General features: G+C 64.9%; 53 protein-coding genes and 1 tRNA gene (1 of these 54 cut by a window edge). 28 read left to right on the forward strand and 26 right to left on the reverse strand.

Translation table 11 applies throughout. The features are described 5' to 3' along the window. From mdh to JQ635_RS15415, 9 genes are all read left to right on the forward strand, one after another. Positions 1-89, forward strand: the 3' end of a protein-coding gene (mdh, locus tag JQ635_RS15375; RefSeq protein WP_008145224.1) for a malate dehydrogenase. It extends 880 nt beyond the left edge of the window; the window shows 89 of its 969 coding nt (coding positions 881-969); its start codon lies off the left edge, out of view; the stop codon is at positions 87-89. Positions 90-299: 210 nt separating this feature from the next. Next, entirely contained in the window at positions 300-1,496 is a 1,197-nt protein-coding gene (sucC, locus tag JQ635_RS15380) for an ADP-forming succinate--CoA ligase subunit beta (RefSeq protein WP_128949094.1), read from the forward strand. A 4-nt stretch (positions 1,497-1,500) separates the two neighbouring features. After that, positions 1,501-1,980, forward strand: coding sequence for a DUF1579 family protein (locus tag JQ635_RS15385; RefSeq protein WP_211410685.1), 480 nt, complete (start codon positions 1,501-1,503; stop codon positions 1,978-1,980). 36 nt (positions 1,981-2,016) lie between these two features. Further along, the gene (sucD, locus tag JQ635_RS15390; protein WP_130362875.1) at positions 2,017-2,901 is read left to right on the forward strand and encodes a succinate--CoA ligase subunit alpha; all 885 of its coding nucleotides are present in this window, start codon (positions 2,017-2,019) and stop codon (positions 2,899-2,901) included. A 137-nt stretch (positions 2,902-3,038) separates the two neighbouring features. After that, entirely contained in the window at positions 3,039-6,008 is a 2,970-nt protein-coding gene (locus JQ635_RS15395; RefSeq protein WP_211410686.1) for a 2-oxoglutarate dehydrogenase E1 component, read from the forward strand. 171 nt (positions 6,009-6,179) lie between these two features. Next, positions 6,180-7,415: a 2-oxoglutarate dehydrogenase complex dihydrolipoyllysine-residue succinyltransferase gene (gene odhB, locus JQ635_RS15400; RefSeq protein ID WP_211410687.1), complete on the forward strand. Its 1,236-nt coding sequence runs from the start codon at positions 6,180-6,182 to the stop codon at positions 7,413-7,415. A gap of 52 nt (positions 7,416-7,467) precedes the next feature. After that, complete coding sequence (locus JQ635_RS15405) at positions 7,468-8,229, forward strand: SDR family oxidoreductase (protein WP_211410688.1); 762 nt, start codon at positions 7,468-7,470, stop codon at positions 8,227-8,229. Between the two features lie 57 nt (positions 8,230-8,286). Next, positions 8,287-9,687, forward strand: coding sequence for a dihydrolipoyl dehydrogenase (gene lpdA, locus JQ635_RS15410; RefSeq protein ID WP_211410689.1), 1,401 nt, complete (start codon positions 8,287-8,289; stop codon positions 9,685-9,687). Between the two features lie 34 nt (positions 9,688-9,721). After that, on the forward strand, positions 9,722-10,252 hold the full coding sequence (locus JQ635_RS15415; RefSeq protein WP_211410690.1) for a hypothetical protein: 531 nt from the start codon (positions 9,722-9,724) through the stop codon (positions 10,250-10,252). A gap of 40 nt (positions 10,253-10,292) precedes the next feature. On the opposite strand, the gene JQ635_RS15420 is transcribed toward JQ635_RS15415, so the two are convergent. Further along, a complete protein-coding gene (locus JQ635_RS15420) occupies positions 10,293-10,883 on the reverse strand; it encodes a DUF4337 domain-containing protein (protein WP_211410691.1) in 591 nt (196 codons plus the stop codon). An 87-nt stretch (positions 10,884-10,970) separates the two neighbouring features. Continuing rightward, positions 10,971-11,936 carry a tyrosine recombinase XerC gene (locus tag JQ635_RS15425; protein ID WP_211410692.1) on the reverse strand — a complete coding sequence of 322 codons (966 nt, stop codon included), beginning with the start codon at positions 11,934-11,936 and terminating at the stop codon, positions 10,971-10,973. 111 nt (positions 11,937-12,047) lie between these two features. Here JQ635_RS15425 and JQ635_RS15430 point away from each other — a divergent pair, with 111 nt between their 5' ends. Further along, entirely contained in the window at positions 12,048-14,258 is a 2,211-nt protein-coding gene (locus JQ635_RS15430) for a primosomal protein N' (protein WP_211410693.1), read from the forward strand. A gap of 308 nt (positions 14,259-14,566) precedes the next feature. Here JQ635_RS15430 and JQ635_RS15435 read toward each other — a convergent pair whose 3' ends face one another. Further along, positions 14,567-15,064 carry a septal ring lytic transglycosylase RlpA family protein gene (locus JQ635_RS15435; protein WP_211410694.1) on the reverse strand — a complete coding sequence of 166 codons (498 nt, stop codon included), beginning with the start codon at positions 15,062-15,064 and terminating at the stop codon, positions 14,567-14,569. Positions 15,065-15,714: 650 nt separating this feature from the next. Here JQ635_RS15435 and JQ635_RS15440 point away from each other — a divergent pair. The 6 genes from JQ635_RS15440 (at position 15,715) to JQ635_RS15465 (ending at position 22,660) form a co-directional block, all read left to right on the forward strand. Beyond that, positions 15,715-16,275: a F0F1 ATP synthase subunit delta gene (locus JQ635_RS15440; RefSeq protein WP_211410695.1), complete on the forward strand. Its 561-nt coding sequence runs from the start codon at positions 15,715-15,717 to the stop codon at positions 16,273-16,275. Next, positions 16,275-17,804 carry a F0F1 ATP synthase subunit alpha gene (atpA, locus tag JQ635_RS15445; RefSeq protein ID WP_211410696.1) on the forward strand — a complete coding sequence of 510 codons (1,530 nt, stop codon included), beginning with the start codon at positions 16,275-16,277 and terminating at the stop codon, positions 17,802-17,804. Before JQ635_RS15440 ends, atpA begins: the two co-directional genes overlap by 1 nt. A 144-nt stretch (positions 17,805-17,948) precedes the next feature. Then, the gene (locus JQ635_RS15450) at positions 17,949-18,821 is read left to right on the forward strand and encodes a F0F1 ATP synthase subunit gamma (protein WP_211410697.1); all 873 of its coding nucleotides are present in this window, start codon (positions 17,949-17,951) and stop codon (positions 18,819-18,821) included. An 83-nt stretch (positions 18,822-18,904) separates the two neighbouring features. After that, positions 18,905-20,338, forward strand: a complete 1,434-nt coding sequence (gene atpD, locus JQ635_RS15455; RefSeq protein WP_018643884.1) for a F0F1 ATP synthase subunit beta — start codon at positions 18,905-18,907, stop codon at positions 20,336-20,338. A gap of 92 nt (positions 20,339-20,430) precedes the next feature. Next, positions 20,431-20,838 carry a F0F1 ATP synthase subunit epsilon gene (locus JQ635_RS15460; RefSeq protein ID WP_211410698.1) on the forward strand — a complete coding sequence of 136 codons (408 nt, stop codon included), beginning with the start codon at positions 20,431-20,433 and terminating at the stop codon, positions 20,836-20,838. Positions 20,839-20,989: 151 nt separating this feature from the next. Then, positions 20,990-22,660: an adenylate/guanylate cyclase domain-containing protein gene (locus JQ635_RS15465; protein ID WP_211410699.1), complete on the forward strand. Its 1,671-nt coding sequence runs from the start codon at positions 20,990-20,992 to the stop codon at positions 22,658-22,660. A 260-nt stretch (positions 22,661-22,920) separates the two neighbouring features. Here the strand turns inward: JQ635_RS15465 and JQ635_RS15470 are convergent, their stop codons facing one another. The 9 genes from JQ635_RS15470 to JQ635_RS15510 form a co-directional block, all read right to left on the reverse strand. Further along, positions 22,921-23,421, reverse strand: a complete 501-nt coding sequence (locus JQ635_RS15470) for an RNA pyrophosphohydrolase (protein ID WP_211410700.1) — start codon at positions 23,419-23,421, stop codon at positions 22,921-22,923. A gap of 164 nt (positions 23,422-23,585) precedes the next feature. Next, positions 23,586-24,092: an RNA pyrophosphohydrolase gene (locus JQ635_RS15475; RefSeq protein WP_211410701.1), complete on the reverse strand. Its 507-nt coding sequence runs from the start codon at positions 24,090-24,092 to the stop codon at positions 23,586-23,588. Between the two features lie 73 nt (positions 24,093-24,165). After that, the gene (locus JQ635_RS15480; protein ID WP_211410702.1) at positions 24,166-25,380 is read right to left on the reverse strand and encodes a divergent polysaccharide deacetylase family protein; all 1,215 of its coding nucleotides are present in this window, start codon (positions 25,378-25,380) and stop codon (positions 24,166-24,168) included. A 146-nt stretch (positions 25,381-25,526) separates the two neighbouring features. Further along, a complete protein-coding gene (locus JQ635_RS15485; protein WP_211410703.1) occupies positions 25,527-26,882 on the reverse strand; it encodes a S41 family peptidase in 1,356 nt (451 codons plus the stop codon). Further along, a complete protein-coding gene (locus tag JQ635_RS15490) occupies positions 26,879-28,216 on the reverse strand; it encodes a murein hydrolase activator EnvC family protein (RefSeq protein WP_211410704.1) in 1,338 nt (445 codons plus the stop codon). The genes JQ635_RS15485 and JQ635_RS15490 overlap by 4 nt, the downstream gene beginning before the upstream one ends. 34 nt (positions 28,217-28,250) lie before the next feature. Next, positions 28,251-28,733, reverse strand: a complete 483-nt coding sequence (gene rlmH, locus JQ635_RS15495; protein ID WP_211410705.1) for a 23S rRNA (pseudouridine(1915)-N(3))-methyltransferase RlmH — start codon at positions 28,731-28,733, stop codon at positions 28,251-28,253. 96 nt (positions 28,734-28,829) lie between these two features. Beyond that, entirely contained in the window at positions 28,830-29,186 is a 357-nt protein-coding gene (gene rsfS, locus JQ635_RS15500) for a ribosome silencing factor (RefSeq protein ID WP_080137442.1), read from the reverse strand. Between the two features lie 208 nt (positions 29,187-29,394). Continuing rightward, the gene (locus JQ635_RS15505) at positions 29,395-30,039 is read right to left on the reverse strand and encodes a nicotinate-nucleotide adenylyltransferase (RefSeq protein WP_211410706.1); all 645 of its coding nucleotides are present in this window, start codon (positions 30,037-30,039) and stop codon (positions 29,395-29,397) included. 20 nt (positions 30,040-30,059) lie between these two features. After that, the gene (locus JQ635_RS15510) at positions 30,060-31,355 is read right to left on the reverse strand and encodes a glutamate-5-semialdehyde dehydrogenase (RefSeq protein ID WP_211410707.1); all 1,296 of its coding nucleotides are present in this window, start codon (positions 31,353-31,355) and stop codon (positions 30,060-30,062) included. 192 nt (positions 31,356-31,547) lie between these two features. Between JQ635_RS15510 and JQ635_RS15515 the strand changes: the two genes are divergently transcribed. Both JQ635_RS15515 and JQ635_RS15520 read left to right on the forward strand, forming a co-directional pair. Further along, positions 31,548-31,826, forward strand: coding sequence for a type II toxin-antitoxin system ParD family antitoxin (locus JQ635_RS15515; protein WP_211410708.1), 279 nt, complete (start codon positions 31,548-31,550; stop codon positions 31,824-31,826). Continuing rightward, on the forward strand, positions 31,816-32,112 hold the full coding sequence (locus JQ635_RS15520) for a type II toxin-antitoxin system RelE/ParE family toxin (RefSeq protein ID WP_211410709.1): 297 nt from the start codon (positions 31,816-31,818) through the stop codon (positions 32,110-32,112). Before JQ635_RS15515 ends, JQ635_RS15520 begins: the two co-directional genes overlap by 11 nt. Positions 32,113-32,118: 6 nt before the next feature. On the opposite strand, the gene proB is transcribed toward JQ635_RS15520, so the two are convergent. Next, positions 32,119-33,240, reverse strand: a complete 1,122-nt coding sequence (gene proB / locus JQ635_RS15525; RefSeq protein ID WP_211410710.1) for a glutamate 5-kinase — start codon at positions 33,238-33,240, stop codon at positions 32,119-32,121. 225 nt (positions 33,241-33,465) lie between these two features. Here proB and JQ635_RS15530 point away from each other — a divergent pair, with 225 nt between their 5' ends. Continuing rightward, positions 33,466-34,431, forward strand: coding sequence for a Bug family tripartite tricarboxylate transporter substrate binding protein (locus JQ635_RS15530; RefSeq protein WP_211410711.1), 966 nt, complete (start codon positions 33,466-33,468; stop codon positions 34,429-34,431). 159 nt (positions 34,432-34,590) lie between these two features. Beyond that, positions 34,591-34,944, forward strand: coding sequence for a hypothetical protein (locus JQ635_RS15535; protein ID WP_211410712.1), 354 nt, complete (start codon positions 34,591-34,593; stop codon positions 34,942-34,944). 132 nt (positions 34,945-35,076) lie between these two features. On the opposite strand, the gene JQ635_RS15540 is transcribed toward JQ635_RS15535, so the two are convergent. The 3 genes from JQ635_RS15540 to JQ635_RS15550 all read right to left on the reverse strand — a co-directional run bounded on the left by JQ635_RS15540 (position 35,077) and on the right by JQ635_RS15550 (position 38,569). Beyond that, positions 35,077-36,711 (reverse strand): alkaline phosphatase family protein, encoded by a 1,635-nt coding sequence (locus JQ635_RS15540; RefSeq protein ID WP_211410713.1) that lies wholly within the window; start codon positions 36,709-36,711, stop codon positions 35,077-35,079. Positions 36,712-36,960: 249 nt separating this feature from the next. Further along, positions 36,961-38,001, reverse strand: coding sequence for a GTPase ObgE (gene obgE, locus JQ635_RS15545; RefSeq protein WP_211410714.1), 1,041 nt, complete (start codon positions 37,999-38,001; stop codon positions 36,961-36,963). 85 nt (positions 38,002-38,086) lie between these two features. Further along, positions 38,087-38,569 carry a MaoC family dehydratase gene (locus tag JQ635_RS15550; protein ID WP_211410715.1) on the reverse strand — a complete coding sequence of 161 codons (483 nt, stop codon included), beginning with the start codon at positions 38,567-38,569 and terminating at the stop codon, positions 38,087-38,089. A gap of 254 nt (positions 38,570-38,823) precedes the next feature. On the opposite strand from JQ635_RS15550, the gene JQ635_RS15555 reads away from it, so the two are divergent. Further along, positions 38,824-39,738 carry a DMT family transporter gene (locus tag JQ635_RS15555; protein WP_211410716.1) on the forward strand — a complete coding sequence of 305 codons (915 nt, stop codon included), beginning with the start codon at positions 38,824-38,826 and terminating at the stop codon, positions 39,736-39,738. A gap of 194 nt (positions 39,739-39,932) precedes the next feature. Here the strand turns inward: JQ635_RS15555 and JQ635_RS15560 are convergent, their stop codons facing one another. The 3 genes from JQ635_RS15560 to rplU all read right to left on the reverse strand — a co-directional run bounded on the left by JQ635_RS15560 (position 39,933) and on the right by rplU (position 41,424). Then, complete coding sequence (locus JQ635_RS15560; RefSeq protein ID WP_211410717.1) at positions 39,933-40,526, reverse strand: GNAT family N-acetyltransferase; 594 nt, start codon at positions 40,524-40,526, stop codon at positions 39,933-39,935. 151 nt (positions 40,527-40,677) lie between these two features. Then, positions 40,678-40,947, reverse strand: coding sequence for a 50S ribosomal protein L27 (gene rpmA, locus JQ635_RS15565; protein ID WP_018643862.1), 270 nt, complete (start codon positions 40,945-40,947; stop codon positions 40,678-40,680). Between the two features lie 102 nt (positions 40,948-41,049). Continuing rightward, a complete protein-coding gene (gene rplU / locus JQ635_RS15570; RefSeq protein ID WP_128928980.1) occupies positions 41,050-41,424 on the reverse strand; it encodes a 50S ribosomal protein L21 in 375 nt (124 codons plus the stop codon). A gap of 316 nt (positions 41,425-41,740) precedes the next feature. Here rplU and JQ635_RS15575 point away from each other — a divergent pair, with 316 nt between their 5' ends. Beyond that, entirely contained in the window at positions 41,741-42,853 is a 1,113-nt protein-coding gene (locus JQ635_RS15575) for an ROK family protein (protein ID WP_211410718.1), read from the forward strand. Between the two features lie 177 nt (positions 42,854-43,030). Here JQ635_RS15575 and JQ635_RS15580 read toward each other — a convergent pair whose 3' ends face one another. After that, positions 43,031-43,894 (reverse strand): alpha/beta fold hydrolase, encoded by an 864-nt coding sequence (locus tag JQ635_RS15580; RefSeq protein ID WP_211410719.1) that lies wholly within the window; start codon positions 43,892-43,894, stop codon positions 43,031-43,033. A 137-nt stretch (positions 43,895-44,031) separates the two neighbouring features. Between JQ635_RS15580 and JQ635_RS15585 the strand changes: the two genes are divergently transcribed. Then, positions 44,032-44,121, forward strand: a tRNA-Ser gene (locus JQ635_RS15585). A gap of 152 nt (positions 44,122-44,273) precedes the next feature. Here the strand turns inward: JQ635_RS15585 and JQ635_RS15590 are convergent. The 3 genes from JQ635_RS15590 to JQ635_RS15600 all read right to left on the reverse strand — a co-directional run bounded on the left by JQ635_RS15590 (position 44,274) and on the right by JQ635_RS15600 (position 46,215). Further along, positions 44,274-44,699 (reverse strand): DoxX family protein, encoded by a 426-nt coding sequence (locus JQ635_RS15590; protein ID WP_211410720.1) that lies wholly within the window; start codon positions 44,697-44,699, stop codon positions 44,274-44,276. 83 nt (positions 44,700-44,782) lie between these two features. After that, positions 44,783-45,205, reverse strand: coding sequence for a nuclear transport factor 2 family protein (locus JQ635_RS15595; protein ID WP_246583553.1), 423 nt, complete (start codon positions 45,203-45,205; stop codon positions 44,783-44,785). An 80-nt stretch (positions 45,206-45,285) separates the two neighbouring features. Continuing rightward, positions 45,286-46,215 (reverse strand): LysR family transcriptional regulator, encoded by a 930-nt coding sequence (locus JQ635_RS15600; RefSeq protein ID WP_211410721.1) that lies wholly within the window; start codon positions 46,213-46,215, stop codon positions 45,286-45,288. Positions 46,216-46,328: 113 nt separating this feature from the next. Here JQ635_RS15600 and JQ635_RS15605 point away from each other — a divergent pair, with 113 nt between their 5' ends. Then, positions 46,329-47,969 (forward strand): FAD-dependent oxidoreductase, encoded by a 1,641-nt coding sequence (locus tag JQ635_RS15605; RefSeq protein ID WP_246583554.1) that lies wholly within the window; start codon positions 46,329-46,331, stop codon positions 47,967-47,969. 79 nt (positions 47,970-48,048) lie between these two features. Beyond that, positions 48,049-49,029: a Bug family tripartite tricarboxylate transporter substrate binding protein gene (locus JQ635_RS15610; protein ID WP_211410723.1), complete on the forward strand. Its 981-nt coding sequence runs from the start codon at positions 48,049-48,051 to the stop codon at positions 49,027-49,029. Between the two features lie 27 nt (positions 49,030-49,056). On the opposite strand, the gene JQ635_RS15615 is transcribed toward JQ635_RS15610, so the two are convergent. Next, complete coding sequence (locus JQ635_RS15615; protein WP_246583555.1) at positions 49,057-49,965, reverse strand: AraC family transcriptional regulator; 909 nt, start codon at positions 49,963-49,965, stop codon at positions 49,057-49,059. Here JQ635_RS15615 and JQ635_RS15620 point away from each other — a divergent pair. Further along, complete coding sequence (locus tag JQ635_RS15620) at positions 49,965-51,170, forward strand: FAD-dependent oxidoreductase (RefSeq protein ID WP_211410724.1); 1,206 nt, start codon at positions 49,965-49,967, stop codon at positions 51,168-51,170. The two genes, JQ635_RS15615 and JQ635_RS15620, sit on opposite strands and share 1 nt — an antisense overlap. Before the next feature lie 38 nt (positions 51,171-51,208). Here JQ635_RS15620 and JQ635_RS15625 read toward each other — a convergent pair whose 3' ends face one another. Further along, complete coding sequence (locus JQ635_RS15625) at positions 51,209-52,195, reverse strand: Bug family tripartite tricarboxylate transporter substrate binding protein (RefSeq protein WP_246583556.1); 987 nt, start codon at positions 52,193-52,195, stop codon at positions 51,209-51,211. Between the two features lie 273 nt (positions 52,196-52,468). Here JQ635_RS15625 and JQ635_RS15630 point away from each other — a divergent pair, with 273 nt between their 5' ends. Both JQ635_RS15630 and JQ635_RS15635 read left to right on the forward strand, forming a co-directional pair. Continuing rightward, positions 52,469-53,740 carry a DUF2157 domain-containing protein gene (locus tag JQ635_RS15630; protein ID WP_211410726.1) on the forward strand — a complete coding sequence of 424 codons (1,272 nt, stop codon included), beginning with the start codon at positions 52,469-52,471 and terminating at the stop codon, positions 53,738-53,740. Further along, a complete protein-coding gene (locus JQ635_RS15635; RefSeq protein WP_211410727.1) occupies positions 53,737-54,342 on the forward strand; it encodes a GDYXXLXY domain-containing protein in 606 nt (201 codons plus the stop codon). The genes JQ635_RS15630 and JQ635_RS15635 overlap by 4 nt, the downstream gene beginning before the upstream one ends. Before the next feature lie 13 nt (positions 54,343-54,355). Here JQ635_RS15635 and JQ635_RS15640 read toward each other — a convergent pair whose 3' ends face one another. Further along, a complete protein-coding gene (locus JQ635_RS15640; RefSeq protein ID WP_433996565.1) occupies positions 54,356-55,714 on the reverse strand; it encodes a PLP-dependent aminotransferase family protein in 1,359 nt (452 codons plus the stop codon). Positions 55,715-55,867: the final 153 nt, after the last annotated feature.

The raw sequence follows: 55,867 nt of genomic DNA on the forward strand, positions 1-55,867 counted from the left end.
ACCGCGAAGCCTTCGACAAGTCGGTCGGCGCCGTGCAGGGCCTGGTCGACGCCTGCAAGAAGATCGCACCCGATCTTCTCGGCCGCTAAGGCGCAAACAATACCCCGCCGAAGATCGAAAAACCGGTCTTCGGCGGTTTCACTTCCGGGACCGGCTTGACCGGGGCGGGTTCCGGTCCAGCCGTCCAGATCTTCGAAGTCAAAGAATCCGGGTTGCAGTTCCTGTGGTATATGGTATGCCAGCCACAAGACTGAGGTGGGCCCAAGAGGTCACCGCCCGCGGGTTCAGGGAGCGACCATATGAATATCCATGAATATCAGGCCAAAGCGCTGCTGGGTGAGTTCGGCGTGCCGATCTCCAAGGGCGTCCCGGTCCTTAAAGCCGCAGACGCGGAAGCCGCCGCCAAGGCGCTGCCCGGTCCGGTCTATGTGGTGAAGAGCCAGATCCATGCCGGCGGCCGCGGCAAGGGCAAGTTCAAGGAAGCCTCGGCCGGCGACAAGGGCGGCGTCCGCATCGCCAAGTCGGCAGCGGAAGTCTCCGAATTCGCCAAGCAGATGCTGGGCGCAACCCTGGTGACCGTGCAGACGGGACCTGCCGGCAAGCAGGTCAACCGCCTCTACATCGAGGACGGCTCGGACATCGACAAGGAATTCTACCTCTCGATCCTGGTCGACCGCGAGACCTCGCGCGTCTCCTTCGTCGTCTCGACCGAGGGCGGCGTCAACATCGAGGACGTCGCGCACAACACCCCCGAGAAGATCGTGACCTTCTCGGTCGATCCCGCCACCGGCATCATGGGCCACCACGGCCGCACGGTTGCGAACGCGCTGAAGCTCTCCGGTGATCTCGCCAAGCAGGCCGAGAAGCTCACCGCGCAGCTCTATGCGGCGTTCGTCGCCAAGGACATGTCGATGCTGGAGATCAACCCGCTGGTCGTGACCAAGCAGGGTCAGCTCCGCGTGCTCGATGCCAAGGTGTCGTTCGACGACAACGCGCTGTTCCGTCATCCCGAAGTGCTCGCGCTACGCGACGAGACCGAGGAAGACGCCAAGGAGATCGAGGCGTCCAAGTACGACCTCAACTACGTCACGCTCGACGGCAACATCGGCTGCATGGTCAACGGCGCCGGTCTCGCCATGGCGACGATGGACATCATCAAGCTCTACGGCATGGCGCCGGCGAACTTCCTCGACGTCGGCGGCAGCGCCAGCAAGGAGAAGGTCGCGGCCGCGTTCAAGATCATCACCGCCGATCCCAATGTGAAGGGCATCCTGGTCAACATCTTCGGCGGCATCATGAAGTGCGACGTGATCGCCGAGGGCGTCACCGCCGCCGTGCGCGAAGTCGGCCTCAGCGTGCCGTTGGTGGTCCGCCTCGAAGGCACCAATGTCGAGCTCGGCAAGAAGATCATCCGTGAATCCGGACTGAACGTGGTGCCGGCCGACAATCTCGACGACGCCGCGCAGAAGATCGTGAAGGCCGTCAAGGGAGGCTAAGGCCATGACCCAGGACCATCTCGCTGCATCATCTCCGCTCCCCGAGCACACGCGCCTCGCCGCGTTCGCCGGCGAATGGGATGGTGAGGAGATGGTCTTCCCGTCGCGCTGGAACGCGGGCGGGCCGGCCACCTCTCACGTCGTCGCGCGCATGGACCTGAATGGATTCTATCTGATCCAGGATGCGATCCAGATGCGCGACGGCAAGCAGAGCTTTGCCACCCACGGCATCTTCACCTTCGATCGCGACGACCGGACCTACAAATTGTTCTGGTACGACTCGCTCGGTTACACGCCGCCCTCGCCCGCCTCCGGCGGGTGGGTCGGCAACACCCTGACGCTGGTGCGCGGCTCGCTCCGCGGCAATGCGCGCCACGTCTACGAGATCATCAATGAGGATTCCTACTCGTTGAAGATCCAGTTCTCGCCGGACGCGGAAGGCTGGGCTGACGTCCTCACCGGCGTCTACCGCCGCATCCACTGACCCCTTCACTCTGTTAGTTTCGCGAAAGCAGACCTCATGTCCATCCTGATCGACAAGAATACCAAGGTCATCTGCCAGGGCTTCACCGGCAAGAACGGCACCTTCCATTCCGAGGCCGCGATCGCCTACGGCACCAAGATGGTCGGCGGCACCTCGCCGGGCAAAGGCGGCTCGACGCATCTGAACCTGCCGGTGTTCGACACCGTGCGCGAGGCGCGTGAGAAGACCGGCGCCGATGCGTCGGTGATCTACGTGCCGCCGCCGGGCGCGGCGGATGCGATCTGCGAGGCCATCGACGCCGAGATCCCGCTGATCGTCTGCATCACCGAGGGCATTCCGGTCATCGACATGGTCCGGGTGAAGCGCTCGCTCGCGGCTTCCAAGTCGCGCCTGATCGGGCCGAACTGCCCGGGCGTCATGACCGCCGGCGAGTGCAAGATCGGCATCATGCCCGCCAACATCTTCAAGACCGGTTCGGTCGGCATCGTCTCCCGCTCGGGCACGCTGACCTATGAAGCCGTGTTCCAGACCTCCCAGGAAGGCCTCGGCCAGACCACCGCGGTCGGCATCGGCGGCGACCCGGTCAAGGGCACCGAGTTCATCGACGTGCTGGAGATGCTGCTCGCCGACCCCAAGACCGAGTCGATCATCATGATCGGCGAGATCGGCGGTTCCGCCGAGGAGGACGCCGCCCAGTTCCTCAAGGACGAGGCCAAGCGCGGCCGCAAGAAGCCGATGGTCGGCTTCATCGCCGGCGTCACCGCCCCTCCCGGCCGCCGCATGGGCCATGCCGGCGCGATCATTTCGGGCGGCAAGGGCGACGCCGGTTCCAAGACCGAGGCGATGAAATCGGCAGGGATTACAGTGTCCCCGTCGCCCGCCCGCCTCGGCCATACGCTTGCCGAAAAGTTGAAAGGCTAATTCACTTCTTCGTACTTTTCCGGGCGAAGTTTCGCAGCAAATAGGGTAAAGGGTGCCTGTCGCGCCGAGCCTCTGCCGGGGAGCTCGGCGCCAGCGCCGTTTGTTATGCGCGAACCGAAATCGCCAGGAACTCAAGTATGTCTCGCCAGGACGCGAACGCAGCCTTTGCCCTGTCATCCTTTTTGCAGGGCACCAACGCCACCTACATCGACGAAATCTACGCCCGCTACGAGAAGGACCCGTCCTCGGTCGACGCCGAGTGGCAGGAGTTCTTCAAGAGCCTCAACGACCAGCCCGCCGACGTCCGGAAGAACGCGGAAGGCCCGTCCTGGGAGCGGGACAACTGGCCGCTGACGCCGAAGGATGATCTGACCTCGGCCCTCGACGGCAACTGGGCCGAAGTCGAGAAGGCGGTCGGTGCCAAGATCGCCGCCAGGGCGCAGGCCAAGGGAGGCGACAAGGGCGCGGACATCTCCTCCGCCGGCGTGCTTCAGGCCACGCGCGACTCGGTCCGCGCGCTGATGCTGATCCGCTCCTACCGCATGCGCGGCCACTTCCACGCCAAGCTCGATCCGCTCGGCATCGAGGCCCAGCGCAACCGCGAAGAGCTCGACCCGCGCACCTATGGCTTCAGCGAAGCCGATTTCGACCGCAAGATCTTCCTCGATCACGTGCTCGGCCTCGAATACGGCAGCTTGCGCGAGATCACCGCGATCTGCGAGCGCACCTACTGCCAGACGCTCGGCGTCGAGTTCATGCATATCAGCAATGCCGCGCAGAAGGCCTGGATCCAGGAGCGTATCGAGGGACCCGATAAGGAGATCTCGTTCACGCCTGAAGGTCGCAGAGCCATCCTGACGAAGCTGGTCGAAGCCGAAGGTTTCGAAAAGTTCTGCGACACCAAGTTCACTGGCACCAAGCGCTTTGGCCTCGACGGCGGTGAAGCGCTGATCCCCGCGCTCGAGCAGATCATCAAGCGCGGCGGCAATCTCGGCGTGAAGGAAATCGTGCTCGGCATGCCGCATCGCGGCCGCCTCAACGTGCTGACCCAGGTGTTGGGCAAGGCCCATCGCGCGCTGTTCCACGAGTTCAAGGGCGGCTCGGCCAACCCCGACGCGGTCGAAGGCTCGGGCGACGTCAAGTACCACCTCGGCGCCTCCTCGGACCGCGAGTTCGACGGCAACCGCATCCATCTGTCGCTCACGGCCAACCCCTCGCATCTCGAGATCGTCGATCCCGTGGTGCTCGGCAAGGTCCGCGCCAAGCAGGACCAGCACGGCGATCCGCCGGACATGCGCATCTCCGTCATGCCGCTCCTGATGCACGGCGATGCCGCGTTCGCCGGCCAGGGCGTGGTGGCGGAGTGCTTCGGCCTGTCGGACCTGAAGGGCTACCGCACCGGCGGCTCCGTGCACTTCATCGTCAACAACCAGATCGGCTTCACCACCTATCCGCGTTATTCTCGTTCTTCGCCTTACCCGTCGGATGTGGCGAAGATGATCGACGCGCCGATCTTCCACGTGAACGGTGACGATCCGGAAGCCGTGGTGTTCGCGGCCAAGGTCGCGACCGAGTTCCGGCAGAAGTTCCACAAGCCGGTCGTGATCGACATGTGGTGCTATCGCCGTTACGGCCACAACGAGGGCGATGAGCCCGCGTTCACCCAGCCCGTGATGTACAAGCGGATCGCGGCCCATCCCTCGACCCTCACTCTTTACTCTAAGCGCCTGATCGCCGAGGGCGTGGTCACCGAGGGTGAGGTCGACAAGATGAAGGCCGACTGGCGCTCGCGGCTCGATGCCGAGTTCGAGGCCGGCACCTCCTACAAGCCGAACAAGGCCGACTGGCTCGACGGCAAGTGGTCCGGCTTCAAGATCGCCGACCAGGAAGAGGATGCACGCCGCGGCGTCACCGGCGTCGACATCGCCACGCTGAAGGATATCGGCCGCAAGATCACCAAGGTGCCGGACGGCTTCCGCGTTCACCGCACCATCCAGCGTTTCCTCGATAACCGCTCGAAGGCGATCGACACCGGCGCCGGCATCGACTGGGCGACCGGCGAGGCGCTGGCGTTCTGCTCGCTGCTCAACGAAAACCACCACGTCCGCCTGTCCGGACAGGATTCGGAGCGCGGCACCTTCTCGCAGCGCCATTCGGTCCTGATCGACCAGGAAGACGAGAGCCGCTACACGCCGTTCAACCATCTCGGTCACGAGCAGGGCCATTACGAGGTCATCAACTCGCTGCTGTCGGAAGAAGCGGTGCTCGGCTTCGAATACGGCTATTCGCTCGCCGAGCCGAACACGCTGACCTTGTGGGAAGCCCAGTTCGGCGACTTCGCCAACGGTGCACAGGTCGTGTTCGACCAGTTCATCTCCTCGGGTGAGCGCAAATGGCTGCGCATGTCCGGCCTCGTCTGCCTGCTGCCGCATGGCTATGAGGGCCAGGGACCGGAGCACTCCTCGGCGCGCCTCGAGCGTTACTTGCAGATGAGCGCGGAAGACAACATGCAGGTGGTCTATCCGACCACGCCGGCGAACTACTTCCACGCGCTGCGCCGGCAGCTGCATCGCGAGATCCGCAAGCCGCTGATCATGATGACGCCGAAGTCGCTGCTGCGCCACAAGCGGGCGGTGTCGCGTCTCGAGGAGCTCGCGAAGGGAACGACCTTCCACCGCATCCTCTATGATGACGCCCAGATGCTGCCGAACGAAGCCATCAAGCTCGTTCCGGACGAGAAGATCCGCCGCATCGTGCTGTGCTCCGGCAAGGTCTATTACGACCTCTACGAGGAGCGCGAGAAGCGCGGCATCGACGACATCTACCTGATGCGCGTCGAGCAGCTCTATCCGGTGCCGCTGAAGGCGCTCGTGACCGAGCTGTCGCGCTTCAAGAAGGCCGAAATGGTGTGGTGCCAGGAAGAGCCCCGCAACATGGGTGCCTGGCACTTCATCGAGCCCTATCTGGAATGGGTGCTGAACCAGGTGAACGGTGTGAGCCGGCGTCCGCGTTATGTCGGCCGCGCCGCTTCCGCCGCGACCGCCACGGGTCTGATGTCCAAGCATCAGGCTCAGTTGAAGGCGTTCCTGGACGAAGCACTGAGCTGATCTTTTTGAACTGCGTCATGCCCCGCCTTGTGCGCCATTGCGCACCGGAGCGGGGCATCCAGTAGCCGTGACGTGAATGCGAACGTCCCGGCTTGCTGGATGGCCTGCTTTTCGCCGGCCGATGACACCTGAATTCATGACCGCTACTGGCGATCCCTTAAGGAAGAGACCATGACTGAAATTCGTGTGCCGACGCTCGGCGAATCCGTCACCGAGGCCACCATCGGCCGCTGGTTCAAGAAGGCCGGCGATCCCGTCGCCGTCGACGAGCCCTTGGTGGAGCTTGAGACCGACAAGGTCACCATCGAGGTCCCCGCGCCCTCCGCGGGCACGCTGAGCGAGATCATCGCCGCCGATGGCGCGACCGTTGCTGTGGGCGCGCTGCTCGGCCAGATCACCGACGGTGCCGGTGCTGCCAAGCCCGCCGCTGCGCCTGCCAAGGCTGCCGCTGCTGCTCCGGCACCCGCCGCCGCTGCTCCTGCTGCCGCGAAGGCGCCGCCGGCCGATGCGCCGCTGGCTCCGTCCGTGCGCAAGCTGTCGGCCGAGACCGGCATCGACGCTTCGACCGTTCCGGGCTCCGGCAAGGACGGCCGCGTCACCAAGGGCGACATGCTCGCCGCGATCGAGCGTGCCGCCTCCGCGCCGACCCCGGTCAACCAGCCCGCTGCCGCCGTTCAGGTCCGCGCGCCGTCGCCGGCCGATGACGCCGCCCGCGAAGAGCGCGTCAAGATGACCCGCCTGCGCCAGACCATCGCACGCCGCCTCAAGGACGTGCAGAACACCGCGGCCATGCTCACGACCTTCAACGAGGTCGACATGACCAACGTCATGGCGCTGCGCGCCCACTACAAGGATGCATTCGAGAAGAAGCACGGCGCCAAGCTCGGCTTCATGGGCTTCTTCACCAAGGCCGTCGTGCAGGCGCTGAAGGACATCCCGGCGGTCAACGCCGAGATCGACGGCAGCGACCTGATCTACAAGAACTACTATCACATCGGCGTCGCCGTCGGCACCGACAAGGGCCTCGTCGTGCCCGTGGTGCGCGACTGCGACCACAAGTCGATCTCCGACATCGAGAAGGGCATTGCCGATTTCGGCCGCCGCGCCCGTGACGGCCAGCTCAAGATCGACGAGATGCAGGGCGGCACCTTCACCATCACCAATGGCGGCATCTACGGCTCACTGATGTCGACGCCGATCCTGAATGCGCCGCAGTCCGGCATCCTCGGCATGCACAAGATCCAGGAGCGGCCGATGGTCGTCGGCGGCAAGATCGAGGTCCGCCCGATGATGTATCTGGCGCTGTCCTACGATCACCGCGTGATCGACGGCAAGGAAGCCGTGACCTTCCTGGTCCGCGTCAAGGAGAGCCTGGAAGATCCGGCGCGGTTGGTACTCGATCTCTGATCCCTGATGCTCTGCGAGCGCCGTCGCCATTGGCGACGGCGCATGTCGAACCATGGAGGCGCGCGTGACGGATAAAGTCGTTGTCATCACCGGCGGCAGCCGCGGCATCGGGCGGGCGACTGCGATTGCGGCGGCCGCGCGCGGCTTTCGCGTCGTGGTCGGCTATGCCAGCAACAAGACCGCGGCCGACGAAGTCGTAGCTACGATCGAGGCCAGCAACGGCAAGGCCATTGCGGTGAAATGCGATGTCGCCGAGGAAAGCGACATCCTCGCCCTGTTCAAGGAGGCCGACAAGTTCGGCACCCTCGGCGCGCTCGTCAATAATGGCGGCATTGTCGGCAAGAGCGGCGTGCGCGTCGACGAGATGTCGGCCGAGCGCATCCAGCGCGTCATGGCGGTCAACGTCACCGGCTCCATCCTCTGCGCGCGCGAGGCCGTGAAGCGGATGTCGACCAAGCATGGCGGCAAGGGCGGCGTCATCGTCAACCTGTCCTCGGTCGCGGCCCGTCTCGGCGCGCCCAACACCTATGTCGACTATGCCGCGTCCAAGGGCGCGGTCGATTCCTTCACCGTCGGCCTCGGTTATGAAGTCGCGAACGAAGGCATTCGCGTCGCCGCGATCCGTCCCGGACTGATCGACACCGAAATCCACGCCGCCGGCGGCGAGCCCGACCGCGCCCATCGTCTGGCCCATATGGTGCCGATGAAGCGCGTCGGCACTGCCGACGAAATCGCCAACGCCATCGTCTGGCTGCTGTCGGACGATGCCTCCTACGTCACCTCAGCCATTCTCGATGTGTCCGGCGGACGCTGACGCGCCGCGCGGACGCTGACACATCCTCATCACGCTAAACCTACGGGACTTTCTCTCATGGCTACCTACGATCTCGTCGTCATCGGCACCGGACCGGGCGGTTATGTCTGCGCAGTGCGCGCTAGCCAGCTCGGCATGAAAGTCGCCGTGGTCGAAAAGAACGCAACGCTCGGCGGCACCTGCCTCAATGTCGGCTGCATGCCCTCGAAGGCGCTGCTGCATGCGTCCGAAATGTTCGAGGAAGCCGGGCATTCCTTCGCCAAGATGGGCGTGTCGGTCTCCTCGCCGAAGCTCGATCTTCCCGCGATGATGAATTTCAAGCAGCAGGGCATCGACGGTAACGTCAAGGGCGTCGAGTTCCTGATGAAGAAGAACAAGATCGACGTGCTCAAGGGCACCGGCAAGATCTTGGGCACCGGCAAGGTCGAGGTCTCCGCCGACGGCAAGTCGCAGGTGGTCGAGACCAAGAACATCGTGATCGCCACCGGCTCCGACATCGCGCGCCTCAAGGGCATCGAGATCGACGAGAAGCGCATCGTGTCCTCGACCGGCGCGCTGTCGCTGGAGAAGGTGCCAGGCAGATTGCTGGTCATTGGTGCCGGCGTGATCGGGCTCGAACTTGGCTCTGTGTGGCGCCGGCTTGGATCCGAAGTCATGGTGGTCGAATTCCTCGATCGCATCCTGCCCGGCATGGACGGCGAGATTGCCAAGCAATTCCAGCGCATCCTTGAAAAGCAGGGATTCGCGTTCAAGCTGGGTTCGAAGGTCACTGGCGTCGAAGCGAACAGCAAGACGTTGCTCGCGAAGATCGAGCCGGCCGCCGGCGGGGCCGCCGAGACCATCGAGGCCGATGTCGTTCTGGTCTGCATCGGCCGCACGCCCTACACCGACGGGCTGGGCCTGAAGGAAGCCGGCGTTGCACTCGACCCGCGCGGCCGCGTCCAGATCGATCCGCATTTCGCCACCAGCCTGAAGGGCGTCTATGCCATCGGCGACGTCGTCGCCGGCCCGATGCTCGCGCATAAGGCCGAGGACGAAGGCGTTGCGGTCGCCGAGATCATCGCCGGCCAGGCCGGCCACGTGAACTACGATGTGATCCCGGGTGTCGTGTATACCACGCCGGAAGTGTCCTCCGTCGGCAAGACCGAGGAGGAGCTGAAGCAGGCGGGCACAGCTTATACCGTCGGGAAGTTTCCCTTTACCGCTAACGGCCGCTCCAAGGTCAACCAGACCACCGACGGCTTTGTGAAGATTCTCGCAGATGCGAAGACCGATCGCGTGCTCGGCGTGCACATTATCGGCATTGAGGCCGGCGAAATGATCCATGAAGCCTGCGTTCTCATGGAATTTGGTGGCAGTGCGGAAGATCTCGCGCGCACCTGCCACGCCCATCCGACCCGCTCGGAGGCCGTCAAGGAAGCCGCGCTTGCAGTCGGCAAGCGGGCCATCCATATGTAGGCTCGCGCCCAGCGAAGAATCGGGCGGGAAACACATGCTGCGCCGCCTTCTGCAACCGGTCTGGGTCCTGCTTGCGATCATCTTTCTGATCGAAGCCTGGCTGTGGGACCATCTCGAACCGATCGTCGCGCGGGTTGTCGCAGCCATCCCGCTCGCACGTTTCAAGCAATGGCTGACGGAGCGCGTCGACGCGCTGTCGCCGGCCATGACGCTGATCGTGTTCGCGGTCCCCATCATTCCGCTGTTTCCGCTCAAGCTGGTCGGCCTGTGGCTGCTCACGCATGAGTACTGGACCAGCGCGGTCTTCACGATTGTTTTCGCGAAAATGGTCGGCGTCGGCGTCACCGCCTTCGTGTTCGACGTCACACGCGACAAGCTTTTGGAGATGCACTGGTTCGAGCGGATCTACGATCTCGTGATGAAGGTGCGCGCCAAGGCGCACCTGCTGGTCGACCCGATCAAGCAGCGCATCCGCGAGCTGATCACCGGCAACGGCGAAGGCTGGTCCGCCCGCACGCTCCGTTTGATCCAGCGCTTCCGCAAGAGCGTGCACCAGGCGCGGTGAGCTGCCCGGGACGACGGCGGAGTTTGTTGCGCTCAACCCCTCAATGCAAATGCAGCAGATGCGGCCACCACAGGCCGAGCGCGGTCATGAGGAGGCCGGCGAGCGTCAAAATGCCGCCGACATAGGCCAGCGCGATCATGCCGGTGATGATGGTGGCGGACGCCAGCACGATGCCGATCTGGAATGCGGCGGAGGCCAGCTCGAAGTGGTGATACTTCGCGGTCGCCTCGTCGCGCTCGTGCTCGGCATGCTTGGCCTTCTCGGCAAGCTGCTCGGTGCCTTCGCCGGTCTCGGGCTCGGAGCGGTAGCGCGCCGCGGTCTTGGTCCAGTCGTCGACCTGCTTCTGCACGGTCGCCTTCAGGGCGTCGTCGGTCGTACCAGCCAGCGTCAGCTTGCCCTGCTCGGATGCGGTCAGCACCACGGTGCGGCGGATGCTCTTGGCCTGGAAGAACGCCCAGAGATTGGCCGCCTCGACGTTCTTGCTGATCGATTCGGTCTGGGCGCCCTTGCCGAGCGTCTCCGAGATCGCAAGGAACAGCGCCAGCACGGCGATCAGGAGGGCGATCTTCTTGTTCGAGCCGGACGCGTGCTCAGCGTGCTCGGCATGCTCCATGCTTTCATGTGCGCTCATAGTACCTCCTGTCTGGTTCCCCACGATTGACTGAACCGCAGGTGCCGCGCAAGAGGCATGCGCGGGATGACAGCTTGATGTCAGAATTCAGCGCCGCGGATGCGCGCTGGCATAGACTTCCAGCAGGCGCTCGGAATCGATGCCGGTATAGATTTGCGTGGTCGAGAGCGAGGAATGGCCGAGCAGTTCCTGGATCGCGCGCAGATCGCCGCCGCGCGACAGCAGATGTGTGGCGAAGGAATGGCGCAGCGCGTGCGGGGTGGCGCTGTCGGGCAGGCCAAGCGCGCCGCGCAGCCGCTCCATCGCGAGCTGGATGATGCGCGGGCTCAAGGGACCGCCGCGCGCGCCGACGAAGATCGGGCCCTCCGCCGGCAGCGGATACGGGCACATCGCAACATATTCCTGCACCAGCTCCAGCACGTTCTGCAGCACCGGCACCATGCGCGTCTTGTTGCCTTTGCCTGTCACGACCAGCACGTCGCCTTCGCCGGGCTTCGGCACCTCGCGGCGCTTCAGGCCGAGCGCTTCGGAGATGCGCAGGCCCGAGCCATACAGCAGCGCCATCACCGCGGCATCGCGCACCAGGATCCAGGTCTCGCGTTCCTCGCCGGCGCGCTCGTCGGCATCCGCAAGACGCTTTGCCGATGCCATCGGCAGCGGCTTCGGCAGGCTCTTCGCAACCTTCGGCGCGCGGATCGCGGAGAGCGCGCCGACCTTGCCCTTGCCTTCGCGCTCCAGGAAGCGGCCGAACGAGCGCAGGCCCGCCAGCGCGCGCATCAGCGAGCGGCCGGCAATGTCGTCGGCGCGGCGCATCGCCATGAAGGCGCGGACGTCGGTGGCTTCGAGCGAGGCAAACCGTTCGAGCGTCACGCGCTCGCCCCAATGGCTGCAAAGGAAATCGAGGCACTGCCGCAAGTCGCGGCCATAGGCCTCCAGCGTCTTCGGCGACAGCCGCCGCTCGGCGCCGAGATGCGACAGCCAGCGCGCCATCTCCTGCGCGATCGAGGGATCGGCGCTGGCGAGCTCGATCAAGGGGGCGGCCGCTTTGCTCATGCGCTCTGGACGTAATGATTCCGCACAGTATATCGCATCAGACCCGTTTACTGTTCGCTAAGGCCGCCTCGGGGCGCTAGCCTGAAGGCCCAAGGTTCCGATTCTCCTTCCATGGATCATTCGTCGCGCAGCACGACCGCTCCCACCCACGCGACCGGCATGGTCGACGTGCTGGTGCCGGTCGCGCTCGACCAGACCTATTCCTACAAGGTGCCGCGCGGCATGGAGCTGAAGGCCGGCGATCTCGTCGGTGTGCCGCTCGGTGCGCGCGAGGTGCTGGCCGTGGTCTGGGGCGAGAACGCCAATCCCGATCCGCGGCTGCACAACCGCCTCAAGGAGGTCAGCGAGAAGCTCGACATTGCGCCGCTGAAGCCCGAATTGCGTTCGGTCGTCGACTGGGTCGCCAATTACACGCTGAGCCCGCGCGGCATGGTGCTGCGCATGTGCCTGCGGATGGGCGAGAATCTCGGCCCCGAGCGGGTACGCCCCGGCGTGCGCCTGACCGGCGATCCGCCGCGGCGGCTGACGCCGGCGCGGCAGCGCGTGATCGAGGTGCTGTCGGACCGGCTGCTGCACGGCAAGTCGGAAGCGGCCAAGGAAGCGGGCGTCTCGGCCGGCGTGATCGACGGCCTCGTCGACGAGGGCACGCTCACGGTCGAGCCGATGCCGCCGCCTGCGCCGCCGCCGGCCCCCGATCCGGAGTTCGGCCGGCCGGATTTCTCGCCGTTGCAGCGTGCCGGCGTCGATGCAATGCGCGCGCTCGCGGCCAACGGAACCTTCCACGTCGCGCTGCTCGACGGCGTCACCGGCTCCGGCAAGACCGAGGTCTATTTCGAGGCCGTTGCGGAAACCATCCGCCGCGGCAAGCAGTCGCTGATCCTGATGCCGGAAATCGCGCTCACCGGCCAGTTCCTCGACCGCTTCGCGCAGCGCTTTGGCGTGCGGCCGATCGAATGGCACTCGGAGCTGACGCCGCGCACCCGCGCTCGCAATTGGGCGGCGATCTCCGAAGGCTCAGCGCCCGTCGTGGTCGGCGCGCGCTCGGCGCTGTTTTTGCCTTACGCCAATCTCGGTCTCATCGTCGTCGATGAAGAGCACGACCAGGCCTACAAGCAGGACGAGGGCGTGCATTATCACGCCCGCGACATGGCGGTGGTGCGCGCGCATATCGCCAAGATCCCGGTCGTGCTGGCCTCCGCGACGCCCTCGGTCGAGTCCGAGGTCAACGCACGCAAGAACCGCTATCAGCGCGTCGCGCTGCCCTCGCGCTTCGGCGGCCAGCACATGCCGCATATCGAGGCCATCGACCTGCGCCGCGAGCCGCCCGCGCGCGGCCGCTATATCTCGCCGCGGCTCGCCGGCGAGATCAAAAAGGCGATCGAGCGGCGCGAGCAGGCGCTGCTGTTCCTCAATCGACGCGGCTATGCGCCGCTGACGCTGTGCCGTGGCTGCGGCCATCGCTTCGCCTGCACCATCTGCGATGCCTGGCTGGTCGATCACCGCTTTCGCCAGCGCCTCGTCTGTCATCATTGCGGCTTCTCGATGCCGCGCCCGCATCTCTGCCCGAACTGTTCGGCCGAGGAATCGCTGGTCGCCGTCGGTCCCGGCGTGGAGCGCCTGCAGGAGGAGGCGGCCGCGCTATTCCCGGACGCGCGCACCATGGTGCTGTCGAGCGATCTCATCACCTCGATCGAGACGATGCGCAGCGAGCTTGCCGAGATCGCGGAGGGCCGTGTCGACATCATCATCGGCACGCAGCTCGTCGCCAAGGGGCACAACTTTCCGCGGCTCAATCTGGTCGGCGTGGTCGATGCCGATCTTGGCCTCTCCAACGGCGATCCGCGCGCGGCGGAGCGGACCTGGCAATTGCTCAACCAGGTGATCGGCCGTGCCGGCCGCGAGCAGGGCCGCGGCGTCGGCTACCTCCAGACCCATCAGCCCGATCATCCCGTGATGAAGGCGCTGATCGCCTGCGACCGCGAGGCCTTCTACGATAGCGAGATCGATCTGCGCGAGAAGACGCTCTATCCGCCGTTCGGCCGGCTCGCGAGCCTGATCATTTCCGCAGGCGACCGCCCGAGCGCCGAAGGTCTCGGCCGCCGTCTCGTCGCGCTCGCGCCGCGCGACGAGCGCGTGGTGGTGCTGGGGCCGGCCGAGGCGCCGCTCGCGGTCATCAAGGGCCGCTACCGCTTCCGCATCCTTGTGAAATCGGCGCGCGGGTTCGATCTCTCGGATTACCTGCGCAACTGGCTCGCCGTCTGCCCGAAGCCGACAGGCAATCAAAAGCTCGAAGTGGACGTCGATCCGCAGAGCTTCTTGTAGAGAGCGGGCACACTGCGCTCCCTCCCCCCTTGCGGGGGAGGGCGGGGGAGAGGGGTAGCCCCGGAAAAGGTGTTGATGAGCGTCGCGAGATTATTTTGACTCGATAGAAGGAGTCCCCGTGTGGACCCCTCTCCCTAACCCTCCCCCGCAAGGGGGGAGGGAACGCAGCGGTGTGCTTCATCCACGTCGTCGCACTGACAGCGAAGAATCAAAAAAAGCCCGCGGTCCCCCAAGACCGCGGGCTTGTTTTCATGCGCGCATCAAACTGATGGAAAGTGCGCGGGCAATGTGAGGCGCTTGTGGCGCCTTTAGGAGACGACTTCCGCGGTGACGCGGCCGACGCCGGCGCCGGTGAGGCCGATGGCGCGGGCTGCACCCGTGGAGAGATCGAGGACGCGGCCGCGGATGAACGGACCACGGTCATTGATGGTGACGACCACGCTCTGGCCGCGGTGGGTGACGCGCAGCTTGGTGCCGAATGGCAGCGAGCGGTGCGCAGCGGTCAGGGCGTTCTGGTTGAAGCGCTGGCCCGACGCGGTCCGGCTGCCGGACTCGTTGCCGTAATAGGAGGCCATGCCGGAGAAGCTGTGGCCGGTGCCCGAGGACGGCGTCATCGCCGCATTGGCGTTGCGCCAATCGGGGGTCGCGTTGGTATCGGCCTGGGCGTGGTGGCGGTGATGATGCCGGTGATGCCTGGATTTGGCGGAAGCCTCGGTGGCAGTTCCACCAACGATGAGAGTTGCGGCGACGAAAGCGATCGCCGTGCGCGGCCGGGTCACAAAGCCCAGCGTCTTCAAAGACAGCATTTAGTGGTCCCTAAGCTAGTATTGCCACATATGTGGCTAGTGGAGCCCCCATCAGTTTGTGAGCGGGTTGGCGTTTCGATTCCTAATGAGGCGTGAATTGGGCAGTAAATCCGCTATGTGTCGTCATGAAATATCTTGTTACCGGCGTGCGATATTCAGCCGATGTTCCGTAATCTTCGGCTTTAACGATTCGTTAACTTAATAAGTACTTGCGAATACTGTAGAGCAAAGTCATCGCCTTCAGCGTTTAGAATTGGGTAAGTATTCGGCGAGTGGAACAGGCGAGGCGGGAATCACGCCTCAGCGATCCGTGTTCATGGCGGCTATGCGCTGGCGGCAGGAACCAAAGTGCAGGAGGCCGCCGTCAGGCTCAGGGCAATTCCGTGGCGCGGCAGGCCCATCGCCTCAACGCGCAGGGAGTCCTCGCGGAGTGCGACGAACTGGCGACAGAACCCCGTGCCTTTAATTTGGCGTCATGTTGCACGTGCGCGCCTGCTATGTTAGCAAAGCCGCGATTTTAACGGACCCGGCACTTCCCGTGTCGGCCGAAAATCGAAGTCCCGCTTGAATTCCAAGGGCTTGGATCGCTAGGCGCCGCTTCGTGGCGACGGTTTTTCCCTTGCGAGTTTGACAGCAAAAAGAGCGCGTCTGTGGCTGCAGAAGATACGTCCGTTTCAGGTGTGTCCGGCCGTTATGCAACGGCCTTGTTTGAACTGGCCCGCGACCAGAAAGTGGTCGACGAGGTCAAAGCCGATCTCGACAAATTCGAGGCCTTGCTGACCGAGAGCGCCGATCTGAAGCGCCTCGTCCGCAGCCCGGTGTTCGCGGCCGATGCCCAGTCCAAGGCCCTCTCGGCCGTGCTGGACAAGGCCGGCATTGCCGGAATCTCCGCCAATTTCCTCAAAGTGCTGACCGCCAACCGCCGCCTGTTCGCGGTGGCTGATGTCATCCGCGCCTATCGCGTCCTCGTCGCCAAGTTCAAGGGCGAGACGACGGCCGACGTCACGGTGGCGGAAGCGCTCTCTGAGAAGAATCTCGACGCCCTCAAGGTTGCCCTGAAGTCGGTGACCGGCAAGGACGTCGCGCTGAACGTGAAAGTCGATCCCGCGATCATCGGTGGCCTCGTCGTCAAGCTGGGCAGCCGCATGGTCGATGGTTCGCTTCGCACCAAACTCAATTCGATCAAGCACGCGATGAAAGAGGCAGGCTGATGGACATCCGCGCCGCGGAAATTTCCGCGATCCTCAAGGACCAGATCAAGAATTTCGGCCAGGAAGCTGAAGTCTCCGAAGTCGGACAGGTGCTGTCCGTCGGCGACGGTATCGCCCGCGTCTACGGTCTGGACAACGTCCAGGCCGGTGAAATGGTCGAGTTCGAGAACGGCACCCGCGGCATGGCGCTGAACCTCGAAACCGACAACGTCGGTGTCGTTATTTTCGGTGCCGACCGTGAAATCAAGGAAGGCCAGACCGTCAAGCGCACCCGCGCCATCGTGGACGCGCCGGTCGGCAAGGGCCTGCTCGGCCGCGTCGTCGACGCGCTTGGCAATCCGATCGACGGCAAGGGTCCGATCCAGGCCGACAAGCGCATGCGCGTCGACGTCAAGGCGCCCGGCATCATTCCGCGCAAGTCGGTGAGCGAGCCGATGGCGACCGGCCTCAAGGCGATCGACGCCCTGATCCCGATCGGTCGCGGCCAGCGCGAGCTGATCATCGGCGACCGTCAGACCGGCAAGACCGCGATCGCGCTCGACACCATCCTGAACCAGAAGCCGCTCAACGCGCAGCCCGACGAGAGCATCAAGCTGTACTGCGTCTACGTCGCGGTCGGCCAGAAGCGTTCGACCGTCGCGCAGTTCGTGAAGGTGCTGGAAGAGCAGGGCGCGCTCGAATATTCGATCGTCGTCGCCGCCACCGCGTCGGATCCGGCGCCGATGCAGTACATTGCCCCCTTTACTGCCTGCACCATGGGCGAATTCTTCCGCGACAACGGCATGCACGCCGTCATCATCTATGACGATCTGTCCAAGCAGGCCGTCGCTTACCGCCAGATGTCGCTGCTGCTGCGCCGTCCGCCGGGCCGCGAAGCCTATCCGGGCGACGTGTTCTATCTGCACTCCCGCCTGCTCGAGCGCGCGGCGAAGCTCAGCAAGGACCATGGCTCGGGCTCGCTGACGGCGCTGCCTGTCATCGAAACCCAGGCCAACGACGTGTCGGCCTACATTCCGACCAACGTCATCTCGATCACCGACGGCCAGATCTTCCTGGAAACCGACCTGTTCTTCCAGGGCATCCGTCCCGCGGTGAACGTCGGTCTGTCGGTGTCGCGCGTGGGCTCGTCGGCGCAGACCAAGGCCACCAAGAAGGTCGCCGGCAAGATCAAGGGCGAGCTTGCGCAGTACCGCGAAATGGCGGCGTTCGCGCAGTTCGGCTCCGACCTCGACGCCTCGACCCAGCGCCTGCTGAATCGCGGCTCGCGCCTGACTGAGCTCCTGAAGCAGCCGCAGTTCTCGCCGCTGAAGATGGAAGAGCAGGTCTGCGTGATCTGGGCCGGCACCAACGGCTATCTCGATCCGCTGCCGGTCAACAAGGTGCGCGCGTTCGAGGATGGTCTGCTGTCGCTGCTGCGCGGCAAGAACGCCGATATCCTCAATTCGATCCGCGAGACCCGCGACCTCACCGACGACACCGCTGCCAAGCTGAAGTCGGTGGTCGAAGGCTTTGCGAAGAGCTTCGCGTAACAGCAAGCATGGCCGGGTCGCCCGGCCATGACCGATTCGCGAGAGGCAAACCAATAAGAAGCGTGCCCGGCGCCCGGCCGGGCATTGCGGTAGGGACAGGCTAGCGGTCCGACGCTTCAGTCGAACCGCCGGGGTGAACGAAGAATGGCGTCACTTAAAGACATGCGCGTCCGCATCGCCTCCACCAAGGCGACGCAAAAGATCACCAAGGCCATGCAGATGGTCGCGGCCTCGAAGCTGCGCCGCGCGCAGACCGCGGCGGAAGCTGCGCGTCCCTATGCCGACAAGATGAGCGCGGTGATCTCCAACATCGCCAGCGCCGCGGCGGGTTCGCCCGGCGCGCCGGCGCTGCTGGCCGGCACCGGCCGCGATCAGGTTCACCTGCTGCTGGTCTGCACCGGCGAGCGCGGCCTGTCCGGCGCTTTCAACTCCTCGATCGTGCGTCTCGCCCGCGAGCGCGCTCTGGCGCTGAGCGCGCAGGGCAAGGAAGTGAAATTCTTCTGCGTCGGCCGCAAGGGCTACGAGCAGCTCCGCCGCCAGTTCGACAAGCAGATCGTCGAGCATCTCGATTTGCGCAGCGTGCGCCAGCTCGGCTTCGTCAACGCCGAGGACATCGCCAAGAAGATTCTGGCGCGCTTCGAGGCTGGCGAGTTCGATGTCTGCACGCTGTTCTATTCGCGCTTCCGCTCGGTGATCGCGCAGGTCCCGACCGCCCAGCAGATCATTCCGCTGGTCGTCGAGGAGGGTGGTGCCGCCAGCACCACGTCTTACGAATACGAGCCGGAAGAGGACGAGATCCTCACCCGCCTGTTGCCGCGCAACCTCGCGGTCCAGATCTTCCGCGCTCTGCTCGAGAACAACGCCTCGTTCTACGGCGCGCAGATGAGCGCGATGGACAACGCGACGCGCAACGCCGGCGAGATGATCCGCAAGCAGACGCTGGTCTACAACCGCACGCGTCAGGCGCAGATCACCAAGGAACTGATCGAAATCATCTCGGGCGCCGAGGCCGTCTGACCAAGACGCTTCAGTACCCGTCAAACGCAACATCCCGGTCAAGCTGACCGCGGTTTAGAAGTTCGGATCGAAGGAGACATTCAATGGCAGCCCAGGTCGGTCGCGTCACCCAGGTCATCGGCGCCGTCGTCGACGTGCAGTTCGAAGGCCACCTCCCGGCCATTCTCAATTCGCTCGAGACCAAGAACGGCGGCAACCGCCTGGTGCTCGAAGTCGCCCAGCATCTCGGCGAGTCCACCGTCCGCACCATCGCGATGGACACCACCGAAGGTCTGGTTCGCGGCCAGGAAGTCACCGACACCGGTTCGCCGATCCGCGTTCCCGTCGGCGAAGGCACGCTCGGCCGCATCATCAACGTCATCGGCGAGCCGATCGACGAAGCCGGTCCCGTCAAGTCGGAAGGCCTGCGCGCGATCCACCAGGAAGCGCCGACCTACACCGACCAGTCCACGGAAGCTGAAATTCTCGTCACCGGCATCAAGGTCGTTGACCTCCTCGCTCCCTACGCGAAGGGCGGCAAGATCGGCCTGTTCGGCGGCGCCGGCGTCGGCAAGACCGTGCTGATTCAGGAGCTGATCAACAACGTCGCGAAGGCGCACGGCGGTTACTCCGTGTTCGCCGGCGTCGGCGAGCGTACCCGCGAGGGCAACGACCTCTATCACGAGTTCATCGAGTCCAAGGTCAACGCCGATCCGCACAATCCGGATCCGAGCGTGAAGTCGAAGTGCGCGCTGGTGTTCGGTCAGATGAACGAGCCGCCCGGCGCCCGCGCCCGCGTCGCGCTCACGGGTCTCACCATCGCGGAAGACTTCCGCGACAAGGGCCAGGACGTGCTGTTCTTCGTCGACAACATCTTCCGCTTCACCCAGGCCGGCTCGGAAGTGTCGGCGCTGCTCGGCCGTATTCCTTCGGCGGTGGGTTATCAGCCGACGCTGGCGACCGACATGGGCGCGCTGCAGGAGCGCATCACCACCACGCAGAAGGGCTCGATCACCTCGGTGCAGGCCATCTACGTTCCGGCCGACGACTTGACCGACCCGGCGCCCGCGACCTCGTTCGCGCATCTTGACGCGACCACCACGCTGTCGCGCTCGATCGCTGAAAAGGGCATCTATCCGGCGGTGGACCCGCTCGACTCGACCTCGCGCATGCTCTCCCCGCTGGTCGTCGGCGAGGAGCACTACGCGGTTGCCCGTCAGGTCCAGCAGGTGCTGCAGCGCTACAAGGCGCTCCAGGACATCATCGCCATTCTCGGCATGGACGAGCTTTCGGAAGAGGACAAGCTGACCGTGGCCCGCGCCCGCAAGGTCGAGCGCTTCATGTCGCAGCCGTTCCACGTCGCCGAAATCTTCACGGGCTCGCCCGGCAAGTTCGTCGACCTCGCCGACACCATCAAGGGCTTCAAGGGCCTGGTGGAAGGCAAGTACGACCACCTGCCGGAAGCCGCCTTCTACATGGTCGGCACCATCGAAGAGGCGGTCGAGAAGGGCAAGAAGCTGGCGGCGGAAGCCGCCTAAGGGCGAATGGCGAATAGGGAGTAGCGAATAGACGCGCTGCTCCCGCTCGGTTCGCTACTCGCCATTCGCTATTCGCTACTCGCAGGTACACCATGGCCACCTTCCACTTCGATCTCGTTTCTCCGGAAAAGCTCGCCTTCACGGGCGAGGTCGATCAGGTCGACATCCCCGGCGTCGAGGGTGACTTCGGCGTGCTGGCGGGACATGCGCCCGTCGTGGCTGCGATCCGGCCCGGCATTCTCACCATCACCAGTGGTGGCAGGCACGAGAAGGTCATCGTGCTCGGCGGCCTCGCCGAGGTTTCGGAGAGGGGCCTCACCGTGCTCGCCGACGTCGCGACCTCGCTGGACGAGCTCGATCGTGCCCAGTTCGCCGAGACCATCGCGGAGATGGAAGAGGGCCTGAAGGAGCACGAAGGTGACGAGCTCGATCAGGCCATTGCGCGGCTTGACCACTTCAAGAGCATCCAGCAGCAGCTCAACTCCACGGCTATGCACTAAGCCCCGGCGCAGCCGCTCCGGGGCTCACGCTCAAAATTCCTGAATAAGTTTAGCGCTCGCCACTGACCGTGGCGGGCGCTGAAACTTTGTTGCACCGCGTCGCCGATAGCGGCATTCTGCGCCCGCGAATTTGTTCCGGGGCGGGTCACAGATGAAACGCAAGATCGCGGCGATTTTCGCAGCCGATATTGCCGGGTATTCGAGGCTGGTCGCGGAGGACGAAGAGGAGACGCTGCGGCGCCTGGCCTCTTACCGCGAAGTCATCGACGATTTCATCGCCAAGGCGAACGGCCGGATCTTCAACACGGCGGGCGATGCCGTGCTCGCGGAATTCCCGAGTGCGGTCGATGCGGTGCGCTGCGCGATCGACATCCAGGAGAGCCTGCGGACGCGCAACATGGCGTACCCGCCGAGCCGGCAGATGTCGTTCCGCATCGGCATCACCATCGGCGATGTGGTCGAGCGCAACGGCGATCTGCTGGGGGACGGCGTCAACATCGCCGCGCGGCTGGAGGGCCTTGCCGAGGTCGGCGGCATCTGCGTCTCCCGCGCCGTGCACGAGCAGGTCGCCAACAAGCTGTCGGTGCAATTCGCCGATATCGGCGCGCAGGAGGTGAAGAACATCCCGACGCCGGTGCACGCCTACATGGTGGCGATGCGGCGCGAGGACGGGAGCTATTCCAAGCCGCAACTGAAGAAGGCGGCTTCCAAGGTGGCCGCGGCACCGGTGTGGATGTGGCCGCTGGTGGTCGCCGTCGTCTCGATCGTCGGCATCGTTGTCACCGGCTTCCTCTACAACACCAAGCTCAAGCAGACCGCGACCGCCGCAGCCCCGCCGGCCGTGACTCCCAGTGCTGCGCCGAGCCCAACGCCGGCTGCGGCGGCCGCAACGTCGAGTCCGACGCCGACACAGGTTGCGAAGGCTCCGATGTCTCCGTCGAACGCCGGCGCTGCGATGGCGCCGATGCCCGCGCCGTCACCCTCTGCCGCGCCGACAATGGGCAAGTTTCCGGCCGACAGCGTCCCCTTCATCAACGAGCGCGTCCGCAACTATCTGGCTGGCGACTATTCCGCGGCCGGCGACTACAAGGCTTTCGCGCTCAATGTCGGCGGCTTCACCGGATCGGCGTTGAACCAGCCGAACGAGGAGGCCGCGCGCAACTCCGCGATCGAGCAGTGCCAGAAGCGGGCCGATGCCGCGCAATCGCCGCGGCGCTGCGAGATCTATGCGGTCGGCAACAATATCGTCTACGCGCACGGCAAGCCGCCGATGCCGCCGGCGCCGTACTTCCGGCATGATGCCATGACCGAGCGGGCGTTCGCCTCGAAGGATTTTCCGATCGTGCGCGATCCGCAAAAGGTCCGGCTCGAGAACATGTTCGTGCCGGCGGCGAAATCCCGCGCGGTCGCGCTCGGCCCGGGCGGGCAATACTTCATGGTGCTGGGCGCATCATCCCCTGAGGACGCCGCGCGTCGTTCCCTTGAATCGTGCGGCGCGATCGCGGGCGTCGCCTGCATGATCGTCGCGATCGACGATAATTTCGTGGTGCCGATCCCGACCCTGCTCAGGATCACCGGCTTCTTCCACGCCGCGAGCAATCCCTCGATCATCGCCGATGCCCGCGACGAGGTCGTGCGCAAGCTCGGTGACGCCATGGGCTGGAACGCCGTCGCCGTCGGCACCGCAGGCCGCCCCGGCCTTGGCCTGAAGGCCGCAGACGAGCAGACCGCCGTCAATTCCGCGCTCGCCGACTGCGCCAGGCGCGACAGCGACTGCCACGTCATCGCGATCGGCCCGTTCACGGTGGGGCCGATCAATTAGGATTGGCGGGATGAGGCCCGACTAGCGCGCCAGCGGCGGTGCGTTCCCTCCCCCCTTGCGGGGGAGGGCTAGGGAGAGGGGTAGCCACGAACTCAGATCTCGCCCGGAGCCACCCCTCTCCCCAACCCTCCCCCGCAAGGGGGGAGGGAGCGCAGCGGAGCGAGTGGCGGCGTCTTGCCTCCCTCACTCGGAAACTTCGCGCGAAAATTCGCTCATGATTTCAACCCCGTTCTACTGTGCATGGGGTTGTTTTCGCAGTTTCAGTTTCCGAAGGCCGCAAACTCTCGCGCCACCGCGCGGTAGACGTCGCGCCGGAACGGCACCACGAGGTCCGCGACGCGGTCGAGGCGTTCCCAGCGCCAGGCGTCGAACTCGGCGGGCTGGCCGTTGCGCGGCGTCAGCGGATCGATCTCGTCGTCCTCGCCGGTGAAGCGCAGCGCGAACCATTTCTGCCGCTGCCCGCGGAATTTTGCGAGGCGATGTGTCTGCGGTCCGTCATAGGGCGGAAACTCGTAGGTGAACCAGTCGGTCTCGCCGAGGAATTCGGCGCTGACGACGCTGGTCTCTTCCCACAGCTCGCGCATCGCCGCATCGCGCAAATTCTCGCCCTCGTCGACGCCGCCTTGCGGCATCTGCCAGTCGAGGCCCGGCAGGATGATCTCGGGCCCGTCGCCCTTGAAGCGGTGGCCGATCAGGACACGGCCATCGGCATTGAACAGCGCGATGCCGACGTTGGGGCGGTAGGGTTTTTCGTTGGTCACGCGTAAATCTCTCATCGTCATTCCGGGGCGCGCGCAGCGCGAGCCCGGAATCCATAACCACAGGCCGTCGTTGGTTGAAAGGCCGTGGTTGCCATCTCGCGCTCAACTTCGCCCTGGGGGTATGGATCCCCGCCTTCGCGGGGATGACAGCGAGGGTGTGGCGACTATTCCTCCGCCAGCGCGGAAAATTCCTTCACCACGCGCTCATAGACCGGGCGCTTGAAGGGAATGATCAGCTCGGGGAGGTTCTTCATCGGCTCCCAGCGCCAGCTCACGAATTCGGCCTTGTGGCCACCGCCGCCGGGCTTCTCGACGTTGATCTCGCTGTCCTTGCCGGTGAAGCGGACCGCGAACCATTTCTGGCGCTGGCCGCGGTAGCGGCCCTTCCAGGCGCGGCCGGCGACCGTGCGCGGGATGTCGTAGATCAGCCAGTCCGGAACCTCGCCGAGCCGCTCGACCGAGCGCACGCTGGTCTCCTCATAGAGCTCGCGCTTGGCGGCGTCCCAGGTGTCTTCGCCGGGATCGACGCCGCCCTGCGGCATCTGCCAGACATGGGCGTCGTCGACCTGCTCGATGCCGCCGGCGCGGCGGCCGATGAACACCAGTCCCTTTGGATTGATCAGCATCACACCGACACAGGTCCGGTAGGGCAGATCCTCGTAACGCGCCATTCCGCCAGACCTCTTGCCTGCGCTTGGTGGGCATGCCGGTCCCGCGAGACCCGTGCCGTACCAATCCGTTGATTTAGCTGGATTTTGATTTCAGCATCGCGGTTGTCAATGGCACCAAAAGGATACCTCGGTCGCCCAATGTCTTAGTCCAGGCACTGACGCGCTCGATCGAGACCGGCAGGGCCGAGGCGGTCCCGACGGCGACGCCGCGCTCGCGGGCGGTCGATTCGAGCTTGTTCAGGGCACGGTCGATTTCGGTCGGGGTCGGCACCACGTCGATCGCGATGTCGCCCTTGCCGAACGGCATCGACGCGCTGGCCGCGGCCTGGGGCGCGATGCTGCGAGGCGAGGAGCCATCGTCGAAGAAGCCGAGGCCACGCTTGGCCGCCTCGCGGATGATCGGCTGCATCGCCGGCTCCGTCGCGATGAAGCGGGCGCCCATGAAATTGGCGAGGCCGGCATAGCCCTGCATCCGGCTGAGGTGCCAGTACAGGCGGTCCATGTTCTGGTCGGGGCTGAGCGAGGTCAGCAGCGTCTGCGGCCCCGGATCGTTGTCCGGGAAGTCGTAGGGCTCCATCGGGATTTGCAGGAAGATCTCGTGGCGCTGGGCCCGCGCCCGCTCGGCGAGCTTGCCGGGATCGGCGCCGTAGGGCGTGAAGGCCAGCGTCACCGCCGGCGGCAGCTTCATGATCGCGTCGGTGGTCTTGGCGGCGCCGACGCCGAGGCCGCCGATCACGATGGCGACCACCGGCATCTTCGCGGCCTTGGCGCGGTCGGCATCCGCCGCATAGACGTTGAACGGCTTCAGGTCTCCGGCGACCACGGGGATCATGCCGTAGCGCGACTTCTCCAGCAGCTTGGGATCGATCCCGGCCATGACCGGCGGCGGGGCGGACGCCGCCTCGCCCTTGTCGGCGGCATCGGCGCCGATCACCACGTCGTGCCGCGCGCCGGTCGAGCCGTCGATCATGGTGACGGTTTTCTGCTCGCCAGGGGCGGCCTGCTTCGGCGCCTCCCTGGTCTCGTGCTTGCCCTCCGGCTTGCTCTCCTGGCCGGAGACCGCCGGTTTCTCGTCGGTGGCTTTGGGCTCGCGGATCGCAATCCGCGTCATCGGCTCGCCGCCGAGCGGGTCCTTGTTGAAGGTGGCGAAGCCGGCAAAGGTGACCAGGAACAGACCGAGCAGCGCGGCCAGCAGCTGCATGGCGGTGAACGGCAGCCGCAGCCGGCGCTTGCGGCGCGGCTTGTCCTGTCCGAGCGGGGCGCTCAGATCATCGGCCGTTTCAGTCATGCGCGATCCCGAATCACTGATCCCGACGATACCACGGCGGGGTCAAGCGGCGGCAGGCCGGGATAGGCCGGGGACGACAGGAGTTCCAAGCAAAAAGGGCGGCTCGAGGAGCCGCCCTTTTCGGAAGATTGCTTGATGCGCCGACTTTAGTTCGCCGCTTTGGGCTTGTCGGTCGCGGCCTTGTCGGTGCCCGGGGTGGGGGCTGCGGAGGCGCTGTTCTTGATGCCGTGGAGCAGGTCGTCGGCGAGCTTGAGCGCCTTGTCGTCCTTAGCGTCCGGCGGCACGTAGGACTGCGAGCCGGTCTTCTCGTCGCCGTCGTTCTTGAGGTGGCCGCGCAGCGAAGCCTCGCCCTTGGTGTCGGTGCGCGACTTCAGCTCGTCCGGCACGTCCTGCAGCACTTCGATATCCGGGACGATGCCCTTGGCCTGGATCGACTTGCCCGACGGCGTGTAGTAGCGCGCGGTGGTCAGGCGCAGCGCGCCGTTGCCCGAACCAAGCGGGATGATGGTCTGCACCGAGCCCTTGCCGAACGAACGGGTGCCGACGATGGTCGCGCGCTTGTGGTCCTGCAGCGCGCCCGCGACGATTTCCGACGCCGAGGCCGAGCCGCCATTGACCAGCACGATGACCGGCTTGCCCTTGGTGAGGTCGCCGGCATGCGCGGTGCGGCGCTGGGTCTCTTCGGCATTGCGGCCGCGGGTCGACACGATCTCGCCCTTCTCCAGGAACGAGTCGGAGACGGTGACCGCTTCCTCGAGCAGGCCGCCCGGGTTGTTGCGGAGGTCGATGATGTAGCCCTTGAGCTTGTCGCCGATCTGATTCGAGAGGTTGGTGACCTCGCGCTTCAGGCCTTCGGTGGTCTGCTCGTTGAAGGTGGTGATGCGGATATAGGCGATGTCGTCGGCCTCGATCCGCGCGCGCACCGAACGGACGCGGATGTTGTCGCGCACGAGCGTCACGTCGAGCGGATTGTCCTGGCCCTTGCGGATGATCTTGAGCTTGATCTTGGTGTTAACAGGACCGCGCATCTTCTCGACCGCCTGGTTCAGGGTCAGGCCCTGCACCGCTTCGTCGTCGAGATTGGTGATGATGTCGTTGGCCATGATGCCGGCGCGCGAAGCGGGCGTGTCGTCGATCGGCGAGACCACCTTGATCAGGCCGTCTTCCATGGTGACCTCGATGCCGAGGCCGCCGAACTCACCGCGGGTCTGCACCTGCATGTCGCGGAAGCTCTTGGCGTCCATGTAGCTCGAATGCGGATCGAGGCCGGTGAGCATGCCGCTGATGGCGGATTCGATCAGCTTGGTGTCGTCGGGCTTCTCGACATAGTCGGAGCGCACGCGCTCGAACACGTCGCCGAACAGATTGAGCTGGCGATAGGTGTCCGCGGTCGCGGCTCGCGCGCTGGAGCCCATGAACACCGCGCGCGGCTGGGTCACGAACAGCGTCAGCGCCGCACCGGTGGCTGCGCTGAGGAGGATTACTGAAGTCTTGCGCATCATCCGCGAACCTTCTCGCCTTCATTTGCGGCCCACCATGGGCCTGGATCGATTGGAGTGCCGTCTTTACGGAACTCGACATACAGCACAGGTTGACTCGCGTTCGTGGCGAGAATGGAGGCGACTTGAGAGGTCGACCCCATGGTCGCGACAGGCTCCCCCGTGAGCACAAACTGTCCGATGTTGACCGAAATGCGCTCCATCCCGGCGATCAGGACATGATACCCGCCCCCGGCGTTGAGGATCAAGAGTTGTCCATAGCTGCGGAACGGGCCGGCATACACAACCCAGCCATCGCACGGCGTCGTGACCTGGGAGCCGGGCTTCGTCGCCAGCGAGATGCCCTTCTGCACCCCGCCGACCCCGTCGGAACCGCCAAAGTCCCTGATCTTGTTACCGTTAACAGGAAGCGGCAGGAGGCCCTTGGCCGAGGCGAAGGCGATCGCGGGGGTGGTCCGGGACCGGTCCTTGAAAGCAGCGGGGCCGGATTTGGCGCTGGCGGCTGCCTTGGCCTCGGCCTGTCTTGCGGCCTCGGCGGCCTTCTCAGCGGCCTTGGCGGCGCTTTGCAGGTCCTGCTCCATCTTGGTGATGAGCCCCTGGAGATCGCCGACCTGCCTTGAAAGCGCGATCGCGCGCGAGCTTTCGGCGTCGAGGTCTTTTTCGCGTGCGGACTGCTGGCGCTGCCGCTCGTCGACCAGAGCGGTGAGGCGGGTCTGGTCGTTCCGGACCCTGTCGCGGTCCACGGCGAGCTGATCGCGCTCGCTCGCGATGTTCTTGCGCAGGGTCACGAGCTCGCCGAGCTCGTCTGCGATCTTCTCTGCACGGCCGCGCAATTCCGGCACCACGGCGCCAAGCAGCATCGCGGTGCGTAAGGATTGCAGCGCATCCTCGGGGCGCACCAGCAGCGCCGGCGGCGTGCGCCTTCCGGCGCGCTGCAGCGCCGCCAGCACCTCGACGATGTCGGCGCGGCGCGAATCGAGCGAAGAGCGCATCTGCTGCTCACGGCCGTTCAGCGTCTTCAGCCGTGCTTCGGCTTCGTCGATCTTGGTCTCGACGGTGCGCACATTGGCGGCGGTGTCGATCAGCTGCTGATTGAGCTGGGTGCGATCCTGGCCGAGCGCGGTGATCTCGGCCTTGAGCTTGGCTTGCGCTTCCTCCGCGCTCTTCTGCCTCGCGCGCGCAGCTTCCAGCTCCTGCTCGCGCTGCTTGATGGCGTCGGGCGAGACGGCTGCAGTCTGGGGCGCCGGCGCTGCCGTCTGAGCTTGCGCGAGGCTTGTGCCTGCGAGGTTTGCGCCTGCGAGGCTTGCAATCAGCAGGTTGAGGACAGGCGCTCGCATCGCTCTAAGGCAAAGGTGCTCGTTGTGGCGCGGATCACGCGCGGTGATAGGGATGGCCGGCCAGGATGGTGGCGGCCCGATACAGCTGTTCCAGAAGCATGACGCGGACCATTTGGTGCGGCCAGGTCGCAGAGCCGAACGCGATCGCGAGCTTGGCCTTACGGCGCAATTCGGGCGAAAGTCCGTCCGCCCCTCCGATCACGAAGATAGTATGTCCGGCCCCCTCGTCGCGCCAGCGCCCGAGATGCCGTGCGAATACGGTGGAGTCGAGATTCTGGCCGCGCTCGTCCAGTGCCACCAGGATGGATTTTTCCGGGATATGCGCCGAGATCGCCGCGGCCTCCTCGGCCATCCGCGTCGCGGTGTCGCGCGCGCGGCTTTCGGGAATCTCGTGGATGCTGAGCTCGCGGAATCCAAGCTTGCGGCCGGCCTCGTCGAACCGCTCGAAATAGCGGTCGGCAAGCTCCCGTTCGGGGCCCTGCTTCAGCCGGCCCACCGCAATGACTGCAACACGCATGATGGTTTCAGCGTCGTGTTTTCGAGGTCGCGCGCACCAGGCGCGCGCACGAAGCTAGCATGCGCGTCAGCCGATTCGAAATCGGCTCTTCAGCCTCTAGATCGCCTTCGCCGCCCCTGGGCCCTGCGTGTACAACCGCTCAAGGTTGTAGAACTCGCGGACCTCGGGTCTGAACACGTGCACGATCACATCGCCGGAATCGATCAGCACCCAGTCGCAATTGGGCAAGCCCTCGACGTGGATGTTCTTGATGCCGGTTTCCTTGAGGCCCTTCGTCACGTTCTCCGCGATCGCGCCAACGTGCCGGTTCACCCGGCCGGTGGTGACGATCATGTAGTCGGAGTATGCCGATTTGCCGCGAAGGTCGATGGTGACCGTCTCTTCCGCCTTCATATCCTCGAGGCGGGAGAGGATCAGGCTCAGCGTCTTGTCGGCGTCGGGTTGCGCCTGCAAGGCCGCAGCTTTGGTCGATGTTTTACGCGTAGGCTTAGCAACCTTGGGTAAAACAGACTTGGTCAATACAGATGTGGCCAGGGACCATTCCTTTCACTGTATCGCGAGAGCCGAATCCGGCGCTCACTTTTGACACTACATCATGTGGGGTTAAGGGTTTCAATATGCCAGAGAGCCCAAGGTCCCCACGACGCCCGGACACTCTGTCTCACTTCGTACCTTTCCAGCTCCCGTCAGGGTTCCGTAAGCCCGTTGAGGACAGATTCAGCTTCAATCCGGTCAGGAACACCCAGGCCGGCGCCGGCTGGTCCGCAAGCAGCGCTGCCTTGCTCTCCGGCAGACGGTAACGAGATAGCGCTTGGGCGGCGGGCGAGGCGAGGGCGCGAAAACTCTGCGGTGGGCGATCGATGACCGCCATCGGCACCTGGCCGGCGATGCGCCGCCAGTCCTGCCAACGATGGAATTGAGCGAGGTTGTCGGCGCCCATGATCCAGACAAAGCGCAAGCCCGAGAAGCGGCGGCGCAAGGTGTTGATCGTGTCGATAGTATAGCGGGTGCGAATGACGGATTCGAGACAGCTCACCTCGATGCGCGGATCATCGGCGACATCGCGCGCGGCCTGCATGCGCTTGCCGAGCTCGCGCAGATTGCCGTTCTCCTTGAGCGGATTGCCGGGGGTGACCAGCCACCAGACGCGATCAAGCTGCAATCGCCTCAAGGCGAACCGGCTGATGGCGCGATGCGCCTGATGCGGCGGGTTGAACGAGCCACCGAGCAGGCCGATGCGCATCCCCTCTGTATGGGGCGGGACCGCTTGCGCCACAAAACGCGGCACGACGAATTTGTTGCTCAATGCCCGCCCTGCAACGTTGCTTACGGCCGCGTCTGCCCTGTGCCGTGAACGCGATACTTGAAGCTCGTGAGTTGCTCGGCGCCGACAGGGCCGCGGGCGTGGAAGCGGCCGGTGGCGATGCCGATCTCGGCGCCGAAGCCGAACTCGCCGCCATCGGCGAACTGCGTCGAGGCGTTGTGCAGCACGATCGCGGAATCGACCTCGGTGAGGAATTTCTTCGCCGCACGCTCGTCAGCGCTCACGATCGCATCGGTGTGATGCGAGCCGTGATTCTGGATATGCGAGATCGCGCCGTCGACGCCGTCGACCACCTTCGCCGCGATGATCGCGTCGAGATATTCGGTGTCCCAATCGTCTTCGCTGGCAGGCTTCACGCGTGCATCGGCTTTCTGCACGGCGTCGTCGCCGCGCACTTCGCAGCCGGCGTCCAGCAGCATCTCGACCAGCGGCTTCAGGCTCGATGCCGCAGCCGCGCGATCGACCAGCAGCGTTTCGGCCGCGCCGCAGACGCCGGTGCGGCGCATTTTTGCGTTGAGCACGATCGACTTCGCCATGGCGAGGTCGGCGCTGGCATCGACATAGACGTGGTTGACGCCTTCGAGATGCGCGAACACAGGCACGCGCGCCTCCTGCTCGACGCGCGCGACGAGGCTCTTGCCGCCGCGCGGCACGATCACGTCGACGGCGCCGTTCAGTCCCGACAGCATCATGCCGACCGCGGCGCGGTCGCGTGTCGGCACCAGCGTGATCGCAGCCTCGGGGAGGCCGGCTTCGCGCAGGCCCTGCACCAGGCATTCATGGATCGCGCGGCACGAGCGAAAACTGTCCGAGCCACCGCGCAGGATCACGGCATTGCCCGACTTCAGGCACAGCACGCCGGCATCCGCCGCAACGTTCGGACGGCTCTCAAAAATTACGCCGACGACGCCGAGCGGCACCCGCACGCGCTCGATGGTCATGCCGTTCGGCCGCTGCCAGCTCTCGGTGACGACGCCGATGGGATCGGCGATGCCGCGCACGATGCCGATGCCCTCGGCCATGCCGTCGACCCGCGCAGGCGTCAGCGTCAGCCGGTCGACGAAGGAGGAGGTCATGTTGCCGGAGGCGCGTGCTTCGGCGACGTCCTCGGCATTGGCGGCAAGAATCGCCGCCGCGTTGGCGCGGATCGCCCGCTCCACGGCCTCCAGCGCCCGGTTCTTCTGCTCCGGCGGCGCCAGCGCCAGCACGCGCGCGGCAGCGCGGGCTTTGGTGGCGAGATCGGACATCAGCGCCTGAAGATCGGCATTGCCGTCAACGGCTTTGAGGGGGGCGGCCATGGGGGTTCAACCTTCTGCTAAGGCGGTGTCCTAGCACGGAAATCCCGCTTTTGCGAAGGGCAGGGAGGGTATGGCAGGGGCCCGGTTCGCGCCGCCGGGTCGGCCAATGGCCTGATCATGCTCAAGGTTGGACGGATCCTTGCGAGGCGTCCAAATATCAATAAATATCATTATCTGATAACGGAGCCTTCCATGGCGAGCAGCTACAGCATTGGCAAGCATTTCGAGGATCTGATCGACACTCTGGTCGAGAGCGGGCGCTATGCCACCGCGAGCGAGGTGATGCGCGAAGGCCTGCGCCTCGTCGAGGAGCGCGAGGAGCGACGCAAGGTCAAGCTGGAGGCGCTACGGGAGGAAATCCAGAAGGGCTTTGACAGCGGGCCGATGGAAGAGGTCGATGTCCGGGAATGGATGAACAACATCAAGGCGCGGGGACGGCAGCGTTTGGCCGCGCGCAAACGTGGCGAATAGATTTCGCAAAGCCCCGCAAGCGGACCTCGATCTTGATTCGATCTGGGAGTTCATTGCGTCAGACAGCGTCCGGTCCGCCGACAAGCAGATCGCGCGCATCGGCGAGATCTTCGAAATGCTTCTGGAGAATCCGCTCGCGGGGCGCGAACGCCAGGAGTTGAGGGCCGGCCTGCGCAGCTTTCCGGTCGGCAACTACGTGATCTTTTATGTTCCGCTACCCGATGGAGTCGAGATCATCCGCGTCATGCACGGTCGCCAGGATATCGGTTCTGACGACATGCAATAGTCGCCCTTACCCGCCCACCACCAGATCGTCCCGGTGGATCATCTCGGCCCGGCCGCTGATGCCGAGGATGGCCATCACATCAGGGGAGGAGCGGCCCTTGATGCGCTCGGCGTCCTCGGCGTCATAGGCGATCAGGCCGCGGCCGACCTCGCTAAAGTCGGGGCCGCGCACGATCACGGCATCGCCGCGGGCGAACTGGCCCTCGACCTTGATCACGCCCGCCGGCAGCAGGCTGGCGCCCGCGCGCAGCGCGGTCACCGCGCCGGCGTCGATTGTCAGCGTACCCTTCGGCTCCAGCGTGCCCGCGATCCAGCGTTTTCGCGACGTGATGGGGTTGGCGGGCGTCAGGAACCAGGTGCAGCGGCCGCCATCGGCGATCGCCTGCAGGGGATGCTCGATCTTGCCGGAGGCGATCAGCATGTGGGTGCCGCCGGTGGTCGCAATCTTGGCCGCCTCGACCTTGGTGCGCATGCCGCCACGCGACAGCTCGGACTCGGCATCACCCGCCACAGCCTCGATCTCCGAGGAGATGCTGTCGACGACGGGAATGAGTTTTGCGTTCGGGTTGTTCTTGGGCGGGGCATCGTACAGCCCGTCGATGTCGGACAGCAGCACCAAGAGGTCGGCGCTCGCCATGGTGGCGACGCGCGCGGCAAGGCGGTCATTGTCGCCGTAGCGGATCTCGGTGGTTGCGACCGTGTCGTTCTCGTTGATCACGGGGATGGCGCGCCACTCCAGCAGCTTGCCGATGGTCGAGCGCGCATTGAGATAGCGACGGCGCTCCTCGGTATCCTGGAGCGTGACCAGGATCTGGCCGGCGCCGATGCCGTGCGCCCCGAGCACCTCCGACCAGATCCGCGCCAGCTCGATCTGGCCAACGGCCGCGGCGGCCTGGCTCTCCTCCAGCTTCAGCGGGCCACGCGGTAGCTTCAGGCGGCTGCGGCCGAGTGCGATCGAGCCCGAGGACACCACGAGGACGTCGCGTCCTTCGCGATGGAGCTTGGCCATATCGTCGGCGAGCGCGGCCAGCCAAGTGGCCCGCAGCTCGCCCTTGTCGGAATCGACCAGCAGCGCGGAGCCGACCTTGACGACGATGCGGCGAAATTGACTGAGTTCGGGGCTGGCCATGTGTGTCTGTGCTGGCGCGTGTGACGAAATGCTCTGCGTTGGAAACGGCGGAGCGAGAGAGCGGCGCCGGTGAGGCCTGCTTTTGCAGCAGGACGATGGCCGGCGCAAGGCGGCCGGCATGGTAAACGGCGCGGGTCGGGCTTGTCTTTGATGCTGCCTTCAGACTTGTCTTGGTCGCCGGTCCGGTTCTAATGCCGCCAATCAAATGGGCTGGAGGGGAAACGAATGGATCGCCGCACATTCATGGCCGGATGTCTGGGGATGCCGCTGCTGGCGCCGGCAGGCGAGGTGCGAGCACAGGCGGGTCTGACAAAAATCATCTTTCCGTTCGCGGCGGGGGCCGGCGGCGATACGCTGTGCCGGTTGATTGCGCAGGAGATGGCCCCGGTCCTGCAACGGACCATGGTGGTCGAGAACCGCACCGGCGCCGACGGCCTGATCGGCATCAGGGCGGTGAAGGGCGGCAGCGCCGACGGCAGCATGGTGCTGGTGACGACAGGCCCCACTATGTACCTGCTGCCGATGGTGGAGACGACGCCAAGCTTCGACACGGCCAAGGACTTCGTGCCGGTGTCGCTGCTGGCGCGGTTCGAATTCGCGGTCGTGATCGGCCCGGCGATCGATGCCGCCGATTTCAAGGGATTTGTCTCCTGGCTGAAGGCGCATCCCGACAAGACCTCGTTCGGCGTGCCGAGCAACGGGACGATCCCCCATTTCATGGGCTCGAAGCTCGAGAAGGATCTCGGCATTCCCTTGAGCCGCGTGCCCTATCGCGGCAGCACGCCCATTCTCAACGACCTCATCGGCGGCCACGTCTCATTCGGGATCATCACGCTGGCGGATGCGCTGCCGCAGCATCGCGCCAAGGGCGTGAAGATCGTTGCGGTCTCGAGTGTGGAGCGTTCGCCCTTTGCGCCGGAGGTTCCCACGCTCAAGGAAAGCGGCATCGATCTCGTGGCGGACGCCTGGTACGGCATGTGGCTTCCCGCCGGCAGCCCGCCGGAGTTTGCGAACAAGCTCGGCGCGGCCGCGACCGCGGCACTCGCCAAGCCCGAGGTGAAGGAGAAGCTCACCGCGATCGGCCTGATCCCGGTCGGCAGCAATGCGGATGGGCTGTCGAAGGAGCTCGCCGCCAACACGGCGTTCTGGCAGCCGATCGTCAAGGCGACGGGATACAAGATCGAGAATTGAAACCGGTTTGCGGGGCAATGACACAGCGGTTACTCGGTGCTGCGCGCGTATTTGCGAGCAATTATCAGATCGTCGTGTGCGACGATCCATTCACGCCCCTTGATGACGAGGAGAACTGGGACGCGGAGAAAACAAAGCGAGGTTTTGCCGGCGTTTCGGATGATTGGCACGGAAGCTGATCTCAACGACCATTGGGTTGAGCTGGTGTCGAGCGACCGGCCCCCTTCATCGGATGAGTGGCAGCGGATCACCTGCGTGCATTTCCATTCCGGAAGCGGGCGGATCCACGTCATGTCGGTGATCGATAGTGATCCGCCAATTTCTGCGGATATCGAGCGGGGCGACTACGCTGTCTACGCGGCGGCGCAAAATCTCGGGATCGATCAGTCGAGCCTTGGTGAAACCGCGAAGCTCTCGAATGCCGAAATTGCCGAGCGAAGGGGATTTGAGTGGTATCGGCTCTTTCTGGTGCCAGGTAAGCCTGAATTTGAAGGGCGCGTGGTTGATAGCTAGCCAGCCGCGTACTCTATCCCCTCATCCTGAGGAGCGCGCTCTTGCGCGCGTCTCGAAGGATGAAAGGCCCGGCTGTAGCAGCGGGGCCTGCATGGTTCGAGACGGCGCTTCGCGCCTCCTCACCATGAGGGTCTACACCTTCGCGCGCTGGGCGATGCCGTCCTTGATCGCCGCGAGCTCTTTCTCGTCCCAGATGCCGATCAGGACGCCGCCCTTCACCTGCAGCTGGTTGTCCGCATAGGCCGCGATCTTCTCGCGCGGTGTGGTGATGTGGTCGTTCGGATGCAGCGCCCAGTCGAACAGCTCGGCCTGGAGCCGCGCGATGATGCCTGCGCATTCCGGATCGTCGCCGCGATCGACGTACTCGTCCGGATCGGTTTCGAGATCGTACAGCATCGGGCGGAAGCCCGAGGCGTGGATGTATTTCCAGCGGCCGTCGAACACCATGAACAGGCGGCAGCGCTCGATCGGCTGGTTCAGCTTCAGCCGCACGTCCTGCATGGCGTAGTGGTATTCGGAGAATGCCACCTTGCGCCAATCCGGTGGCGTCGGGCCGCGCAGCAGCGGCAGCAGCGAGCGTCCTTCGAGGATGTGGCCCGGCACCTTGCCACCGAAATAGTCGACGAAAGTCGGCGCGAGATCGATGCCCTCCACCAGCGCGTCGCTGCGCGTGCCGCGTGTGGCGTCGGCCTCCTTCGAGGGATCGATGATGATCAGCGGGATTTTTGCCGACTGTTCGTGGAACAGATCCTTCTCGCCCATCCAGTGATCGCCGAGATAGTCGCCGTGATCGGAGGTGAACACGATCATGGTGGTGTCGAGCAGGCCGCGTTCCTCCAGGAATTTCATCAGCACGCCCATCTGGTCGTCGATCTGGGTGATCAGGCCCATATAGGTCGGGATCACCTTCTCGCGGGCATCGTCGCGCGCCATGTTGCGGGAGTAGCGCATGTCCATATAGGCGCCGAACACCGGATGCGGGCTCGAGCGCTCGCGCTCGGAGCGGATCACCGGGATCATGTCGTCCGTCGAATACATGCTCGCATAGGGCTCTGGCGCGATGTAGGGCCAGTGCGGCTTGATGTAGGACAGATGCAGGCACCACGGCCGGCCGTCGGTCTCGGCCTCGCTGATAAAATCCATCGCGCGGCGCGTCATGTAGGGCGTCTCGGAATGCTCCTCCGGCAAGCGCGCGGCCTTGTCGGCGTGCACCAGCAGCCAGCCGTTCTGCAGCGAACCATCCTCGGCAGCGCCGGAATTGGCCCAGTGCTCCCAGGGATTGGTGGCTTCAAAACCCTGCCGGCGCAGATACTCGTCGTATTTCGGGCGCGGCCGTCCGGTCGGATGCAGGCCGTCGTCGCGCTCATAGGGCTCGAAGCCGCATTCGGCGACGTGCACGCCGATGATCGATTCCGGCGGAATGCCGAGCGCCTTCATGCCTTCGAGATCGGGCGCCATGTGGGTCTTGCCGACCAGCACGTTGCGCACGCCGATCTTGTTGAGGTGATCGCCGAGTGTGGGCTCGCCGACACGCAGCGGCCAGCCGTTCCAGTGCGAGCCATGCGAGCGCATGTAGCGCCCGGTATAGAACGACATCCGCGACGGGCCGCAGATCGGCGATTGCACATAGGCCTTGGTGAAGAGCACGCCGCGCTTCGCCATCGCGTCGATGTTGGGCGTCTTCAGCGTGGGATGGCCGGTGCAGCCGAGATAATCATAGCGAAGCTGGTCGCACATGATCCAGAGAACGTTTTTCGCGCGCGCCATGAATTATCCCTGCCGTTTCTTGATTATTTGATGCTGCGATATCGAAGGCGCGATGGCAACCGGCTAATGGTGCGCCGGCACGTGGCCGCATACTCCACTGTCGTCCCGGCGAAGGCCGGGACCCATACCGCGTGATCTATCGATTGCGTGCGGTCGTAGTTCCGAACCACGAGTCTTCGCCAAACCACTCCCTGTGGTTATGGGTCCCGGCCCCCCGGTGCGCAATTGCGCACTAGGCCGGGACGACCACTAAGCCGACCACGGCTCCGCTTCAGCCGCGCTCTTCGCCTTGGCGGAGACCGGGCTTTCGCCGATCACGTCGGCCAATGCGCGCAAGGCTTCCTTCACGCCCTGACCGGTGACGCCCGAGATCAGCAGCGGGGTCTTCTTGGCGGCGCGCTTCAGGCGGTCCTTCTGCTTCTTCAGCTCGTCCGGCTCGACCGCGTCGATCTTGTTCAGCGCGACGATCTCGATCTTGTCGGTGAGCTGCCCGCCATAGGCGTCGAGCTCCTTGCGCACCGTCTTGTAGGCCTTGCCGGCATGCTCGGTTGTTGCGTCGACGAGGTGCAGCAGCACGCGGCAGCGCTCGACATGGCCGAGGAAGCGATCGCCGAGACCGGTGCCTTCATGCGCGCCTTCGATCAGGCCGGGAATGTCCGCCAGCACGAACTCGCGGCCGTCGGCATTCACGACACCGAGTTGCGGATGCAGCGTGGTGAAGGGATAGTCGGCGATCTTCGGCCGCGCCGCGCTGACCTTGGACAGGAAGGTGGACTTGCCGGCATTGGGCATGCCGACGAGGCCAGCGTCGGCAATGAGTTTCAGCCGCAGCCAGATCCAGCGCTCCTCGCCGGGCTGGCCGGGATTGGCGTTGCGCGGCGCGCGATTGGTCGAGGACTTGAAGTGCGCATTGCCGAAGCCGCCATTGCCGCCCTCGGCCAGCACGAACTTTTCGCCGACCTTGGTGAAGTCGTGAATCAGCGTCTCGCGATCCTCGTCGAAGATCTGCGTGCCCATGGGGACCTTCAGCACAATGTTCTTGCCGTTGGCGCCGTGACGGTCCGAGCCCATACCGTTCTCGCCCTTCTGGGCCTTGAAGTGCTGCTGGTAGCGGTAGTCGATCAGCGTGTTGAGCCCGTCGGCGACTTCGATGATGACATTGCCGCCGCGGCCGCCATTGCCGCCGGAGGGACCGCCGAATTCGATGAACTTCTCGCGGCGGAACGCCACGCAGCCGTTCCCGCCGTCACCGGAGCGGATATAGACCTTTGCTTCGTCGAGGAATTTCATGGGCCATAGGTAGGCCAGCCGGTCTCGCGCGGCAACCCGGACTTACCCGCAAATCAGCCGAAATTCCGCGAATTTGACCCCTTGCTTAACCAGCTGGCCGCCGCCGGATCAGGAATTTCTGCATGCCTTCCAGCACCAGCTCCTTGCGCTGGTTGAAGACGGTGCTCCGAAGCGTGACCGTGCCGGTGGTGCGTCCCGGCACCAGCTCGGTGACCTCCAGCGCGGGATAGATGGTGTCGTCGGCGAAGACGGGTTTGAGGAACCGGCTCGATTGCTCGAGGAAGCCGACCAGGGAGTCCTCGACCATGAACGGAAACAGGCCCGCGCCCGGCGCGGTGTGGATCAGGGTCTGGAAGCCATGGGCAAGCAGATGCGGCATGCCGCGGCTGCGGCAATATTCCACGTCGTAGTGCACGGGATGGGTGTCGCCGCTCGCGGTCTGGAACGCCGCGAACACCGCCGAGGTCTGGGTGCGGCTCGGCAGCACGAAACGCTCGCCGACCACGAAATCCTCAAACCAGCGTTGCGCGGGGATCATGCGATGCTGGGCCGGATCGAAATCGTTCATGTCAGGGCTCTTTTTGTCGGTGTGGCCTCTATCGCTACTGCGATGCGAAGAGTGCGACAATCCGTTCAATTCAGCGTGGCGGGCTTGTCCCTGTCGCCCACGTCATTAAAACGACCGCAAGCGATACTACTCGCCGATTCCTGATGCTCTCTCCCCGCCATTGCGAGCGCAGCGAAGCAATCCAGACTGTTGCTGGGGAAAGATTCTGGATTGCTTCGCTGCGCTCGCAATGACGATCCCTCGCAGTCCGATCGATGCCTCTCTTCAAGAATCTCTCCGCCTATGACGATCGCTCCGCGCGCCTGGCCGGCATCGGGCTCATGGTGCTGTCGATCTTCATGTTCTCGTTCGGCGACGCCATGGGCAAGTTCCTGGTCGGGACTTATTCGGTGGGGCAGCTGCTGTTCCTGCGCGCCTGCGCGGCGCTGCTCTTGCTGTCGCCGCTGATCTGGAAGCAGCGTCACCAGTTTCTGCATCTGGAGCGGCCGGGCCTGCAGCTGTTTCGTGTCGTGCTCTCGACGCTGGAGGTCGCCGCCTTCTTTCTCGCGACGGTCTATCTGCCGCTCGCCGACGTCATCACCTACTATCTCGCCGGCCCCATCTTCGTCACCGCGATGTCGGCGATCTTCCTCGGCGAGAAGGTCGGCTGGCGGCGCTGGACCGCGATCCTGATCGGATTCTGCGGCGTCCTGATCGCACTGCGGCCGTCGGCCCAAACCGTCAGTCTGCCGGCGCTGATCGCGCTCGGCGGCAGCCTGTCCTTCGCAACCCTGATGCTGATCACGCGCAGCCTGCGCAAGACGCCCGACATCGTGATGGCGTCCTCGCAATTCATCGGTACGTTCTCGCTGGGCGCGGTGCTGTCGGCATTCCACTGGGTGCCGCCGACATCGGGCAGCCTCGTGATCTTCGCGATGGCCGGGCTGATTTCGGTGACGGCGCTGTTCTGCGTCAACCGCTCGCTCAAGCTGGCGCCGGCCAGCGTGGTGGTGCCGTATCAATATTCGATGATCGTCTGGGCCGTGATCTTCGGCTTCGTCGTGTTCGGGGATGTCCCCTCGATCGCGACCATCGTCGGCGCCGCCATCATCATCGGCGCGGGGTTCTACATCTATCTGCGTGAGCGCGATCTGGGGCGCGAGAGCGCGGAAGTGAATCCGCCGGCGTAGCCGCAATCTCCGCGTCGTCCCGGACAAGCGCGCCCTAAGCGCGCGCAGATCCGGGACCCATACCCACAGGAAGTCGTTTTGCGAAGACTCGGAGTGGGCGCTTCGCCTCACACTCCTCCCTGTGGTTATGGGTCCCGGGCTCGCGACTTCGTCGCGCCCCGGGACGACAGTTGAGTATGCCGCAGCTCCTCCGCTTACCTCACCCGTCGCGCGCTGCTCCAGCTCTTCAGCGAGGCCCACACGCCGCGGGAGAGGCGGAAGCAGTCGACCGGCGTGGAGGAGCCCAGCGCCAGGAAGCGGTGCAGCTGGACGCCGCTCCACTGGAAGCCGCACTTCTCCAGCACCTTGCGCGAGGCCGGGTTGGTGACGCGCGCGCCGGCATGGAGATGATCGTCCTCGTACTCCTCGAAGAAGAAGTCGATCGCGCCGCGCGCAGCTTCCGTGGCGAAGCCCTGGCCCCAGTGCTCGACGCCGAGCCAGTAGCCGAGTTCGGCATTGCCGGGCTTCGAGCAGTCGATCCCGACCATGCCGACCGGTCCCGTGTCGTGCTCGATCAGGAACACGGTCTCGCTGCCGAGCTCGGCGGTGGCGCGGATGAAGTCGACGGCGTCATCCTGTGAATAGGGATGCGGCAGGCGGCGCGTGTTCTCGGCGACGCGGCGGTCGTTGGCGAGCCGGGCGATGGTCCTGACGTCGGCGAGGGTCGGCCGCCGCAACGTCAGCCGCTCGGTGGCGACGACGCTTGGTCTCGCCTCCCGCAAAGTCACGCTCGAGAAATCCTGCAACATGTCCGGCTCCGTGAAAGTCACTAAGTGAAAGTGAGCAAGTCAAAGAAAAGGGGAGGCCGGTTTCCCGCCTCCCCTGGAGCCTTCGATCTCTTGATCTCTAGGACTCCGCCGGTTTGGTAGGACCCGGCGGACTCCAATTTGATCCACCGTTCTATTCAGCCGCCTCTGCGATCGGGAGTACCGATACGAAGGTGCGGCCGTTGGCTTTAGCCTGGAACGCAACACGACCTTCGACCTTGGCGAACAAAGTGTGGTCCGTGCCCATGCCGACATTAAGGCCGGGGTGCCAGGTGGTGCCGCGCTGACGCGCAATGATGTTGCCGGGAGTGACGATCTCCCCGCCGAACGCCTTGATGCCGAGGCGCTTGCCCTTCGAATCGCGTCCGTTGCGCGATGAACCGCCTGCTTTTTTGTGAGCCATAGCTCGTCTCCGAAATCCTGCGTATTTCTAGATCAATTCCTTGACGGAATCATTTCACGATTTCTCACGCATCAATTCGTGAATTGGCGTGATCAAATCCCGTTATTCGGCGGCTTCCTTCGCCACCTTCTCCTTCTTCGGACGCGGGCCCTTGGTGGGCTTGGCGCCGTCCGCCAGGATCTCGGAGATGCGGAGGACCGTGATCTCGTCGCGATAGCCGCGCTTGCGGCGCGAATTCTTGCGGCGGCGCTTCTTGAAGGCGATGACCTTCGGGCCGCGCTTGTGGTCGAGCACCTCGACCGCAACGGAGGCGCCGGCCACCGTCGGAACGCCCAGCACCGGCGTGTCGCCGCCGAGCACCAGAACTTCATTCAACTGCACGATCGAGCCGACTTCGCCTTCGATCTTGCCAACTTCGAGAACATCATCCGGCACGACGCGGTATTGCTTGCCGCCGGTTTTGATGACTGCGAACATCGTTCTTTCTCCGTGTTCAATCCCGGCCTCGGGACGAGCATCGTCCGGGTCGGCTTTTTGTCAGTCGCTATGGGTTATGTACGTTTTGCGCGGGTGGGACCTATCCCTTTGAAAACCCACGCAAAAATAAGCGGCGCGAGAAACGCCCCGCGCCGGGTGTGGGACTTATAGCGGCCAGCCGCTGCAAGTCAAGGAAAACCGCCGGAATTTGAAGGATTTGGCCGTCTGCCGGGCGGAATCGAATCTCGGCCCACGCTGCAACCAACGGGTTCCCCCGCAGTTAGTCCGCCGGAACAGCTAGCGGGCAAGGGCTCCCATGGCAACGGACGAGCTGGTCAGGACGACAGGCATCGCCCATCACGGCGCCGAACGGCTGCCGTCGGTGGATGTCGACAGCTTCAACATCGAGATCAAGGACGAGGACGGCTTTCTCGGCGACCGCGCCAGCAAGGGCGCGTTCCGCGACATCCTCGACCGCTGGCGCAAGCCGCTGCGCAAGACCGGCGAAGACCCGTTCGGCAAGGAGCCGTCGGAGAGCATCAGCAAGAAAACGCTGGACGCGATCCTGGTCGGCGACGACACCGAGGCCTCCGCGGTGGTGCACAGCGCGATCGAGGACTTTGCCCAGGAGCTCGCCTATGTCACGCGACGCTTCCTCAAGACCAAGGCCTGGGCCAGGACCGAGCGCATCGTGGTCGGCGGCGGCTTTCGCGATTCCAGGCTCGGCGAGCTCGCCATCGCGCGCACCGAGATCATCCTGAAATCCGAGGATTTCAAGATCGACCTGCAGCCGATCCGCCATCATCCCGATGAAGCCGGTCTGATCGGCGCGCTGCACCTGGCGCCGTCCTGGATCTTCGAGGCCCATGACAGCATCCTCGCGGTCGACATCGGCGGCACCAATATCCGCTGTGGCCTCGTGGAAACGAGCTGGAAAAAGGCAAAAGACCTGTCGAAGGCCAAGGTCGTGAAATCCGAGCTGTGGCGTCATGCCGACGACGAGCCGACGCGCGAGGGCGCGGTGAAGCGGCTCACCAAGATGCTGAAGGGGCTGATCGCCGAGGCCGAGACGGAAGGCTTCAAGCTCGCGCCCTTTATCGGCATCGCCTGTCCCGGCGTGATTAACGCGGACGGCTCAATTGAGAAGGGCGCGCAGAACCTGCCGGGCAATTGGGAGAGCAGCAAGTTCAACCTCCCGGCGAGCCTGATCGAAGGCATCCCCGTCATCGGCGAGCACGACACCGCGATCGTGATGCACAATGACGGCGTGGTTCAGGGCCTCTCCGAGGTGCCGTTTATGCAGGATATCGAGCGCTGGGGCGTGCTGACCATCGGCACCGGGCTCGGCAATGCCCGCTTCACAAATCGCCGCAAGGACAGGGATTCTACGGAGAACGGGAAGAAAAAAGGTAAGAACGACAAGGAGTAACCTTGATCGGTTAGGTTAAGGACCGGATTGCGTTGCGGGACGGCGGTCGCACGCTAGGGTCGAATCGTCGCTTCACCTGGCCGGCGAAGCCGCCCTTCACGGCCAGCATTGCAATGAGCGGCACGGGACCGCCAGTGTTTACCGCGTCTGGCGGTCCCACCCCGTTTTTCCGATGCTTCAGCTCCAGCCGACACGCTGAAAGAACGCCGCGATCTCCGCCGCCGCGCGATCCGGATCTTCCCGATGCGGAAAATGGCCGACGCCGGGAAACATCGCGAGATCGAGCGAACTGAAGGTCTCGGACAGCCGATCGGTCCACGCATAGGGAAACAGCGGATCGTGCTCGGCCCAGCGCACGCAGGTTGGCACGTCGATCGGCGGAAGCTTCGGCGCTTCGCCCTTCATCATCGCGACCCGGCCGGCATGCGAGGCCCGATAATGCGCAAAGCCGCCGGCGAGATTGCCGGGCTTGAGGTAATTGTCGGCGAAGGCGTCGAGGACGTCGTCGAAGGCGTTCTTCCGATGCGCCCACCCCTTGAGGAAGTGGCCGATATAGAGCCGGCAGCTCTCCCGGCTTGCGCCGACCAGCGCCGGCGCCATCTCCATCTGCTGGAAGGATTGGTACCAGATGTGGTTGAGCCGATCAGGCGCCGCCATGCGCGGCCCGATCCCGGGATAGACGAAATCGAAGAAGAACAGTCCGGTGAGCCGCTTCGCCGCCTGCCGGGCCAAAGGCTGCATCACGGCGCCGCCGACATCGTGGCCGACCAGGCCGAATCGCTCGATGCCGAGCCCCTCCATCAGCGCCAGCATGTCGGCGGCATGGCCGTCCGGCCCGTAAGGCCCGTCCGGCTTGTCGCTGTCGCCGAAGCCGCGGAGGTCAGGCGCGATCAGCGTGAAACGGTCGGCCAGGCGCGCCATCACCGGCTCCCAGGTCAGCCAGAATTCCGGCCATCCATGCAGCAAAAGCAGCGGTTTTCCACTTCCGGCGCGAACCACGTGGAAATTGGCGCCATTGGCCGTGACCGTCAGATGCTCCATGGCAGTTCCTTCCCAGAGGCCGGGCGAGGGGCAAAAAGAGGCAGCGGATTTTCCCCTTTCGCGCCTTGTCTGGCCCGTCATCCTCGCCTATTAACGCCCCCAACCACAGGGGCCGCAGCTCCTATATGGCGCCTTCAGGAGAGGTGGCAGAGTGGTTGAATGCACCGCACTCGAAATGCGGCATAGGTGCAAGCCTATCGGGGGTTCGAATCCCTCCCTCTCCGCCATCATGACCCGAATCGAGAAAACTCCTGAAGACGGGTCTTTTCTGGATGCCAGGCTCCTGATGCCGCCCAAGGCGACCAAGCCCTCTCAGAACTTGCGTCGAACATGACAGAAGACCCGCCGATGACGACGGGTCTTCCGTGATCAATGTCGTTCAACGCGCGTGTGCGACTCCCGCGACGCCACCGCTGTTGTGGAGGAAGCGCGCGTCCAGGCTGAGCGCGCCGGCGCCGAAGGCGACGATCTGAAGCAGGCCGCCTGCCATCATCACGTTCTTGAGGAAATGGATCATCTGATTCTGGTCGGCAAAGTTGTTGTGGAACGAGATCGCTGCTGCCACCGAGAACACCGCCAGCGCAAGCGCGACCGCGCGTGTCTGATAACCCGCGATCAGCAGCAGGCCGCCACCGAGTTCAACGAGGACGGCAATCGCATAAGAAAGCGGCGGTACGGGCAATCCGGCGGAGGCGATGTAGGCGGTCGTCGCACCATACGCGGCAAGTTTGCCGAAACCGCTCATGGCGAAGGGAAGGCCGATCAGCAGTCGGCCGATGAAAGAAGCATAACGGGTCGTATCCATCGTAATCACTCCTGTGCTTGGTTGAAGTCGCATGACGACGACACGACGTGTTCGTCGCCGGGTGGAAATCTGGTTTGTTGAGATCAGACGGGCGGAGAATTCAGGTAGATGTAGAGCGCTGCGATCTTGCCGTTCCGCACGAGGATGAAGTCCTCGCCCGTGTAGCGCGGTGGCTCGCCCTTGGGGCCCGATCCCCAGGCCAAGCGAGCTGAATCGTGCACGACTTGAGGCTCTCCTGATGGCGTGTAGACGTAGTCGGGATGCAGGCTGCGAAGATCGCCCGCGAACTTGTCGAGTGCGTCGCGTCCCACGATAACGCCGGGAGGAGCATGGACGGCTGCATCCTCAGCGAAGAGGTCGCGGATCGCTGCCCTGCGGCGGTCAGGATTGTTCTCGCCGAACACTTCCGCGACATTGCGCTTCAACAACGTCGTGATGAGCTTTGGGTCGTCGCTTGTGGAGGGCCTGACGTCTTCGACGTGCATCTCGCTCGATTGCTTGGTCATGACGAGAGCTCCTCTGTTGCGCCCTCAAACTGACCTCGCTCGATTGAGATTAAAATAGAAATGAAGGAAAGGCATAGTTTCTATTTTTGCGCTATTGCTCGCGCTGTGCCAGGTCCCGGCTGTTGCGCGAGGACCGCCCGGGCCGTCGCCACAAACGCCTGCGCCGCCGGCGACAGCGTCCGTCCCTGACGCTGCAGCAGCGACACGGGCCGCGTGAGGGCGGGCCGCACCAGCGGTCTTGCGATCAGCGTCGGAAACTGGTCGGCCGGCAGCATCGTCGCGGGGAGGATGGCGAGGCCGAGGCCCTGCGCCGTCATGGCGAGCGCAGTGTTGATCAGCATCACTTCATAGGTCGGATCGAGGCGCTTGCCCTGCGCACTCAGCGCCTGATCGATCTGCATGCGGATCCGGCTCTCGCGGCGCATCGCGATCGTCGGCAGTTGTGCCAGCTCGTCCCATGTGAGCGCGCGCCGTGCGGCGAAGTCCGCGGTGCGGCGGCCGATCGCGCTGAGGCGGCCGCGGGTCAGTGTCTCGACCGTCATGTCGGCGAATTCGCCCTCCACGCTGCCGATCGCGAACTCCGCATCGGTCGTGCTCAGGCGTGGGACGAGATCGTCGGCGGCAACATCGCGCATGTCGATCTCGATGTCGGGATGACTGGCGCGGAATTTTGCCAGCACCAGCGGCAGCAGCGCTGATGCGGCGCCGGCCGAGGCGAGAAACGCGACGCGGCCGGCGCGGGCCTGCGCGAGGTCGCGCATCCGGCGCGACAGGCCTTGCGCATCGCTCAGCATGCGTTCGGCGGCGTGGAACGCCTCGTCGGCGGCCAGCGTCGGCTGCACCGAGCGCGTGGAACGGTCGAACAGTTTGACGCCGAGCTGGGCTTCGAGCTGCTGGATCAACAGGCTCGCCGCCGATTGCGTGATCCCGAGCGCGCGGGCGGCCCGCGTGATGCTGCGTGTCCGGTACACGCCCGTGAAGGCCCGCAATTGGCGCAAGGTGACATTCATAGGCAAAGCTCATGAATTAATGAGTTCTTTCCGGCTTATCGCATAAACGGACCTGCAATAAAATGCAGACTGCGTGGGCAACGACCCCGCGGCGACAAGGGATGGAAACGAATATGAGGACACAGGTGCTGGTGGTGGGTGCCGGGCCCGTCGGATTGACCGCGGCGATGGATCTGGCCTCGCGCGGGATCGATGTCGTCGTCGCGGAGATCCGTCACGCCGGCGATCCGCCCAGCGTCAAGTGCAATCACGTGTCGGCGCGCTCGATGGAGATCTTTCGAAGGCTGGGCGTTGCTGCGAAACTGCGCGACGCGGGCCTGCCTGAGGACTTCCCCAACGACTGCTCCTATCGGACCACGGCGACTGGCATCGAGCTCTGCCGCATCGACATTCCCTCGCGCGCGCGCCGCTATAGCGCGACCGGCGGCCCCGACACCTGGTGGCCGACGCCGGAGCCGCCGCACCGGATCAACCAGGTCTATCTCGAGCCGATCCTGTTCAGTCATGCCGCGGCGCAGCCGCGGATCAAGATCCTGGCGCGCACCGAAATCACTGATATCGAGCAGCACGACGATCATGTCGTCGCGCTGGCGCGCGATCTCGACAGCGGCAGTTCGTTCCGCATCGAGGCGTCCTTCATGGTCGGCTGCGACGGCAGCCGCTCCCTTGTTCGCAAATCGATCGGCGCGAGCCTGTCCGGCACGCCGGTGATCCAGCGCGTGCAATCCACCTTCATCGAGGCGCCGCAACTGAAGGAGTTGATGGGCGCACACAAGCCGGCCTGGATGGTGCTCTCGCTCAATCCGCGCCGCTCGGGCACCACGGTTGCGATCGATGGTCACGACCGCTGGCTGATCCACAATCATCTGAAGCCTGATGAGCCCGAGTTCGACTCGGTCGATCGCGACTGGGCCATCCGTGCCATCCTCGGCGTCGACGAGCGTTTCGAATACCGGGTCCTCAGCAAGGAGGATTGGGTCGGGCGTCGCCTCGTAGCCGATCGCTTCCGCGACCGCAGGGTCTTCATCTGCGGCGACGCCGCGCATCTGTGGATGCCCTATGCCGGCTACGGCATGAATGCGGGCATCGCCGACGCCGTCGACCTCTGCTGGCAATTGGCGGCGCATCTGAACGGCTGGGCGCCGGCCGCGATCCTCGATGCCTATGAGGCGGAGCGCCAGCCCATCACCGAGCAGGTGTCGCGCTTTGCGATGGATCACGCGATGAAGATGATGGCGCAGCGCGGCGGCGTCTCGGCGGAGATCGAGGACGACACGCCGCGCGGCCACGCCGCGCGCGCGGCGTTGGCGAGAGCGGCCTATGACCTCAACGTGCAGCAATACTGCTGCGCCGGATTGAACTTCGGCTACTACTACGATGCCTCGCCGATCATCGCCTATGACGGCGAGACACCGCCGCCTTACGCGATGGGCAGCTTCACGCCGTCCACCGTGCCAGGCTCCCGCGCGCCGCATCTGTTCCTGCGCGACGGGCGATCGCTCTACGATGCGTTCGGCGCCGGCTACACATTGTTGCGGTTCGATCCGGCGATCGATGTGACGCGGCTGCTGTCCGCAGCAAAGGAGCGTGGCGTGCCGCTTGCGCTGGTCGACATCGCGCCGGAGGAGGCGAACGGCGCCTATGCCGAGAAACTGGTGCTGGCGCGGCCCGATCAGCACATTGCGTGGCGCGGGCAGGTCGCGCCCGAAGATCCACTGGGCCTGCTGGCGCGCATCACTGGCGCGGCGACGTAAGGCGACTTCAAGCGGACAGCCTGGCGGCGCAGGCCGCCGGCTGTGTTTCAAGAACAAGAGCACACTTAAGGAGGAGAACGTGTTTCACGTTGCAAGGCGCCGCATCCTGGCCGTGCTGACGGCTGCGACTTTCGCCGTGTTGCCGCTGCAGGCAGGCCGTGCCGCCTATCCCGAGCAATTGATCAAGGTCATCGTGACCTTCCCGCCCGGCGGCAGCGCCGACACCGTCATCCGCGCGCTCGAACCCTTGGTCGCCGCCGAGCTCAAGCAGACCCTGGTCATCGAGAACCGCGCGGGCGCCGGCGGCAACATCGGCATGGCGGCGGTCGCGCAGGCCAAGCCCGACGGCTACACGCTCGGCGTGGCGCCGGCGGGCGCGTTGACGGTGAATCCGCACCTCAATTCCTCGATGCCGTTCGAGCTGAAGGATCTCGCGCCCATCACCTTGCTCGCGGAAATTCCCTTTGTGTTGGTCGCGTCCGCGAACATCCCGGCGCACACCACCGCGGAGACGATCGCGCTGGCCAAGGCCAAGCCGGGCGCGCTGTCGATCGGGCATGGCGGCAACTCGACGGCGATGCATTTGACGGCCGCGCTGTTCACGCAGAAGACCGGGACCGCCATGGAGTTGGTCCCGTATCGCGGGACCGCGCCCGCGACGGTCGATGTTCTTGCAGGCCATGTCCCCTTCGCGGTGCTGGACATCCCGGCATCGCGGCAATTGATCCTCGATGGCAAGCTCAACGCGATCGGCGTGTCCTCCGCGCGCCGTCTTTCATCCCTGCCCGATGTGCCGACGCTTGCCGAGAGCGGCATCGCGGGTTTCGAATCCATCGGCTGGTTCGGGCTCGTTGCTCCCGCCGGCACGCCTGCGGAGGTCATTGGCCGGTTGAACGAAGCCTTCACCAAAGCCCTGAAGGACCCTTCGGTGGCGGAGAAGATCCTGACCCTCGGCGCAGAGCCGGCGCCGATGGCGCCCGAGCAGTTCGGCCGCTTCATTCAGAGCGAAAGCACGAAGTGGGGCAAGCTCATCAGCGAGGCCGGCATCAAGGCGAACTAAAGCACCGGGGTTATCGGCAGCCGTCCGTTATCGGCTCTCTGCGCGCCCCGAGAAATAACGCGCCGGGGGCTTGCCGAAGGCGCGACGAAACATGGCAATGAAATTGCTGGGGGAGGCGTAGCCGAGCGCGTCGGAAATGACGGCGACGGGTGTGCCCTGCGCCAGCATTTCAAGTGCGCGGGTGAGGCGCGCCTGCTGACGCCACTGCCCGAAGCTCATTCCGGTTTCGATACGCATCATCCGGCGCAGACTTCGTGACGAGACGGCGCCCCAGTCCGCCCATTCTTCCAGCGTTTTCGGGTCGTCCGGCCTCTCGAAGACCGCTCGTGCGATGCGCGCCAATCGGGCATCGGAGGGCATGGGCAGATCTATCGGCTCGAGAGGCGCGCGCACCATCTCGTCGAGAAGAACCCGCGTGAGGCGCTCCTTGGCGGGGTCAAGATCATCCGGCATCGGCCATGACATGGCCCTGCGGACCAGCTCACGCGTCAATTCGTTGATGCTAAAGATACAGGGCCGATCCGGCAATTGCCGACATGCATCGGGCGTGACGATCACGCTCCAGCCGCTCAACGCGCTCACGACATGGACCCAATGCGGCTCACCCGGCGGAATCCAGCCCGCGCGATTCGGCGGCAATAGCCACGAGCCATGTGAAGTTCGGACATGGGCAAGCCCGCTTTCGACACAAAATATCAACCCACGCACATGGCTGTGCCAGTCATATTCGCGCGTGCCGAGCCGGTAGCTGCTGTCCGGTGCGTCACTTCCCGCGATGGCAATCAGCGCGGCCCCGTCGTTGCGTTCGATGAAGTCTTCCGCCGCTTGTTCTCGCTGCATTTGGCCGAGTATCACCATTTTGAGGCCGTAGATGATTATCAGGATTTTGCGGCTTGTTCTAACTTTGCGATCATCGCAATCGGATCGGTTGTCCAATGACGCAGCAGGACTATCACGTCGCCATCATAGGGGCCGGCCTTGGCGGTCTGTGTCTGGCTCAGGGATTGAAGAAACATGGTATCCCTTTTGCCGTGTACGAGCAGGATCGTGCCGCCAATAGCCGATCGCAAGGTTACCGAATCAGGATTGACGAGGTCGGTCAGCGCGCGTTGGCCGCATGTCTGCCGCCGGAGCTGAATCTGCTTTTTCGTCAGAGCTGTGCGGTCTCGCGTTCGGCTGGGCGATTTTTCAACACGCAATTGGAGGTGATCGACGGGCGTCCGTCGGAAACCTGGCGCTCCGCCGCGCAAACAGTCTCACTTGACGACGATGCGCCACTCGGCGACCTGAGCGCGAACCGGTCGACCTTGCGTGAAATCCTGCTCGTCGGAATAGAGGAGCATGTCCATTTTGGAAAGGCGTTCGCGCATTGCGAAGAGCTCCCGAGCGGTGCCTTCCGGGTGCGGTTCGGCGATGGCGAGATCATCGTCGCCGATGTGCTCGTCGGCGCAGACGGAGTAAATTCCTCTCTACGCCGTCAAAACTTCCCCTTCGCGGATCCGGAGGACACCAACTCTCTCTGCATCTACGGCAAGACGAATCCAACACCCGCATCACGCATCGGCAGTGAACTCCTGGCGGGAACCTCGGTGATCTTTGCAGATCGCTTCGCGGCGATTGTCGAGGCCATGTCCTTTCGCTTCCCGGACGGCACGGCCCATCTGACTGAGGTCGATGACTACATCTATTGGGCCGTCATCGGCCGAAGGGCGGACCTTGATATCGGCGACGTGGATGCCCTGGCCGGCGTGACTCTGAAAGAAGCGGTCGTCCGATTGGCACGAAGCTGGGCCGTCGGGCTCCGGTCGCTGTTCTCGGAGGCGGACGCCGCGACAGTCGCGGCTCTGCCGGTGCGCAGCGCGCGCTTGCTGACGCCGTGGCCATCTTCCAGACTGACATTCGTCGGGGACGCGATCCATGCGATGAGCCCGGCCGGCGGCGTGGGCGCAAACACCGCGCTGGACGATTCCAGTCGCCTCGCCGCGGCGCTTGCGAAAGCCTCTAGCGGCTCGCACTGCCTGGGCGATGTCATCGCTGACTACGAGGACAACATGCGCCTGCGGGCCAATGCCGCCATCACGGCCTCACGGCAAGGCGCGATGCGCTTGTTCAATCTGGCGCCAGGCGAAGTCGTCCTGTAAATCAACGCATGCGCAGGCGGTCTGGAGTCCGGCCTGAGCTAACGCGCGGCGATGCCCGCGCTCTCGATCACCCGCTTGTAGCGTGCGGTCTCCTCGACGATGAACGGCTCCATCTCGGCCGGCCCCTTGTCGGCGATCGACACCTGGCCGTTGGCGACGAGGTCCGCGACGATGGCGGGATCGGCGAGCGCGGCGGCCAGCGCCTCAGAGAGCCTGCCCACGATTCTCGGATCGGTCCCGGCCGGGACCGAGACCCAGGTCGAGCCGACACTGACGGCGTCCTTGTAGCCGGCCTCCAGCACCGTGGGCGCGTCGGGCAGTGCGGCCAGCCGCGCCGTGCCGGTGGTGCCGAGCACCTTGACCTTGCCGGTGTCGATCAGCGGCCTGAGCACGGCGAGGTAGTCGAAGGAGACGTCCAGGATGCCCGACATCATGTCGGTCATCTGGCTCGAGCCCGACTTGTAGGGCACGTGGGTCAACCTGATGCCGGCGGCCGCCTGGAACATCTCGCCGGCGAGGTGCTGGGCGGTGCCGGGGCCGGGGGAGCCGAAATTGACCTTGCCCGGGTTGACCTTCGCGTAGGCGACGAACTCGGCCAGCGTGCTGTAGGGCGCTGCTGCGGTCGCGACGAGGATCTGGTTCGCCGAGCTCACGCCGCGGACGTGGACGTAGCTCTTGAGCGGGTCGTAGTTGAGCTTCGCCAGCCCCAGGTTCGGCTGGATCGTCATAGGCCCGCCGGAGGCGTAGAGCACGGTGTAGCCGTCAGGCTGGGCCCGAGCAACGAACTCCGTCCCAATGGTCCCGCCAGCGCCGGGTCGGTTCTCCACCACTACGGGCTGCCCAAGCCGCGTCCTTAGCAGCTCCGCGATCTTGCGCGAGACGAGGTCGGTGACGCCGCCGGCCCCGAACGGCACCACCCAGGTGATCGCGCGGTTCGGCCAGGATTCCTCGGCCGTCTGGGCCCCCGCGGCGCCCGCCTGGAGCGCCAGTGTCGTCGCCGCGACGAGACACAGGAGCGCTCTCATCACCGTGGATCCGGGGCGACCGCTCAGGCCGCTGCCCGCGCCAAATCCCATGGATGAAGTCCTCCCTCGCTGCAGCGTGGCCGTTTACGGCCATGTTGAGCGAAAGCTACAGCCTTGAGTCTCCTCCAACCATTGGCGCAGTCTGAGCATCTCTTTTGCAAAATATGAAAAGATCGATGAGCCGCAGGAGCGGTGACGGGTTGAACCTGCCGGCCGCGGGGGCCGACCTAGCAACAGCCCGCCGGCCGGCTGGGAACGAGGTAATTCACGACGATGTTCGACAAAGCCTATCGGCAGCGCCTCGAGGCCGACCTTGCGCAATGGGAAGCCGATGGCGTGATCGCGCCGGCGACGGCCGTCAGCATCCGTAACGCGCTGCCCCCGCTCTCCCCCGGCATCAACATCGCCGTGGTCGTTGGCATCGTCGGCGGCCTCTTGATCGCAGCCGCGTTTCTCGCCTTCGTCGCGGCGCACTGGACGGAGATCGCGCGGCTGATGCGGTTTGCGATCCTGATCGCCGGCATGGTCGTCGCCGGCGGCCTCGGTGCCTGGTTCGCCGCGACGGGGCGCAGCGTTCTCGCCGATCTCTGTGCCAGCATCGGTGCGATCATCTTCGGTGCGGGCATCGCGCTGGTCGGCCAGATGTATCATCTCGGCGAAGACTTTGCCGGCGGCATGCTGTTGTGGTCGATCGGCGCATTCGCCGCAGCGGTGCTGACCGGCTCGCGCGGCGCGCTTGCGGTCGGCCTCGCGGCTGCCTCGATCTGGACCTGCATGCGGGTTTACGATGCGCCTGACGTCCTGCATCTTCCATTCCCAGTGGTCTGGCTGTTCGCCGCAGCGCTCGCCTTTGCCTGGCATTCCCGCGTCGCCGCCCACCTCGTCGCGATCGCGGTGATTCCATGGTGGGTCGCGACGTCGTTTCGCTTCGAGTTCGACGGAGCCCAGCCGTCATTCGTGCTTGCGAACGGTGCGGCCTTGCTGTTCGGCGCCGGGCTCGCGATCGCCGCCGCGCCGTCGCCGAGGGCGCTCCGGCTCGGCAGCGTCCTGTCGATTTACGGCGCGTTTTCGCTGGCCGTCGCCGCGTTCCTGGAGGTGACCACGGTCGACGACATCGTCCGCTTCCGGACCGGTTCTGGTGCGGGCCAGCCGCTGTGGGCCATTGTGTGCGGGGTTGCCGGCGTGATCCTTGCGCTGGCGTCCGCCGGGATCACGAGGCGCGCAGGTGAAGTCCTGGCGGCATGTGCGATCGGGCTGGTGCTGCTCGCGGCGCCGGTCTGGCCGGCATCCATGGCCGGCGAGTCCTGGTTCGCCTATGCCGCGCTGCTCAGCGCCATGCTGTGTCTCGTCGTCTCCGGCATGCTCGATGACGTGCGTCCGCGCATCGTCGCGGGCTGGCTCGGGATTGCCGGGGTTATCGCCGGCATCACCTGGGCGGTGAAGGGATCGCTGCTGCGTCGCTCGGCTTTCCTGGCAGCGGCGGGCGTCGCGGCCGTCGCATTTGCAACCGCGCTCAATCGCATGCTGCCGAGGGCCGAGCGATGACCGAGCTGATCGCATCCGTCGCAAAACTCTGGCAGCGCATCCCGAAAGCCGTGCTGTTCGGTGCCGCCATCCTGATCCAATGCGTGCTGCTGGTTCTGATGGTCGCCGATCGCATGCAGATCCTGCGCGACGGCCGTGAGGTGACCCTGCAGACCCAGCCGGTCGATCCCCGCGATCTCCTGCGCGGTGATTATGTCGTGCTCCGCTACGACATTTCGCAGCTGCCGGCAGGTAGCCTCACTGGGAAACCGTCCGGGACGCGCAATCCCGTCGTTTTCGTCAAGCTCGCGCCCAATGCCAACGGGCTTTACGAGGCCGTCTCGGTGCATGCCGAGCCTGTTCCGGTCACGGCACCCGAAATCCTGATCCGCGGCCGCGTCAGCCATGCCTGCGGTTCGGCCAGCCCCATCTTCTGTGACAAGCTGACGATCAAATACGGTCTCGAAAGCTATTTCGTGCCCGAAGGCGAGGGCAGGACGCTCGAGCAGGCCCGCAACCAGCAGAAGCTGCGCGTCGTCGCCGCCGTGCTGCCCTCAGGTCGCGCCGCCATCAAGCGGCTGCTGCTCGACGGCAAGCCGGTGTATGAGGAGCCCTGGTATTAGGGGGCGATAATCCTCATGCCGCCTTCAGCGCCCGCCGCAGCACGTCCCACATGCGCGGTTCGTTCATGTGCGCCACGTTGAACCGCATGAAGCTCGAGGCGGTCTGTGACACGCTGAACACGTTGCCGGGCGCCAGCACCACGTTGTCCTTGAGCGCCGCCCGCGCGACCTGTGAGGCGTCCTGCCCGCCCGCGAGGCGGCACCAGAGGAACAAGCCGCCGCGCGGCATCAACCAGGGCTCGATGCCAAGGGCCTGAAGTTTTCGCGCGATGTCGCGGCGCGTGCGTGTGAGCCTCTGCCTGAGCTCGTCCATGTGCTTGCGATAGCTGCCGCCGGCCAGCACGTTGGCGATGAGTTCGGTCGCAACCGGGCTCGGGCCGCCAAAGCTGGTCGCGACCTGGAGGTCGACCAATTGCTCGATCCAGTCCGCTCGTCCCGCGATGTAGCCGCAGCGCACCGAGGCCGACAGCGTCTTGGAGAAGCTGCCGATGCGGATCACGCGATTGAGCCCGTCGAGCGCGGCGAGGCGCGGCGAGCGCTCCGGCTCGAAATCGCCAAAGATATCGTCCTCGATGATGGTGAGATCATGCGCGGCGGCCGCCGTCAGAAGCCGGTGCGCGGTCTGCAGCGAGAGCGTTGCGCCGGTCGGGTTGTGCAGCGCTGAATTGGTGATGTAGAGCCGCGGCCGCTCGCTGGCGAGGATCTGCTCGAAGCTTGCGATGTCCGGGCCCGACGGCGTGTATGGCACGCTGATGATCTTCGCCTGATGCGCCCGCAGCAGCGCGCGAAAATTGAAATAGCAGGGATCGTCGACCAGCACCGTGTCGCCGGGGCGGAGCAGGAAGCGGCAGATCAGGTCGGTTGCCTGCGTGCCCGAGCCCGTCAGCATCAGCTGGTTGATCGAGGCCTCGATCTCATCTTCGGCCAGCCGCTTCAGCAATAGCCGGCGCAGGGCGGGCGAGCCGGATGTCGAGCCGTAATTGGTCAAGACGCTCGCATCCGTGCGGGCAAGAGCGCGCGCGGCGCGGCGCAAGGCGTCCTCCGGCATCCAGTCCGGCGGCAGCCAGCCGCAGCCGGGCTTGAGCACACTCTCGTCGGCATCGAGCGATTGCCTGGACACCCAGAACGGATCGACCGCGCGGTCGCGGCGCGGCTCGTCTTCGGTCAACGCCAGCGGCGGCATGACACTCGGCGAAACATAGAAGCCTGAGCCGCGGCGGGCGCGGATCAAGCCCTCGGCCGCCAGGCGGTCATAGGCTTCCACCACCGTGGAGGGTGAAACGCCCATCGTCGCGGCGAGACCCCGGATCGATGGCAGCCGGTCGCCGGCACCGAGCGCGCGGCCGGCGACCCTGGCGCGGATCGCGCTCATCACATCGCTCGTCCGCGTTCCGTTGCGACCTTTGGTTGGCGCGCCGTCCAAAGTGTATGACCTTCCATATCCATACAGTTCGAAAAAATTGTACTGCATTGTCGCTGTCCTTGCCAGCGCGGAAGGCCGAAGATCGTCGTCCAGAAAAAGAGG

Source organism: Bradyrhizobium iriomotense, from assembly GCF_018130765.1.
Lineage (GTDB): Bacteria > Pseudomonadota > Alphaproteobacteria > Rhizobiales > Xanthobacteraceae > Bradyrhizobium > Bradyrhizobium iriomotense_A.

Excerpts from the sequence above, each read along its gene's own strand:
- sucC (WP_128949094.1), top strand. The coding sequence starts at position 300 with ATGAATATCCATGAATATCAGGCCAAAGCGCTGCTGGGTGAGTTCGGC.
- JQ635_RS15385 (WP_211410685.1), top strand. The coding sequence starts at position 1,501 with ATGACCCAGGACCATCTCGCTGCATCATCTCCGCTCCCCGAGCACACG.
- sucD (WP_130362875.1), top strand. The coding sequence starts at position 2,017 with ATGTCCATCCTGATCGACAAGAATACCAAGGTCATCTGCCAGGGCTTC.
- JQ635_RS15395 (WP_211410686.1), top strand. The coding sequence starts at position 3,039 with ATGTCTCGCCAGGACGCGAACGCAGCCTTTGCCCTGTCATCCTTTTTG.
- odhB (WP_211410687.1), top strand. The coding sequence starts at position 6,180 with ATGACTGAAATTCGTGTGCCGACGCTCGGCGAATCCGTCACCGAGGCC.
- JQ635_RS15405 (WP_211410688.1), top strand. The coding sequence starts at position 7,468 with ATGGAGGCGCGCGTGACGGATAAAGTCGTTGTCATCACCGGCGGCAGC.
- lpdA (WP_211410689.1), top strand. The coding sequence starts at position 8,287 with ATGGCTACCTACGATCTCGTCGTCATCGGCACCGGACCGGGCGGTTAT.
- JQ635_RS15415 (WP_211410690.1), top strand. The coding sequence starts at position 9,722 with ATGCTGCGCCGCCTTCTGCAACCGGTCTGGGTCCTGCTTGCGATCATC.
- JQ635_RS15420 (WP_211410691.1), bottom strand. The coding sequence starts at position 10,883 with ATGAGCGCACATGAAAGCATGGAGCATGCCGAGCACGCTGAGCACGCG.
- JQ635_RS15425 (WP_211410692.1), bottom strand. The coding sequence starts at position 11,936 with ATGAGCAAAGCGGCCGCCCCCTTGATCGAGCTCGCCAGCGCCGATCCC.
- JQ635_RS15430 (WP_211410693.1), top strand. The coding sequence starts at position 12,048 with ATGGATCATTCGTCGCGCAGCACGACCGCTCCCACCCACGCGACCGGC.
- JQ635_RS15435 (WP_211410694.1), bottom strand. The coding sequence starts at position 15,064 with ATGCTGTCTTTGAAGACGCTGGGCTTTGTGACCCGGCCGCGCACGGCG.
- atpA (WP_211410696.1), top strand. The coding sequence starts at position 16,275 with ATGGACATCCGCGCCGCGGAAATTTCCGCGATCCTCAAGGACCAGATC.
- JQ635_RS15450 (WP_211410697.1), top strand. The coding sequence starts at position 17,949 with ATGGCGTCACTTAAAGACATGCGCGTCCGCATCGCCTCCACCAAGGCG.
- atpD (WP_018643884.1), top strand. The coding sequence starts at position 18,905 with ATGGCAGCCCAGGTCGGTCGCGTCACCCAGGTCATCGGCGCCGTCGTC.
- JQ635_RS15460 (WP_211410698.1), top strand. The coding sequence starts at position 20,431 with ATGGCCACCTTCCACTTCGATCTCGTTTCTCCGGAAAAGCTCGCCTTC.
- JQ635_RS15465 (WP_211410699.1), top strand. The coding sequence starts at position 20,990 with ATGAAACGCAAGATCGCGGCGATTTTCGCAGCCGATATTGCCGGGTAT.
- JQ635_RS15475 (WP_211410701.1), bottom strand. The coding sequence starts at position 24,092 with ATGGCGCGTTACGAGGATCTGCCCTACCGGACCTGTGTCGGTGTGATG.
- JQ635_RS15480 (WP_211410702.1), bottom strand. The coding sequence starts at position 25,380 with ATGACTGAAACGGCCGATGATCTGAGCGCCCCGCTCGGACAGGACAAG.
- JQ635_RS15485 (WP_211410703.1), bottom strand. The coding sequence starts at position 26,882 with ATGATGCGCAAGACTTCAGTAATCCTCCTCAGCGCAGCCACCGGTGCG.
- JQ635_RS15490 (WP_211410704.1), bottom strand. The coding sequence starts at position 28,216 with ATGCGAGCGCCTGTCCTCAACCTGCTGATTGCAAGCCTCGCAGGCGCA.
- rlmH (WP_211410705.1), bottom strand. The coding sequence starts at position 28,733 with ATGCGTGTTGCAGTCATTGCGGTGGGCCGGCTGAAGCAGGGCCCCGAA.
- JQ635_RS15510 (WP_211410707.1), bottom strand. The coding sequence starts at position 31,355 with ATGGCCGCCCCCCTCAAAGCCGTTGACGGCAATGCCGATCTTCAGGCG.
- JQ635_RS15515 (WP_211410708.1), top strand. The coding sequence starts at position 31,548 with ATGGCGAGCAGCTACAGCATTGGCAAGCATTTCGAGGATCTGATCGAC.
- proB (WP_211410710.1), bottom strand. The coding sequence starts at position 33,240 with ATGGCCAGCCCCGAACTCAGTCAATTTCGCCGCATCGTCGTCAAGGTC.
- JQ635_RS15530 (WP_211410711.1), top strand. The coding sequence starts at position 33,466 with ATGGATCGCCGCACATTCATGGCCGGATGTCTGGGGATGCCGCTGCTG.
- JQ635_RS15535 (WP_211410712.1), top strand. The coding sequence starts at position 34,591 with ATGATTGGCACGGAAGCTGATCTCAACGACCATTGGGTTGAGCTGGTG.
- JQ635_RS15540 (WP_211410713.1), bottom strand. The coding sequence starts at position 36,711 with ATGGCGCGCGCGAAAAACGTTCTCTGGATCATGTGCGACCAGCTTCGC.
- obgE (WP_211410714.1), bottom strand. The coding sequence starts at position 38,001 with ATGAAATTCCTCGACGAAGCAAAGGTCTATATCCGCTCCGGTGACGGC.
- JQ635_RS15550 (WP_211410715.1), bottom strand. The coding sequence starts at position 38,569 with ATGAACGATTTCGATCCGGCCCAGCATCGCATGATCCCCGCGCAACGC.
- JQ635_RS15555 (WP_211410716.1), top strand. The coding sequence starts at position 38,824 with ATGCCTCTCTTCAAGAATCTCTCCGCCTATGACGATCGCTCCGCGCGC.
- JQ635_RS15560 (WP_211410717.1), bottom strand. The coding sequence starts at position 40,526 with ATGTTGCAGGATTTCTCGAGCGTGACTTTGCGGGAGGCGAGACCAAGC.
- rpmA (WP_018643862.1), bottom strand. The coding sequence starts at position 40,947 with ATGGCTCACAAAAAAGCAGGCGGTTCATCGCGCAACGGACGCGATTCG.
- rplU (WP_128928980.1), bottom strand. The coding sequence starts at position 41,424 with ATGTTCGCAGTCATCAAAACCGGCGGCAAGCAATACCGCGTCGTGCCG.
- JQ635_RS15575 (WP_211410718.1), top strand. The coding sequence starts at position 41,741 with ATGGCAACGGACGAGCTGGTCAGGACGACAGGCATCGCCCATCACGGC.
- JQ635_RS15580 (WP_211410719.1), bottom strand. The coding sequence starts at position 43,894 with ATGGAGCATCTGACGGTCACGGCCAATGGCGCCAATTTCCACGTGGTT.
- JQ635_RS15590 (WP_211410720.1), bottom strand. The coding sequence starts at position 44,699 with ATGGATACGACCCGTTATGCTTCTTTCATCGGCCGACTGCTGATCGGC.
- JQ635_RS15595 (WP_246583553.1), bottom strand. The coding sequence starts at position 45,205 with ATGACCAAGCAATCGAGCGAGATGCACGTCGAAGACGTCAGGCCCTCC.
- JQ635_RS15600 (WP_211410721.1), bottom strand. The coding sequence starts at position 46,215 with ATGAATGTCACCTTGCGCCAATTGCGGGCCTTCACGGGCGTGTACCGG.
- JQ635_RS15605 (WP_246583554.1), top strand. The coding sequence starts at position 46,329 with ATGAGGACACAGGTGCTGGTGGTGGGTGCCGGGCCCGTCGGATTGACC.
- JQ635_RS15620 (WP_211410724.1), top strand. The coding sequence starts at position 49,965 with ATGACGCAGCAGGACTATCACGTCGCCATCATAGGGGCCGGCCTTGGC.
- JQ635_RS15625 (WP_246583556.1), bottom strand. The coding sequence starts at position 52,195 with ATGAGAGCGCTCCTGTGTCTCGTCGCGGCGACGACACTGGCGCTCCAG.
- JQ635_RS15630 (WP_211410726.1), top strand. The coding sequence starts at position 52,469 with ATGTTCGACAAAGCCTATCGGCAGCGCCTCGAGGCCGACCTTGCGCAA.
- JQ635_RS15635 (WP_211410727.1), top strand. The coding sequence starts at position 53,737 with ATGACCGAGCTGATCGCATCCGTCGCAAAACTCTGGCAGCGCATCCCG.
- JQ635_RS15640 (WP_433996565.1), bottom strand. The coding sequence starts at position 55,714 with ATGAGCGCGATCCGCGCCAGGGTCGCCGGCCGCGCGCTCGGTGCCGGC.